Origin of the sequence: Lysobacter sp. S4-A87 (assembly GCF_022637455.1) — a bacterium.
Taxonomy (GTDB): Bacteria; Pseudomonadota; Gammaproteobacteria; order Xanthomonadales; family Xanthomonadaceae; genus Lysobacter_J.
Genome location: NZ_CP093341.1, coordinates 3817930 through 3875600 on the forward strand (window position 1 = coordinate 3817930; position 57671 = coordinate 3875600).

Below are 57671 nucleotides of genomic sequence, written 5' to 3' on the forward strand. Positions count from 1 at the left end.
GCCTCTGCACGCGGGTCGAGCGTGTCGATGTTGACCGAGCCGGCGATGAAGCCGTCCTCCAGCATCAGCAGGCAGTACACCGCCTCATGCACGCTGGCCGCACCGAGAGAGTGGCCGCTGAGCCCCTTGGTCGACGACAGCGGCGGGATGGCATCGCCGAATGCAGAGCGCACCGCTTCCAGCTCGACCACGTCGCCCAGCGGCGTCGACGTGCCGTGAGTGTTGAGATAGTCGACAGGGCCGACACCCTGGCCATCCAGGCCGGCCAGCGCCATCTGCATGCAACGGACGGCACCTTCGCCAGATGGCGCGACCATGTCGGCGCCATCGGAGGTGACACCGTAGCCGACCAGTTCGGCAATGATGCGCGCGCCACGGGCACGGGCGTGCTCGTAATCTTCCAGCACCAGCATGCCGCCGCCGCCGGCGATGACGAATCCGTCCCGGTCCGCGTCGTAGGGACGCGAGGCCGCGAGCGGCGAGTCATTGCGATGGGTCGACAACGCGCCCATGGCGTCGAACTGCGAGGTCATGCCCCAATGCACTTCTTCGCCGCCGCCGGCGAAGACCACGTCCTGCACGCCAAGGCGGATCAGGTCGGCAGCCATGCCGATGCAATGCGCCGAGGTCGCGCAGGCCGCGGACACCGAATAACTGTGGCCGCGGATGCCGAACGCGGTGGCGAGCGACGCCGACACGGTCGAGCACATCGTGCGCGGCACCATGTACGGACCGACCCGGCGCACGCCCTTGCTGCGCAACAGGTCCGCGGTTTCGATCTGCCATTGCGGCGAACCGCCACCAGAGCCGGCGATTACGCCGGTGCGGACGTTTCGCACCTGTCCCTCGTCGAGGCCGGCGTCTGCAACGGCGTCCTGCATGGCCACATAGCTGTAGGCCGCGGCGTCGCCCATGAAACGCTTGAGCTTTCGGTCGATCCGCACATCCAGGTCGATTTGCGGCACTCCGGCCACCTGGCTGCGCAGTCCCATCTGTTCGTACTCGGGAACGAAGGAGATGCCGGGCCGACCTTCGCGCAACGATGCCGACACGGCGGCGCGATCATTGCCAATGCAGGAGACGATGCCCAGACCGGTGATTACGACCCTGCGCACTCAGAAACCCTCCGTCGAGGTGAACAGGCCGACGCGCAGGTTGTCGGCGGTGTAGATCCCGCGCCCGTCGACCGACATGCGGCCATCGCCGATCACCAGCGCCAGCTTGCCGCGCATCACCCGGCGGATATCGATCTCGTACTGCACCAGTTTGGCGTTGGGCAGCACCTGGCCGGTGAACTTCACTTCACCCACGCCCAGGGCGCGACCTCGACCGGGCTCGCCCAACCACGGCAGGAAGAACCCGCACAGCTGCCACATCGCATCCAGGCCGAGGCAACCCGGCATCACCGGGTCGCCTTCGAAATGGCAGGCGAAGAACCACAGGTCGGGATTGATATCAAGTTCGGCGCGGATCACGCCCTTGCCGTAGCGACCACCTTCAGTGGCAATCGTGGTGATGCGATCGAACATCAGCATGGGCGGGGCCGGCAATCGGGCATTGCCCGGGCCGAACATGGTGCCGTTGGCACATGCGAGCAACTGCTCGCGATCGAATGAGGAAGGACGGGTCATCGGGCTTCTACTGCGACTTGGTATCGACAAGTGTCGTCGTCTGCAAAGGCCGCTGCAATGATCCGGATCAACCTTGAAAACCGTACCGGCGCGTATGCATGCATCAGCGGTCGTACCTCGTGCAACTGGGGGCCATTCAAGCCCGGGCCCCGTTCCAGCGGCGTGAAGCCGCCATTACCGGGCGATCTTGCCGGCTGCGCACGCAGGAATCTGCCGATCCTGTGTCGTGGACGCGCCCTCAGGGCATTGCCAGCCAGCCGTTTGCGAACAGGCCGCCCGGTAGGGAGATCGCGAATGTGCACCAGCTTGATCTGCGGATGGAACTCGATCATCGGTTCGCCTCGTCAGGCATTCAACCCGGTTGACCATCCGCACGCGGACTGAGGTAGATGGAACCGATATGCGTGACCCACGGCAGGAAGGCAAGCAGCCAGCCCACAGCAGCCAGTACCTGCCAGACCAGCGCATCGGGCATCAGTTCGGCGGCCACGCGCATGGCCGCGACGACCTGGATGGCGATGAAGGAGAACCACGCCACCGGCGGCATCACCAGCGGCCGACCGGAGTGGCCTTGGGTCACTCGCGTAACCATCGCCACCAGCAGGCTGCCGAAGAATCCGATGAACAGCGCATGCATCGGCGCACGTCCCAGCACGAACTGACCGGTGAGCTGGTAGGTCAGGCTCTGCGCAAGGTAGAGCACGAACGTCAACGGCAACCAGGCGGTACCGATGAAGAGCACCGCAAGCAGTCCGGGCATGCGCGCGCGCGGCCACCAGCGCCAGAGCGCGAACACGCTGGCCAGCAGCAGCGGCAAGTCGGCCAGCCACAACCAGGCGTGGGCGTGCGAGAGCTCGAGCACCAGGTGCAGCAGCAACAGCGTCCACATGCCTGCCAGCCAGCCCATCGGCCGCCACGCACGGTAGCCGGGCACCACGTTGCCGGCGAAGAACGGGAACATGCGATGGGCGACGGTGATGTAGACCGGCAGCAACAGCCCGACACTGCCGATCTTGATGCTGAACATCACCCAGAAGGCGGACGCGCCCAGCGCGAAAGCGATGAAGGCGACCAGGCCGAGTGCGCCCAGCGACAGACCGGCCAGGCACGACCATGCGTGCCAGGTGCGCTCCCTTTCCTGTGCAAGCAGGCGGCCGAGGATGGCCAGTCCCGTCAGCCAGCCTGCCAGTGCCATCCACAGCCCGAGCACCAGGCCCCGCTCCCAGCCACAGGCACCGAGCAGCAGTGCCAGTTGCCCGCCCATCAGTCCTGCGCCGACCGGTACGTAGTGCGAGCGTTGCAGCGCAGGCAATCCCATCCAGCGCGGGAATACCGTCAGCAGGAAGCCGAAGATGAAACTGGGCAGCACCAGGTACTGCATGAGGAATGCGTGCAGCCAGCCGGCGTAGATGGGGGCTTGCGGCATTGTCCAGCCGGGCCAGCGTGCCGATGCCAGCCACAGGGCCCACCACAGCATGGCCAGCAGCAGGTTGCCGGCGCCGATGAAGAACATCAGCCGATGCGGCGCCTGGACGAGGTACATGGCCGACAGGCCGGAAGGTGGGAGGGCAGTGGTCTGGCGCATGGCGCGAGTGTGGAAGCGTCGCGACGCAAGCGCCTTGATCTGGATCACCTGGATTGGCGTTTGCCTCTCTCACGAACCGAGTTGCTGTCCACCGAACGACTGCCATTTCTGGCGACCGGTCTCGAGGACGGCGAACGAAGCAATGAGCAGGATCGCCAATCCTGCCAAAAGCATGCACGTGGAGTTCATTGATGATGCACGCCAGTCCGGTAGGAGCGGACCCCGCTGCCGCCGTCAGTGCCGCAGGACGGTCAGTGCAATCGCCTCGAGCCGGAGCAGGTCAAGGATCTCGACGTCGCGCTGCTTGATCGCCACCATGCCGTCTCGTTCGAAACGGCGCAGCACTCGGCTGACCGTTTCCGGTGCCTGGCGCAGGTAGTTGGCGATTTCGGTGCGCGACATGGTCAGCTGGAAGCGGCGCGGCGAGAACCCGCGCAGGGCCAGGCGCCGGGACAGGCCGATCAGGAAGGCGGCCACGCGTTCGTCCGCGGAATGGTCGCCGGCGAACAGCGAAGCCACGCCAATGTCGCGGCTCATCAGCCGGAACAGGTGTCGCTGCAGGTTGGGCAGGCGCGCCGCGAGCAGGGCGATGCGCGGGAACGAGAAGCGGCACAGCATCACCGTATCCAGCGCCACCGCGTTGCAGGGGTAGCGGTCGTCATGTATGGCGTTGAGGCCGATGACTTCGCCGGGCAAGTGGAAGCCCAGCACCTGTTCGCGCCCGTCCGTGTCGGTCAGATAGGTTTTCACCGTTCCCGCCCGTACTGCCGCGATCGCACCGAACGGATCGCCCTCTCGGAACACGTGTTCGCCCGCATGCAGGGGGCCGATATGCTCGACCAGCACGTGCAGGTCCTTCAGCGCGGCCTTGTCCATTCCCTCCGACAGGCAGGCCCGGGAAAAGGCGCAGGTCGAGCAGAATTGGAGCGGGTCGCCGTCGTCGGCCAGGATGCTTGCGTCGGTACGGGGGAACATCACGCCCGAACTCATGTACAGCTCCGGTGCGAGTCAGACGGTCCGCGAGAACTGCCCCTTGGCAGCGTCGGACGGATTGGGAAGATAGCGGTCGAAACACGCCGCCACGATACGCAACAGCAGCCTCCCACGGGAAGTGGTCCGGATCACCGAAGGCGACACCTCGACCAGGCCGTCGTCCCAAAGTGGCTGCAGGCGCTGCAGTGCTTGCGCGAAGTAATGCGGGAAGACGATCACGTGGCGGCGCTCGATGGTGGCCAGGTCGACTTCGCCATGGCACATCAGCTGCTGGATCACGTCGGCCCGCACCAGGTCGTCGGCGTCCATGCGCATGCCGCGCCAGACCGGCAGGCGGCCTTCGTCGATTGCGTGCTCCCAGCTGGGCAGGTCGCGCGGATTCTGGCTGAAGCTGGCGCCGATGTGGCTGATCGCGCTGACGCCAAGGCCGATCAGGTCACTGTCGGCGCACGTCGTGTAGCCCATGAAGTTGCGATGCAGTCCGCCGCGCGCCTGGGCCACAGCGAGGTCGTCATCGGGCAGGGCGAAATGGTCCATGCCGATGTAGACATAGCCGGCCTCGCCGAGGCGTTCAATCGCCCGCTGCAGCAAGCCGACCTTGACCGCCGGGGAGGGCAGGTCTTCGCTGCGGATACGCTGCTGCGGGCGAAACAGGGAGGGCAGGTGCGCGTAGCTGTAGATTGCCAGCCGGTCTGGGCGCGCGCGCAGGGTGATGTCGAGCGTGCGTTCGAAACCCTCCGGCGACTGCAGCGGCAGGCCGTAGATCAGGTCGACATTGACCGAGCGCAGACCGTGCCGCCGGCACGCATCGATGATCGCCAGCGTTTCCTCCACGCTTTGGATCCGGTTGACCGCCTGCTGCACAACCGGGTTGAAATCCTGGACGCCGAGGCTGGCGCGGTTGACACCGGCTTCGGCGAGAATGCGGATGTCGTCGGGGGATACGAAGCGCGGATCGAGTTCGATCGAGCAGTCGCGCTCGCCGCTGCGGGCGAACGAGAAATGGCGGTGGATCACATCCACCACTTCGGCGATCTGGTCCGGTGCGAGGAAGTTGGGCGTGCCGCCGCCCAGGTGGAGCTGCGCAACCTCGCGATCGCGGTCGAACAATGTCGACATCATCCCGATCTCGCGGTACAGCCGGGTCAGGTAGGTGGCGCCGCGGGCCTTGTCGCGGGAGATGATGCGATTGCAGCCGCAATAGAAGCAGGGGCTTTCGCAGAACGGGACATGCACATAGATCGACAGCGGGCGTGGGATCGGATCGCCATTGCTGATGGCGGCCATCTCGCGAAGTTCGCGTGCCTGGAAGTCGGTGCTGAACTGGGGGGCAGTCGGATAGGAGGTATAGCGTGGCCCGGGCCGGTCGTAACGGCGCAGCAGGTCGGGGTCGAAGGCAGGGGACGGCATGGCCATGGCAAAAGGCTAGGCCGTGCCAGTGGTGGCCACCTTGATCCAGGTCAATTTGGCCAATTTCGCCAGTTTCGCCCGGCTCAGGCCGGGCGGCGGTCGATCCGGTAAACCACGGTATCGAGCGCCGTGACGCCTTCCTGGATGAACTTCGGTTGCTGCGCCAGGATGTCGCGGCGTTCCAGCGTGGCCACGTCCCAGTCGCGCCCGTACAGCTCGCGCACCTCGTCCTCGCGCACGTCGAACGGCGGGCCGTCCTTCTCGTGCTGTGGGTATTCCAGCGTGATCACCAGGCCGCGACAGCGGTCCGGCAGGCACGGGTAGAGCTCGTGCACGTAGCGCCGGCGCAGCGCCGCGGGCAGTGCGATCAGGGCGGCGCGATCGAACACGACAGTGCAGTCGGCAAGCGCGGCCGCGTCGAGCGCGAACGCATCGCCGCAGATCAGTTCGACGCCTTCGGCCCGGTAGTGGGTGCCGTATCGCGACTGGCTGAGCTCGGGGTCGAGGCCGTTCTCGGCGAAGAACTCCTCGACGGCGATGCGTGACAGCTCGACGCCGAGCACGCGCAATCCCTGCGACGCGAACCAGGCCATGTCCAGGCTCTTGCCGGCGAGCGGCACGAACACGCGGCTGCCGGCCGGGACCTGCAGCGACGGCCAATGCTTGAGCAGCAGCGGTGTCGGCTTGTCCTGATGGAAGCCGATCTGCTTTTCGCGCCAGCGCTGGTGCCAGAAGTCGGGTTGCATGGTCTATTCGACCGCCAGCCCTTCCACCTTCTGCCAGCCACGCGGCAACAATCCGCCGCGGGTGGCACGCGCACCGACGTACGCGTCCAGGTCCTTGAACGACAGCGACATCGTGCGTGATCCGGACTTCACCACCAGCGTCGCACCCGGCACCACCACCGCCACCGCGACGACGCGCTCGGTGCCGAGCTTCGCCTTCGGAATGTCGATCAGCTTGTTGCCCTTGCCCTTGTCGAGCTCGGGCAGTTCGCCGACCGGGAAGGTCAGCAGGTGGCCGACGTTGGTCACCACCGCGATCCGGCCCTGGTCGACGTCGCCGACCAGTGCGGGCTGGACGACCTTGGCGCCCGGCGTCAGCGACAGCATCGCCTTGCCGGCCTTGTTGCGGCCGGTCAGGTTCTCGAAGCGGGTGACGAAGCCGTAACCGTGGCTGGAGGCGAGCACGAAGCGCTGGTCGTTGTCGCCGCTGGCCAGTGCCTGGAACGAGGCGCCCGGGGCCGGCGAGAATCGGCCGGTGAGCGGTTCGCCATTGCCGCGCGCCGAGGGCAGCGAATGCACCACGGTCGAATAGGCGCGGCCGGTCGAATCCAGGAATGCCACCTGCTGGGTGCTGCGGCTCTTCGTCGCAGCCAGCAGTTCGTCGCCGTCGCGATAGCTCAGGCCCGCCGCGTCGATGTCGTGGCCCTTGGCCGCGCGTACCCAGCCCTTCTCACTGAGCACCACGGTCATCGGTTCGCTGGCCACCAGTTCGGTTTCCGACAACGCCTGCGCGGCGCCGCGTGCGACCAGCGGCGAGCGGCGCTCGTCGCCGAACTTCCTGGCGTCGGCGATCAGTTCGTCCTTGACCAGCTTCTTCAGCTTGGCCTTGCTGTCGAGCGTGGCGATGATGCGCTCGCGCTCGGCTTCCAGTTCGGCTTCCTCACCGCGGATCTTCATCTCTTCCAGGCGCGCCAGCTGGCGCAGCTTGGTCTCGAGGATGTAGTCGGTCTGATCGTCGCTGAGCTTGAAGCGCGCCATCAGCACCGGACGCGGTTCGTCCTCGCTGCGGATGATCCGGATCACTTCGTCGAGGTTGAGGAAGGCGATCAACAGGCCTTCCAACAGGTGCAGGCGGCGCTCGACTTTTTCGAGGCGGTGCTTGAGGCGGCGGGTGACCGTGTCGGCCCGGAACGACAGCCACTCGCTCAGGAACGCCTTGAGGCCCGTCACCTGCGGACGGCCGTCCAGGCCGATCACGTTGAAGTTGACCCGGAAGCTCTTCTCCATGTCGGTGGTCGCGAACAGATGGCCCATCAGCTGTTCGGCGTCGATGCGGTTGCTGCGCGGCACCAGCACGATGCGGGTCGGGTTGGCGTGGTCGGACTCGTCGCGGATGTCCTCCAGCCACGGCAGCTTCTTGGCGCGCATCTGCGTGGCGATCTGCTCGATCACCTTGCCCGGCGAAGCCTGGTAAGGAAGCGCGGTGATGACGAGATTGCTGCCGTCCTTCACGTACACGGCGCGGGCGCGCACGCTGCCCAGGCCGGTTTCATACATGTTCAACAGGTCGGCGCGCGGGGTGATGATCTCCGCGGCGGTCGGGTAGTCCGGGCCGAGCACGTGCTCGCACAGGTCGCGGGTGGTCGCGTCCGGATCGTCGAGCAACCGCAGGCAGGCGCTGACGACCTCGTTGAGGTTGTGCGGGGGCACGTCGGTGGCCATGCCCACGGCAATGCCGGTGGTGCCGTTGAGCAGCAGGTGCGGCAGGCGCGCCGGCATCCAGGTCGGCTCTTCCAGCGTGCCGTCGAAATTCGGAGTCCAGTCGACCGTGCCCTGGCCGAGCTCACCCAGCAGCACTTCGGCGATGGGGGTCAGCTTGGACTCGGTATAGCGCATCGCCGCGAACGACTTGGGATCGTCGGTCGAACCGAAGTTGCCCTGGCCCTCGACCAGCGGATAGCGGTACGAGAACGGCTGCGCCATCAGCACCATCGCCTCGTAGCAGGCGCTGTCGCCGTGCGGATGGTATTTGCCGATGACGTCACCGACGGTGCGCGCGGACTTCTTCGGCTTGGCGCCGGCATTGAGGCCCAGCTCGCTCATCGAATAGATGATGCGGCGCTGCACCGGCTTGAGGCCGTCGCCGAGGAAGGGCAGGGCGCGGTCGAGGACCACATACATCGAGTAGTCGAGGTAGGCGCGCTCGGCGTACTCGCGCAGGGGGATCTGCTCGAAGCCGTGGAAGGCCGGACGGACGGTTTCGTTCATGGGGATGGCGATACGAACCTGGGATGAGTCGTTGGGCCGATTTTAACCGCGCACGGTGGCGCGGCTGTTGGCCGGGTCGCATGTTCTGCCGGCGCCGTCGCACTGCGAGCGACGCGTTGGGGCGATGCGTGCTGCGATCAGCGGGCGTGCGCTTCGCCGTTGGCTTCGGGCTGGTTGCGCACCGAAAGCACCTGCAGGCGCGCCGTGCGGCCGCCTGGCAGCGGCCATTCGATCGAGTCGCCGACGTGCAGGCCGAGCAGGGCGCTGCCGATCGGGGCCAGGATCGAGACCTTGTCGGCGCTGCCGTCGGCGTCGCGCGGGTAGACCAGGGTCAGCTCGTGCTCCTCGCCGTTGGTCTCGTCGCGGAATCGCGCGGTCGTATTCATGGTGATGACGTCGGTGGGCATCTGTGCCGGTTCGACGACTTCGGCCCGTTCCAGCTCGGCTTCCAGCGCGGAGGTGTCGATGCCTTCGGCGATCGGCAGCTCGAGCAGGGCCTCGATGCGCTCCACGTCCAGGCGCGACATCAGCAGGGGCGGGGGAGTGGGGTGGTTCATGGATGGGTCTCCAATAGCAGCGCGGGCGACGCACCAAGGTGCCTCGCCCGCCAGTTAGTGATGTACGGCGACCATAGCCCCGAATCCGGAAGGCGGCAACCGGGGCATCGCGGCCGGGTTCATTGAAGGTCCATGGACCTCACCCGTGCAGGCCGGAGTTCGCCTGGATGACGGGAGGGCAACGCCGATTCAAAAAATTTGTCACAAGGCGTTGACAAGGTGCCCGCCGCAACGCAACATACGCGGCCTCGCACGGCGCAAATCGTTGCAGAGAGCCCAGGTGGCGGAATTGGTAGACGCACTAGTTTCAGGTACTAGCGGGTAAAACCGTGGAGGTTCGAGTCCTCTCCTGGGCACCACTTATTCAGGGTATACCACCCTCACAGAAACCCCGCTCCGGCGGGGTTTTTGCGTTGTGCGGCGTGTCTGCGGGCTAGGGTTGGACCGGGTAGTGCGGCCTGATCCGCAAGGTGGTCCACCAGTTGCGCGTCCGGCCGCCAAAGATGGTCCCCAGCGGGGTCTTTGCGGTGGTCCAGAAGTCAAAGTAGATGCCGTTTTTCGTCGTCGGAATGTCCGCGGCATGGATCCAGTACAGGACGTAGCCGTCTTCGTATGAGCGGTCGCGGATCTGATCCGATGAGATCCGGGTGTTGACGTAGGTGCGGACCCTGCCGCCGGCCGCGAACAGGAAGTCGAATCTGGCCGGCGTGTAGATCGGGAGCTTACCGGCCGGGCACTTGATGAGGATGAGGTCCTGGCCAATGAAGACGTTGGTCTGGCAGATGCTCGGCTCCTCGATCACAGATGCACCCTCGGTGAACTTGCGCAGTTTCCACGGGGTCAGCCCGCGTTCGTCCGTGCCGGTCTGGGTATTGAAGTAGTCGTTGACGGCACCGTCGCTTTCGGCGAAGTCGCGCTCGCATTCGGCCTCGTTGGCGCGCCTGGACCGGGTGGCGCGGAAGCACATTGCAAACGATGCCGAGAATCGCCGCGCGCCCGGCGCATTTCCCAGATAGCGCGGCTCGGTGACGCGGCCGGGCTGGAATATGAAAGGACCGGGATTGGCCCCGGCCAGGGCGCCTGCCCGGTAATGCGGGTTGGCGATCGTCTCGCGGACGCGGAACCTCGCCGGAGAGGAGCCCCGCACATGCTCGAGCACTTCCACGTCGACAATCCGTTGATTCTCGACGCGGTCCAGGGCGACCCATTCACGCTGGTGCGGATACCTCATGAGGGTATTGGTCAACTGCTGCTCGGCCTGGGGATGGGCAGCGGCCGCATGCTCCAGCGAGGCGATGGTTGAGTACTCGAAGTTGTTCGCCTCGATCCGGTACCGGTAGCCGACAAAGGGTCCCCGGTCCGCTCCTCCCGCCGCGTAGTAGGCGAGCATGGCGTTCTGGAAGAAGTTGAGGTTCTGGTCATCCGTGAATGAAATGAAGCGGAACTCGTTGGCCGGGTTGCTTCCGGTGTTGATGTACGCATCCAGGTCGATGTTGGAGGTTCCGCGCGCCTGGAATCCCTCGCTGAATATCTCCGTGGGAGGGCGGCTGTCGGAACGATAGAGGTAGACGGGTCGTTTCGCGGCTGCTGCTACACCGCTCACCGAGGGCGGGCTCTGGGCTGCCACGGCGGCGCTCAGCAGCAACAGTGCGAGGAGCGCCCAGCGCGCGGCCGGATGGATTGAGTCTGGCTTGATTGAATCTGGCTGGCTTGAATCTGGCTGGCTTGAATCTGGCCTGGTCAGTGGGCGGCGTCGGGTTCCTGCGGTGGGTTTGAGCATGATTTCCTTCCTGATGGGCGGGGAGGGGCGTGCGCCCCGGCAGCCGTTAACCGGGCCGTCGTCCCGGCACCGGTTTCCGCTGCGTTGCCCCCTCCCGAGTTGGAACCTGGCCGGCCTCGTGGACCATGGGAAAACGCCGAAGAACCAGTCAGGGATTACCGCGACGCGACACCGTGTTCATCCCGATGTGCGACCATGTCTGAATGAGCAAGAAACCCCCGAGTCGCGGCAAGTCCGGCCCCAAATCCCCCTCGCGCAAGTCATCCGGCGCTCCCGCAAAGGCGGGCAAGCCCGGCGGGGCCAGGAAGCCCGCCAAGCGTCCCGGCTGGCTGCCCGAGCCGCCGCCGAATCTGCCGGCCCGCGCAGGCGGCGGTGGCGTTCACCCGGGTGGATTCCACGACCCCTACGCCGAGCGTGAAGCCGCCCGCTACGCCGAGCCGATTGCCAGCCGCGAAGTGATCCTGCAGATGCTGGCCGACGGCGATGGCCCGATGCCCGCCGAGGAACTGGCCGAGCGCCTGGGCCTGGCCGCACCGGAACGCTTCGACGCGCTCGGCAAGCGCCTGGGCGCGATGGTTCGCGACGGCCAGCTGCTGCGCAATCGCATGGGCGAATTCCTGCCGGCGCAGCAGCTTGCGCTGGTGCCGGGCGTGGTGATTGCCAACCCCGATGGCTTCGGTTTCCTGCGCCTGGAAGGCGGCGGCGACGACCTGTTCCTGCCGCCGATGGAAATGCGCAAGGCCATGCACGGCGATCGCGTGCTCGCCAGTGTTACCGGCGTCGACCGCCGCGGCCGTCGCGAAGGCGCGATCACGCGCGTTCTCGAGCGTCGCCTCAACCGCCTGATCGGTCGTTTCGTGCTCGAGGCCGGCATCAGCTATGTGGTGCCCGACGACCGCCGCATCCAGCGCAACGTGCAGATTCCGCCGGACGAGCGCCTGGGCGCGCAGAACGGCCAGCTGGTGGTCTGCGAGCTGCTGCAGGCGCCCGATCCGCAACGACCGCCGATCGGCCGCATCCTGGCCGTGCTCGGTGATCGCCTCACCGCCTCGCTGGCGGTGCAGGCGGCGATCCATGGTCACGAAATCCCGCACGAGTTCCCGCAGGAAGTGCTGGACGAAGCCGCGGCCGTGCCGTTGACCGTCGACGCCGCCACCGCGGCGCAGCGTGTCGATCTGCGCGCGCTGCAGCTGGTCACCATCGACGGCGAGGACGCCAAGGACTTCGACGACGCGGTCTATTGCGAGCCCAACCGCGACGGCTTCCGCCTGATCGTGGCCATCGCCGACGTTTCCAGCTACGTGCGTCCCGGTACGCCGCTGGACGACGAAGCCCAGAAGCGCGCGACCTCGGTCTACTTCCCCGGCTTCGTCGTGCCGATGCTGCCGGAGACGCTGTCGAACGGCATCTGCTCGCTCAACCCGAAGGTCGACCGCCTGTGCTTCGTCTGCGACATGCAGATCGACCGGAATGGTGAAGTCGGCGAGTCGAAGTTCTACGAAGCGGTGATGAACTCGCACGCGCGCCTGACCTACACCCAGGTCTGGAACGCGGTGGGCGAGGGCATCGCCGACGATGCGCGCGAAGAGGCGCTCGCCCAGATCGGCTCGCTGCTGCCCAACATCCAGCGCCTGCACCAGCTCTACCAGATCCTGTCGAAGGCGCGCGAGCGCCGCGGCGCGATCGAGTTCGAGTCCAGTGAGGTGCGTTTTGTCCTCGGCGCCAAGGGCGAGGTGGTCCAGGCCGGCATGCTGCAGCGTAACGACGCGCACAAGCTGATCGAGGAATGCATGATCGCGGCGAACGTGGAAGCTGCGACGTACCTGCTCGAGCACCACGTGCCCGCGCCGTATCGCATCCATGAGCGCCCGCCGGAGCAGAAGTACGCCGACCTGCAGGAGTTCCTCAAGGAATTCAAGCTGCGCATGCCGCCGTGGGCCAAGGTCGAGCCGCGCGACTTCACCATCCTGCTGAAGAAGGTGCGCGAGCGCGCCGATGCGGCGCTGATCGAGTCGGTGCTGCTGCGCAGCCAGTCGCTGGCGGTGTACTCGCCCGACAATGTCGGCCACTTCGGCCTGGCGCTGGCGGCGTATGCGCACTTCACGTCACCGATCCGGCGCTACCCCGACCTGCTGGTGCACCGCGCGATCAAGTACGCGCTGACCGGCGGTCGTCCGGAGAAGTACCGCTACTCGCCCAGCGAGATGGCGGCCCTGACGCTGCAGTGCTCCGAGCGTGAGCGCCGTGCCGACGAGGCCGAGCGCGAGGTCGACGAGCGCTACCGTGCCGCATGGATGGAGCAGCATGTCGGCGGCGAGTTCGACGGCGTGATCAGTGGCGTCACCAGCTTCGGCCTGTTCGTCGAGCTCGACAACTCCAAGGTCAACGGCCTGATCCACGTGACCCAGCTGCCGCACGACTATTATCATTTCGACCCGATCCGCAAGACCCTCGCGGGTGAGCGCACGGGTCGCGAGTTCCGCCTGGGCGACCGCGTCAGCATCGTGGTGATGAAGGCCAGCGTCGAGGACCGCAAGATCGATTTCCGCCTGGTCGAGGTGCGCGGCGCCAAGCCGTTGCCGCCGCGCGGCCAGCCGGCCAAGCGGGCAAAGAAGCCTTACTGAAGCCGCTTTGCTGAAGCAGCCCCATTGATGGTCACACCCGGTGCGGCATCCGCCCGCCGGGCCACGAGAGAAAGCAATGAGTCAGAAGCAGTGGATTGCCGGCATCAACGCGGTCGCAGCCGCGCTCGAGCACGATGCCGAGCACGTCCGTGAAGTGCTGATCGAAGCCGGCGCCAAGAACCCGCGCATCGTCGAGATCGAAGCCAACGCCCGGCGCATGGACATCGACGTGCGTCGCGTCGCCACCCAGGCGCTCGATGGCGTCGTCGGCAACCTGCGCCACCAGGGCGTGGTCGCGCGTTATGCCGCGGCCAAGACCTGGAACGAGAACGAGCTTGAAGCGCTGGTCGAAGCCGCCGAGGGCCGCGCGCTGCTGCTGATCCTCGACGGCGTGCAGGACCCGCACAACCTCGGCGCCTGCCTGCGCAGCGCCGCGGCAGCGGGTGTCACCGCGGTGATCATCCCCAAGGACAAGTCGGTGCAGGTCAACGCGACCGTGCGCAAGACTTCCGCCGGTGCCGCCGACAGCGTCGCGGTGATCCCGGTGACCAACCTGGCCCGCACCATGCGCGACCTGCAGAAGCTCGGCGTGTGGTTGTACGGCCTGGCGGGCGAGGCGGACACCTCGCTGTACTCGCTGGACCTGAGCGGCAACGTCGGCCTGGTGCTTGGCGGCGAAGCAGACGGCCTGCGCCGCCTCACCCGCGAGAACTGCGACCAGCTGGTGAAGATCCCGATGCCGGGCGCCGGTTCGCTGGGCGTCGAGAGCCTGAACGTCTCCGTGGCCGCGGGCGTGACGCTGTTCGAAGTAGTTCGCCAGCGCGGCGCCTCAAAGTAACGTCGCGTCGTAGCCCGGGTAAGCGAAGCGCACCCGGGACACGGTTACGTGCCGGACAGATCGCCCGTGGTACCGTGCGGCCCACATCAGGAAGCGGGGACGACCCCGCCTCTCCATCATCGCAAGGGGACGGCCCCACCTTGGATTGGAGACGTTGTCATGCCCTGGATCATTCTCGTACTCGCCGGCCTGTTCGAAGTGGGCTGGGCGATCGGCCTCAAGTACACCGACGGTTTCAGCAAGCTGTGGCCCACGGTCGGCACGGTGGCGGCCATGGCGATCAGCCTGGGCCTGCTCGGTATCGCGATGAAGTCGCTGCCGGTCGGCACCGCTTATGCGATCTGGGTCGGTGTCGGCGCGGTCGGTACCGTGATACTCGGCATCGTGTTGTTCAACGAGCCGATGAACGCGCTGCGAATGATCAGCGTCGGCCTGATCATTGCCGGACTGGTCGGGTTGAAGCTGGCCTCGCCCTGAGGGTCGCGACTGAGGCAGCTCTACCTGCTCAGGCGGATGCGGGCGCAGGCGGCGATACCGCCGGCAATGGCGTCGGCCACGCGTTGACGATCTTGCAGAACAGCTGCGCGGTGCGCTCGGTGTCGTACACCGCCGAGTGCGCCTCTTCGCCGTTCCAGTCGAAGCCGGCGGCCTGCACGGCACGTGCCAGCACGGTCTGGCCGTAGGCGACACCGGCCAGCGTCACCGTGTCGAACACGCTGAAAGGATGGAACGGGTTGCGCTTGTGCCCGCTGCGCGCGACCGCGGCATTGAGGAAGTTCAGGTCGAAGTGGGCGTTGTGGCCGACCAGGATTGCGCGCTGGCAGCCGTGCTTCTTCGCCGCCGCGCGCACCGGCGCAAACACTGTCTCGAGCGCGGCGCGCTCGGGCAGTGCATTGCGGAACGGATGGTCGATGTCGATGCCGGTGATCTCCAGCGACTTCGGGTCGATCTCCGTTCCCGTCGCGGGCACGACATGGCTGCTGGTGATCTCGCCGACCACCAGCAGGCCATTGGCATCGAGGTCGATCGGGGCCACCGCGATCTCGAGCAGCGCATGCCGGTTCCAGTCGAAGCCACCGGTTTCGACGTCCACCACGACCGGCAGGAAGCCGCGGAAGCGGTTCGCGAGCGTCGGATGGGCGGGGGCGTCGGGGGTTTTGGGGGGGGAGCCAGCATCGGTCATGGGCAAAAGCCTAGCAGACGCGCATATCAGCGTAGCCAGCGCCGGGCCAGCAGCAGCAACGGACCGGCCGCGGCAATCAGCGCCCCCGGCAACGGCAGCAGCATCGCCACGACCGGGCCGCTCAGCAGCAGGACAACGCCCCAGCCGACGGCGTCATCGTGCGGTTTCGGCGACGGCATCGCCGCCAGTCGCGCCGCCAGCACATCGATGCTCAACCGGCCGCCGCCGTGGAAGATCAGCGGAACCAGCATCACCAGGAAAATCAGCGGCAGCTTGTAGTTGCCAGCGCCGGCATCGCTGATCGCATAGCCCTGGGCCAGTTGCGCCAGGCCCATCCAGTCGGTCGGCCAATGCACTGCGGCAATCGCCACCACCGTCAGCACGAACAGCGAGGCGGCGAAGAATCGCGTGCACATCCCGATCAGCAGTGCGATGCCGCCGATAAGTTCGAACCAGGTCGCCATCGTCCAGCTCAGATCGGCCGGTATCCGGTCGAACGGGAACGGAAACGCCTCCATGATCTGCCCGAACCAGTTCTCGCCGCGCAGTTTCTCGCGACCGGCTTCAAAGAACTCCCAGGCCAGGACCAGGCGCAGGCCGAGGGGGGCGACCCAGGCGCCCATGCCTTCCAGACGGTTGCGCCAGGTGGTCAGGCCGTACTTGCTGTCGAACATCGTGGTGCTCCTTGCTGGACGACGCCGGCATGGCGTCAGTCCTTACAAGAGGCACCCATCAGGCCGATGGATTCGCGCGACGAACGCCAAGCACGACACCGTTGCCGCGCATCTGCTCCAGCAACGCGGCGCCCTGTTCGACGAACGCAACGATATCGCTGCTGCCGGCTTCGGCGGCCAGCGCCTGAAGGTGCTGGCGGCCATCGAGCTGCGGTGACTCGCCCAGGCGCTGGACGAGACGGAAGGCCAGCGGACTGAGTTCGGAGAACCGCACCGTGCCGTCGTCGTCGCGACGAAGCAGCAGCAGGGTAGGTGCTGCGGGAGGTTGGTCGGGCTGGAATTCCGGACCGATGCGGTGCACCGGCCAGGCGTAGGCCAGTGGCCAGGCCAGCGGGGAAAGTGCGGGCGCGCCGTCGAGCAGGCTGCCGTCGGGGTCGGCACCGGTATCGTCGTCGACCTCGGCGATCTGCAGGGCCAGTTCGACCCATTCGTAGTGCGCCAGTTCCTGCAGGAACGGCGGATCGCCGGCCTGGTTGCCTTGAGCGCGGCCGCCTTCAGAGCGCAATTCCAGGTAGCGCAGGAACTCGCGCGCGATCTCGGGAAACAGTGGCGTGTGGCAACGGTGGTCGCGGTAGAAATCGCGCACCAGGGCCTTCCAGGCATCCTCACCGAGAAGCTTGCAGATGACCGGGAAGTTGCCGGACAACAGGCCTTCGATGTTGTTGAACAGCAGCTCGCGGTAGATCGCCAGGCGGCGATCCTCGAAGCCTTCCGGCGCCGGGCTCGCCTGCGGGTCGCGCAGGTGCCGGGTCAGCGCGAACTGCTGCGCGCGCAGGCGATCGGGAGCCTCAGCCATGCGCGCGCCTGGCGTGCGGTGGCGACACGTCGTCCATCACCTTGCGGATGGTGGCCAGTTCGCCGACCAGTTCGGCGTAGGGCGGAAAGTTGAAGTCGCGCTCGAGCAGCGTCGGGCGCAATCCGTGCACCCGGTAGGCCTCGCCGAGCAGCGACCAGACCGCGTCCTTGACCGCGGCGCCATGGGTGTCGACCTTGAGGTCGTCGGCTTCGTCGTAGTGGCCGGCGACGTGGATGTAGGCGATGCGTTCGCGCGGCAGCGCGGCGAGGAATTCACTGGCGTCGTAGCGGTGGTTGATCGCGTTGACGTAGATGTTGTTGACGTCGAGGAGGAGGTCGCAATCGGCCTCGGCCAGGACGGCATTGATGAAGTCGATCTCGCTCAGCGCCGGCTGGTCGCGATCGGCCGGGGCGGGGGCGTAGTAGGAGACGTTCTCGACCGCGATGCGGCGGCCGACGATGTCCTGGGTCTGGCGGATGCGCGAGGCGACGTGGTGCACCGCTTCCTCGGTGAACGGAATCGGCAGCAGGTCATAAAGGTGGCCATCGTCGCTGCAATAGCTCAAGTGCTCGCTGTAGAGCGGCACGCGGTGCAGGTCGAGGAAACGGCGTACGCGATGCAGGAAGGTCTCGTCGAGCGGTGCCACGCCGCCGAGCGACAGCGACAGGCCGTGGCAGACCAGCGCATGGCGGGAGGTGAGGTCCTGGAGCGCTTCACCGAATCTTCCGCCGACACCGATCCAGTTTTCCGGCGCGCATTCGAGGAAGTCGAAGTCGCCGGGCGCGGCCGCCTGCAGCGGGCCCAGAAGGGCCCGCCGCAAGCCGAGGCCGGCGGCACCAGGATCAAGCTGGACGATGCCGTCCGCGGTCATGGCTCAGGCCGAGCCACCGCACTTGCCTTCGCCGCACTTGCCTTCACCGGCCTTCTTCTTGTCCTTGTCGGCGCCGCACTTGCCTTCGCCGGTGGCCTTGGCTTCGTCGGCACTGATGAAGCCGTCCTTGTTGGTGTCGTGTGCGGCGAACTTGCTGGTGTCGCCCTTGTGGGCGGCGCCGAACTCGGCCTTGGAGACCTTGCCGTCCTTGTCGGTGTCCATCTTGTCGACGCCGCAGCTGCCTTCGGCGGCCTTGGTGTCGGACGCGGCCGCGCCGGCGCCGAGCATGTAGCCGGAGGCAAGGTCGCTCATCGCGAATGCGGAGCCGGACAGGGCCAGGCCGCCGACGATGGCGCCGAGGGCGAGGGCGATGGGTTTGTTGGTTTGCTTCGACATTGGTTCTCTCCTGCGGGTGGTGGCGGGGGATCCGCCTTGGATAACGGTCCGGACGATCAGGTTCGAAAATCGGTTCCGTTGCCGGAAAGAGGCACCGGTGGGGCAAAAGGATTCACTGGCTGAGGTAATCGCGTGCCAGTGCGCGTGCGCGATGCAGTCGCGATTTGACGGCTTCGCTTGTTAGTGCGAGGTGGTCGGCAATCTCGGCGATGGTAAGTCCCTCCAGGTCGCGCAGTAGTACCACTTCCCGGTAGTGGGCGGGCAAGGATTCCAGCGCTGCGGCAACATCGTGACGCCACTCGGCTGGCTCAGGCGTGACTACCGGCATGATCTCCTCGGTGATGGCGTCGCCGGTGATCCAGCGCCGACCGCGTTTGAGCCGGTTGCACTCGCGCTTGACGATGCGGAACGCCCATGAAGTGAAGCATTCGAGCGTGCGCAGGTCGCAGAGCTTGCGTGAAACCGTTATCAGGCTTTCTTGCACGGCGTCTTCGACATCGTTGATGACGCAATGGAATTCGGCATAGCGGCGCAGGTCCTGGCGTGAACGGCGCAGCACGCGCTCGAGCGCGAACGAGTCGCCCATGCGCGCCGCTTCCAGCTCGCCATTGGCCATAAGGTGCTTCATGCCGCGAGGTTCTCCTGACTGAGCTTGGGGCCAGGCGGGGGCCGGCGCATAAGCCATGAGTTGGGGAGGGGGCGGAATGATTCAGCGCGGAGCGATAATCCGCGGCCGTATTTAGAATTCGTTCAGTTCCGCCGCCCGGTGAGGGCGACTGGGTCGCTGGCCCCTGGAGAGGGCGACGGACCATGGTAGCCAGCCCGCTGGGCGGCAGCCTATCCGGTGCTGGATGGATCACAGGCGGATGCACGGCTGGAGCATTCACAGCCGCGGCGCCAACTGTTTGCAGGTGCTGGCGCGGAACCCCGGCCAGCCGGCAGTCGGGCACGCAAGCGCCCGCTGACAAGGATGTTCCCGATGACGAGTGCCGGGAGCGGTATCAGAGCGCGCCGGTGGTGCTGCTGTCGTCGCGCTTCTCGCGCGGCGGCAACAGCTCCTCGCCCCTGACCAGGAACCAGACGTTCTCGGCGATGTTGGTGGCGTGGTCGCCGATCCGCTCGATGTTCTTGGCCATGAACAGCAGGTGCGTGCAGCCGGTGATGCTGCGCGCATCTTCCATCATGTACGTCAGCAGCTCGCGGAACAGCGCGGTGTAGGCGATATCGATCTCGGCATCGCGGGCGCGAACGCGCTGGGCCAGTTCGATGTTGTTGTCGCGGTAGGCGGCGAGTACATCGCGCAGCTGCTGTACCGCCAGTGTGCCGATCGCGTGCAGTCCGCTGATGTGCGGCAACGGCGGCGACAGGTTCAGGGCCGTGGAACGCTTGGCGACATTGGCCGCGTAGTCGCCGATGCGCTCGATGTCGGCCGCGATGCGGATCGCGGACAGGATCTCGCGCAGGTCGCGCGCCATCGGGCCGCGCAGCGCCAGCTTCATCACGTCGTGGCTGATTTCCAGCTCCAGCGCGTCGATGGCTTCGTCATTGGCGATGATGCGCTCGGCGGCCTTGTCGTCGCGGCGCTGCACGACATCGAGGGCGGCCTCGAGTTGCGAGGCGGCCATCTCGCCCATCCGCAGGGTTTCGTTGAGCAGCCGGCGCTGCTCTTCGTCGTAGCTCTTGACGATGTGGTCGTGCATTTGGGTGCTCATGAAGGGTGTCCTGTGTGATCCCTTCTCCCGCGCACGGTGGAAGGGCTCGAAATGCATCAACCGAAGCGGCCGGTGATGTAGTCCTCGGTCTGCTGCTTGCTCGGGTTGGAGAAGATCGTTTCGGTGTTGCCGTGTTCGATCAGGTCGCCCAGGTACATGAAGGCCGTGAAGTCCGACACGCGCGCAGCCTGCTGCATGTTGTGGGTCACGATTGCGATCGTGTAGTCCTTCTTCAGCTCTTCGACCAGCTGCTCGATGCGGCTGGTGGAGATCGGATCCAGTGCCGAGGTCGGCTCGTCGAGCAGCAGCACGTCCGGGCGCAGGGCCACGGCGCGGGCGATGCACAGACGCTGTTGCTGGCCGCCCGACAGGCCCAGCGCGCTCTGGCCGAGCTTGTCCTTGACCTCGTCCCACAGCGCGCCCTGGCGCAGGGCATGCTCGACGCGGTCGTTCATGTCGGCCCTGGACAGCTTCTCGTGGTGGCGGATGCCGTAGGCGACGTTCTCGAAGATCGTCATCGGGAACGGCACGGGTTTCTGGAACACCATGCCGACCTTGCTGCGCAGCCGGTTCATCGGATAGCGCGGGTCGAGGATGTTGTCACCGTCGAGCAGCACCTCGCCCCTGGCCTCCAGCTTGGGGTACAGCGCATAGATGCGGTTGAAGATGCGCAGCAGTGTCGACTTGCCGCAGCCCGAAGGTCCGATCAGCGCGGTGACGCGCTTTTCCGGGATCTCCAGGTTGATTTCCTTCAGCGCATGGAACTTGTCGTAGTAGAAGTTCAGTCCGCGTGCGGCGAGCTTCACCGGCGCCGTTGCGGCGCTGGCGCGCTCGGGCGTGGCGACCGTAAGGCGGGAGTCGTTCATGGCCGGAGTCCGGGCGATGCGGGAGGGCGTGAGGTCAGTCATGGCTGATTCTGTTTCGAAGCACGATGGCGCGGGCCACCAGGCTGATGAGGAGGACGAACACCGTGAGGACCAGCGCGCCGGCCCACGCCAGCACCTGCCACGATTCGTAGGGACTGCCGGCGAACTGGTTCATCACCACCGGCACGCTGGCCATCGGCTGGAGGACGTTGGTGCTCCAGTACTGGTTGCCGAAGGCGGTGAACAGCAGCGGCGCGGTCTCACCGGAGATGCGTGCCAGTGCCAGCAGCACGCCGGTGACGATGCCGGCCGAGGCGCTGCGATAGAGCACCTGCACGATCACCTTCCACTGCGGCACGCCCAGCGACAGCGCCGCTTCGCGCATCTGCGCCGGCACCAGTCGCAGCATCTCGTCGGTGGTGCGCACCACCACCGGCAACACGATGAACGCCAGCGAGATCGCACCGGCGAGCGCCGAGAAGTTGCCGCCGGACTGCATCACCACCAGGGTGTAGACGAACAGGCCCAGCACGATGGAGGGCGCCGACAGCAGGATGTCGTTGACGAAGCGGACCACGGTGCCGATCTTGCGTGCGTTGCCGTACTCGGCCAGCCAGGTGCCGGCGGCGATGCCGAGCGGCGTGCCGATCAGGATCGCGATCGCGCACATGACCGCGCTGCCGAAGAAGGCGTTCATCAGGCCGCCTTCCTGCATCGGCGGCGGCGTGCTCTGGGTGAACAGCGCCAGGTTGACGCCGCCGATGCCCTTGGACACCAGCGTCCACAGTATCCAGCCCAGGAAGAACAGGCCGAACATCGCGGCCGCGCAGGCCAGCACGATGGACACGACGTTGACGATGCGGCGCCTGCGGTACAGGCCATCGGAGATGCGATGGTCAGTGGCCTTCAGGGCCTTGGCGGTGGTGGCCATCAGTTGCCCTCCCTGCGCGACAGTTGCATCAGCATCAGGCGGGCAATGGCCAGCACGACGAACGTGACGATGAACAACACGAAGCCGAGCAGCAGCAACGCGGAGCGGTAGGTTTCGGTGGCTTCACCGAAGTCGTTGGCGATCAGTGCGGCGATCGTGGTGCCCGGCTCGAGCAGTGAGGTAGAGAAGTTGACGCTGTTGCCGATGACGAAGGCGACGGCCATGGTCTCGCCGAGCGCGCGGCCGAGTCCGAGGAAGACGCCACCGATCACCGCCGAGCGGGTGTAGGGCAGGACGATGTCCCAGCTCACTTCCCACTTGGTCGAGCCCAGTGCGTAAGCGGATTCTTTAAGGCGCGTCGGCACGGTCAGGAAGACCTCGCGCATCACCGAGGAGATGAAGGGGATCACCATGATCGCCAGCACGATGCCGGCGGTAAGCATGCCGATGCCCAGCGGCGGTCCCTGGAAGAACTGGCCGATCACCGGCCAGGTGCCGAGGTTGTCGTTGAGCCAGGGCGTGACGTATTCGGTCATCACCGGCACCAGCACGAACAGGCCCCACATGCCGTAGATGATCGAGGGGATGCCGGCGAGCAGTTCGATGGCGGTTCCGATCGGACCGCGCGCCCAGCGCGGCGCGACTTCGGTCAGGAAGAAGGCGATGCCGAAGCTGACCGGAACCGCGATCAGCATGGCGATGATCGCGGTGACGATCGTGCCGTAGATCGGCACCAGCGCGCCGTACTTGTCCTCGACCGGATTCCATTCGGAGGTGATGAAGAAATCCAGTCCAGACGCGGCCAGCACGTGGCGACCGCCCCACAGCATCGACAGCGCGGCGCCGGCCAGGGCGATAAGCACGAACACCACCGTGCCGGTCAGGATGTAGCGGAACAGCTTGTCGTTGCGCGCGTCGTGGTGATCGCGCGAACCGGGCACTGCCGCGGGAATGGTGGTGGCGTTCATCGGGGAGAGGCGTGGCCTTGGTGGTGCGGGCGGGGCAGGGTTCGGATCGTCATTTCAATTCGTCATTCCCGCGAAGGCGGGAATCCAGGGACGTTGCTTCTGTCTGCCCTGGGGAGGGATGGGCAGAGCAAAGCGAGAGCAACTTCCACGTCCATGGATCCCCGCCTTCGCGCGGATGACGAGCTGGCAAAGCCGTGTCCGCGATGCGGACACGGGCCAGTTAGTCACTTGAATTCCGCGGCCCAGTACGCTTCCACCTGCTGCACCAGCGCCGGCGGCAGCGGTACGTAATCCAGCGACTGCGCCTGCGCCTGGCCGTTCTCGAAGGCCCACTTGAAGAAGGCGAGCGTGTCGGCGCTGCGCTTGGCGTCCTTGGGCTGCTTGTACATCAGGATGAAATTGGTGGCGGTGATCGGCCAGGCCTGTGCGCCGCTGGCGTTGGTGATCACCAGGTTGAAGTCCTTGGCGTTGGCCCAGTCAGCGCCTTCGGCGGCGGCCTGGAAGCTTTCCGCACTGGGCTGCACCCAGTTGCCGGCCGCATTCTGCAGCGAGGTGTAGGTCATCTTGTTCTGCGCGGCGTAGGCCAGTTCGACGTAGCCGACCGAACCCTTGATCTGCTGCACGTAGGAGGCAACGCCTTCGTTGCCCTTGCCGCCGACGCCACCGGGCCACTTCACGGTGGTGCCTTCGCCGATCCCGCTCTTCCAGGTCGGGCTGACCTTGGACAGGTAGTTGGTGAAGTTGAAGGTGGTGCCCGAACCGTCGGAGCGGTGGACGATGTTGATCTTGGTCGAGGGCAGGGTGAGGCCCGGGTTGACCGCGGCGACGGCCGGGTCGTTCCAGGTGGTGACCTTGCCCTGGAAGATATCGGCCAGCAGCGTGCCGGTCAGGCGCAGCTTGCCCGGCTCCATGCCTTCGATGTTGACCACCGGGACCACGCCGCCGATGGCGGAGGGGAACTGGCCGAGTCCGGCCGCGGCCAGGTCTTCGGTCGCCAGCGGTTTGTCGGAGGAGCCGAAGTCGACGGTGCCGGCCTTGATCTGGGCGATGCCGCCTCCGGAGCCGATCGACTGGTAGTTGACCTTGGCACCGGTGGCCTTGTTGTAGTCGTCGGACCACTTCGAGATCAGCGGGTAGATGAACGTCGCGCCTGCGCCCGTGATCTGCACGGCGACCTTGTCGCCGGCGGGAGCTGCGGCCGACGTGGCGTCGCCAGCAGGCGCCTGCGCTTCGCTGGACGGCTTGCAGGCGGTCGCGGTCAGGGCAATGGCGAAGGCGAGGGCGGCAACGCGGGCCGTCGTCGTGTTCATGCGCAACTCCGTGTGGGGAGGGAGATATGAATCGGGATCCAAGGCTCTCGCCCCGGGCTGCGCCATTTGATGATCTTTTTGTTACACCCCGATGACATGGAACCGTCACATTTCTGTAGCCAAGCGGGGGGAGGCCTGGGGCGGGGCTTCTGGGGCCCCCTTCGTGGCAAAGGGGGTGCGTCTGCGGCGGGCGTCGAGGGGCTCAAAGCCTGCCCCCACCCAGGAAGGGCAGGCCAAAAAAAAAGCGGGCCCGAAGGCCCGCTCGTGGGTATTGCCCGAGCCGGAAGGCTCAGTAGTTCATGTTCGCCGACCAGTACTTCTCGATCTGCTGTACCAGCGCATCCGGCAGCGGCACATAGTCGAGCGCCTTGGCCTGTGTGTCGCCGTTGGTATAGACCCAGCGGAAGAATTCCTTGGCGTTCTTGGCGCCGGCGGCATTCTTGGGCTGCTTGTACATCAGGATGAAGTTGGTGGCGGTGATCGGCCAGGAATTCGCGCCCGGCGCATTGGTCATGACCAGATAGAAGTCCTTGGCGTTGGCCCAGTCGGCACTGGCAGCGGCCGCCTGGAAGCTCTCGTCCGACGGCAGCACGAAGTTGCCGGAGGCATTCTTCATGCGGGTGTAGGCCATCTTGTTCTGCAGCGCGTAGGACAGCTCGACGTAGCCGATGCCACCGACGATCTGCTTGACGTAGGCAGCCACGCCCTCGTTGCCCTTGCCACCGATACCGACCGGCCACTTCACCGCCGTGCCTTCACCGACGCCGTTCTTCCATTCCGGGCTGACCTTGGACAGGAAGTTGACGAAGTTGAAGGTGGTGCCCGAACCGTCCGAACGGTGGACAACCGTGATCTTCTTCGCCGGCAGCTGCACGCCACCGTTGAGGGCGACGATCGCCGGATCGTTCCACATCTTGATCTTGCCCAGGAAGATGTTGGCCAGCGTGTCACCGTCCAGCTTGAGCGCGCCCGAAGCGACGCCCGGCACGTTGACCACCGGCACCACGCCGCCGATCACCGACGGGAACTGCGCCAGGCCGTGCTGGGCCAGCTCTTCGGGCTTGAGCGGGGCGTCGGACGAGCCGAAGTCGACCGTCGCGGCCTTGATCTGGGCGATACCGCCGCCGGAACCGATCGACTGGTAGTTGACCTTCTTGCCCGCCGCCTTGTTGTAGTCGGCCGACCACTTCGACATCACGGGATACACGAACGACGCGCCGGCGCCGGTGACGTCGGCGGCCTGTGCGTTGGCTACGAACGCCGTCGCCAGCGCAAGGGCGGCGAGGCGGAACTGGATGGATTTGAACACAGAGCTCTCCTGGAGTGACGACCAACGGGCTGACCCGTACGGGGCGCATTTGATAACGGTTCGATGACAGTGCCGGGACGGCTATGTGACACATGCGTTACAGCCGCACCGCCGTAGCCCGGGTAAGCGAAGCGCACCCGGGACAACCGGAACGCCGGGCACGGGACGAAGCCAAAAAAATGGGCGCGGCTAGCCGCGCCCGAGGGGGAGGAAAGAGATGCGCAGAGTCGGAGCCCGGCAAGGCCGGGCCCCGGTGAAGCCTTACCAGTACAACTGGACGCGGGCTTCGAGGATGTTCGGGTTGTCGTCGACCTTGCGGTTGACCAGCACGTTGTTGTTGGCCGGGATGTCGGCGTACGGAGCAGCCGGCGTACGGACGAAGTAGCGCGAGCTGTCGACCATCACGTAGTTCAGCATGAACTTGAAGTTCGAGCGCCAGTACCAGTTCACGCCGACCGTCCAGGTGTCCATCTGGCCGCCGAGCACGCCATCGACCACCGAAGCTGCGGTCGGGGTGGCGCCCGGGATGGCGGTGCCGTCATCCAGGTCGATCGTGTCGAAGCGCAGGCCGGCCTGCCACATGCCCGACGCCGGGCTGTCGGGCAGCGGAGTGGTCGGCACGCCGTCCTTGTAGCCCCAGGTCTCGCCGGTGATGTTCCACAGGCCGCTGATGTACCAGCTGCTGCCGTCGAAGTCCTTCGACTGGCGCGGATTGCCGTTGTTGTAGCGCTCGACCGTCGACTGCATGTACTCGCCCTGCAGCTTGAACGGACCGGTCACCCACATCGCTTCGCCACCGATGGTCTGCTGGCGGTCGGCGTTGGTCAGGTTGCCGGTGTCGACGATGCGCTGGCCGGCCAGGTCGGCGTCCGGACGGGCGCGGATGCGCACCGTGTCGGCGAAGGTGTCGTAGTCGATGAACGACAGGCCGAAGTGCAGGATGTTGCCCTTCTCGTTGATCGGCGCCCAGTTGCCGCGGAAGCCGAAGCCCGGGCCGTGCGGCGTCGGAGCCGGATGCTCGGTCAGCTCGCGGGTGAAGTAGCTGGCGGTCAGGCCCCAGTCGTTGGTGCCGTAGTGGTACGCAGCACCGAGGCGACGGGCGATGCCGAAGGTGTTGGTGACCAGCGACTTGGAGATGAAGTCGTTGTTCTTCGTCGACGACAGTTCTTCCAGGCTGTTGGGCTGCTTGAACTGGCCCATCTGCAACCAGTGGTTGGCATCGCCGCCGAGCTTGTACTTGGCGTTGACGTCCAGCCACTTGTCGGCCTTGGCGTCGTAACCGATGACCCAGTCGATGTTGCCCGGGCCCTTGCCCTTCAACACAAGTTCGGCGCGACGCAGTTCGTTGTCGCTGTCCTTGCCATCCGGGGCGTCGCCGTTGAGGTTGGCGAAGTCGTTGTCGAAATAGTTGTAGTCGGCCTGGACCAGGCCTTCGAACGAGATCTCGGAACCACCGATGACGTCGAAAGCGATTTCGGCGTGGGCGGCAGGAGCGGCAAGAACGGCGAGCAGCGCGACGGAAAGGGTGCTGCGAGACAGTTTCATGGACGTAGCCCTTGGGGCGTAGGAAGACGCTGCGCAGGCTAGGGTGTGAAAGTTGCGTAAATATGACAGCGCTGACTTATTTCGTCGGGATGACGCTGGCATTACTGCCGCCGACCGGCAGCCACGGCCATGAGCCGGCCTTGCGAGGCCTGGCGGTCATTCCGACAGACGGTCGGGTTCCCCGGCTGTCTTTTCCTTGAAACGACACAGATCGCGCAGCACGCAATGCGGGCAGTCGGGCTTGCGCGCCTTGCAGACATAGCGGCCGTGCAGGATCAGCCAGTGGTGGGCATCATGCAGGTACTGCGGCGGCACCACCTTGAGCAGGCCGTCCTCGACTGCCCGCACGGTCTTGCCCGGTGCCAGGCCGGTGCGGTTGGCGACCCGGAAGATATGGGTGTCCACGGCCATCGTCGGTTCGCCGAAGGCGGTGTTCATGACCACGTTGGCGGTCTTGCGGCCGACCCCCGGCAGGGCTTCGAGGGCGGCGCGGTCGTGCGGGACTTCGCCGCCATGGCGCTCCAGCAGCTGGTGCGCCATCGCCACCACGTTGGCCGCCTTGGTGTTGAACAGCCCGATGGTGGCGATGTAGGGCTTGAGTGCCTCGACGCCGAGGTCGGCGATGGCCTTGGGAGTATTGGCCACCGGGAATAATTTGCGCGTGGCCTTGTTGACGCCGACGTCGGTCGCCTGCGCCGACAGCGTCACTGCCACCAGCAGCTCATAGGGTGTGCTGAACTCGAGCTCGGTGGTGGGCTTGGGGTTGAGCGCCTTCAGTCTGGCGAACATCGTTTCGACTTCGCCTGCGCTCAGGCGAGGACTGCGGCGGGCTGGCTTCGATGCGGATTTCTTCGCGCTGGCTGCGGGCATGCGGTGGTTCACGGCTTGTGGCGGGCGGCAGCTTTCGCGCGCGCACGGGCCAGCGCGGCGGCGGCAGCCGAGGGAAGGGCGGGTGCGGTGGTGGTCGCGGCGGTCGCGGCGGTCGTGGCCTGCGCACCGGGATCCGGTGCGGTCGTCATGGGTGTGGCGCGGTGCTCGGCACGCTCGCGGGCGCGTCGCTCCAGACGCGCGTTGCGTGCGCGATAACGCTCGCGTGCAGCCAGCGCCTGCAATCGCTCGTCGCGCGCCACCTGCAGGCGTGACCTGCAGGCATCGCTGCAATGCAGGCAGACAACTGCATCGGCCGCATCGGCCGCGATGAGGCCCAGGGCGATCGCACCGTCGATATCGTCATCGGCAAGCGCGGCAGCAATTGCATGCGCCGCCGCGCCGCCACCATCGCGACAGCCGCAAACGCATGCAGCGCTGACAACCGGGGCCATCACTGGCCGCTGAAGCTCGGCTTGCGCCGCTCCAGGAAAGCGGCGGTGCCTTCGCGCATGTCGGCGGTGGAGAACATCAGGCCGAACTGCGCCGTCTCGTACTCCAGGCCTTCCTCGATCCCGCACTCGCCGCCGACATTGACGCAGTCGAGCACGCCGCGCAGCGCCAGCGGCGCCGACGCGGCGAGCTGCCCGGCAAGCTTCATGGTCTCGGTTTCCAGTTCGGCGGCGGCGACCACGCGATTGACGATGCCCAGCTCGCGCGCACGCGCGGCATCGATCGGTGCCCCGGCCAGGCACAGCTCCAGGGTTGCGGCGCGGCCGGCCAGGCGCAGCAGGCGCTGGGTGCCGCCAAAGCCCGGGATGAGGCCCAGGTTGACCTCCGGCTGGCCGACCTTGGCCGTGTCGGCAGCAATGCGCAGGTGGCAGGACATGGCCAGCTCGAGTCCGCCGCCCAGGGCGAATCCGTTGATCATGCCGATCACGGGTTTGGGCATTTTTTCGATCCGGCGCATCAGTTTTTGCCCGCGCAGGGAGAAGTCACGCCCCTGGACCGGGGTGAGGGTGTTCATCTGGGAGATGTCCGCGCCGGCCACGAAGGCCTTCGTTCCGGCCCCAGTCAGGACCACGCAGCGCACCTCCGGCGCGGCCTCGGCGGCCTCAAAGGCCACCAGCAGGGCGTCCAGGGTCTGCGCATTGAGCGCATTCAGCTTGTCGGGGCGGTTGACGGTGATCAGGCGCACAGCGCCGTGATCGGCAATCAGGACGGGCGTTTCAGACATGATGGTGGGGTCGCTCGGCGGGTTTTTGGGTGGATCCGGGGACGCCTGCCGCAGCCACGGAACTCCCGGCCGGGAGCGCTGTCAGAGCAGGGCGGCCTCAGTGGCGATTAAGCCTTGGCGCCGTTATCCTAGCGCGTCCATCCGGGCCGATTCGACTGGTGCGGGCCTGACTAGACTGGTATTACCCAACGGCGCGGCCAACCCGCACCTCGATCCATCACGGAGATTCCACCGAATGAAGTTGCGTTTGATTGCTGCCGCCGTTGCGGCCCTGGCACTGACCGCCGGCAACGCCGTCGCGCAGGACACTTCGACCGAGAAAGGCAAGCTCAGCTACGCCCTCGGCTATGACCTCGGTCGCAACGCTGTTGAAAGCGGCGAGCAGGTCGATGTGAACACCATCATCAAGGGCCTGCAGGACGGCTATGGCAAGAAGCAGCCGGCTGTGCCCGTCGACCAGCTGCGCTCCGCCGTGCAGAACATGCAGCAGCGCCAGCAGGCCAAGGCCAAGGCCGAGTGGGACAAGGCTGCGTCGACCAACAAGACCAAGAGCGACTCCTTCATTGCCGCCAACAAGGCGAAGGCTGGCGTGAAGGTGCTTCCGAGCGGCGTGCAGTACCGCGTGATTGAGACGGGTACCGGCGCCAAGCCGACCCAGGCCAACACCGTGCAGCTGGAAGTCGCAGGTCCCTACGCATGGGGCGAGCGTCCGCAGCAGCCGCGTCCGGCGCAGGCGATCCCGGCGATCAAGGTCAGCGAAATCGAGATGGCGGCAATGCGCGAAGCGCTGCTGCAGATGCCGGCCGGTTCGAAGTGGGAAGTCACCCTGCCGCCGGAGAAGGCGTACGGTGCCGACCCGCGCACCCCGTTCCCGCCGAACGTCGCCGTCCAGTTCGAAGTAAAGCTGGTCAGCGTCAAGTGACGAATTGGCCCGTGGCCGCATAGCGGCCACGGGTCTGTCACATCGTCATCCCCGCGAAGGCGGGGGCAGTTTTTGCTGATGCTTCGCGCCAAGCGCGAATGACGTCGAAGCAATTGCATGACCCATTGAGCCGGCCTCGCGCCGGCTCAATGTCTTTACGGGCGCCACAACCGCCAAACCGGTTGAAACCCGTGCACTCCCGTCTTACGGTTGGCAGTTGATGAATACTCTTTTCCGCGCCGTGCTCAGTCCCTGCATCGGCGTCTGCGCACTCGACGACGACGGCCTGTGCAATGGCTGCCATCGCACCAGTGCCGAGATCGCGCGCTGGCCGCAGATGAATGACGACGAGCGCCTGCGCATGATGGAAACCACCTTGCCCGAACGGGAACAGCGACGAGGGTGAAGCCATTGCCAGCCGGTCCGGTCCTGCCTGATTGCCCCGGTCTGATGGCCGCGCTGCATCCTTTGGCGTCGCCGCCGCAAGGTCCTGGCTGGAACCTCGCCGAACTGCACGACCTGCTGCCCGACGGAACGGTGTCGGTCGCCGCCGCTGTCCTGGTTGGCCTGGTGCCGCGCGGCAGCGGCACGCAGGTGCTGCTCACCCGTCGCACCGATGCGCTGCGCCAGCATGCCGGGCAGGTCAGCTTCCCTGGCGGTCGCGTCGAACTCGACGACGCCAACGCTGTTGCCACCGCACTGCGCGAAACCTGCGAGGAAATCGGCCTGGCCTCCGCGCAGATCGCGCCGCTGGGTTTCCTCGATCCGCTTGCCACGATCACCGGTTTCCGCGTGCAGCCCGTCGTGGCACTGCTCGCCGACGACTACATCGCACGGCCGGACCCGAACGAAGTCGCCGACGTGTTCGAAGTGCCGCTGTCGTTCCTGCTGGATCCAGCCAACCTGGCCACGCATACGCTCGACTTCCGCGGGCGACCGCGTGAAGTCCTGGAATATCGCTATCCCGCGCAACGCATTTGGGGCGCAACCGCGTCGATGCTGTTCAACCTGCGGCAACGACTGGAGGCCATTGCATGAATGCCACGCAAGCCTGGGGCACATTGATATCTGCAGACGAGCTCGCATCGGCGCTTGGCCGCAGTGAGCTGGTCGTGATCGACGCGCGTTCAAAGCTCGGTGATGCCGCCACGGCCGAAGCGGCGTATCGGCAAGCGCACATTCCCGGTGCCCGCTACGCGCACCTGGAACGCGATCTGTCTGCGCCCGAAGGCACTGCGCCGGCGCTGCGGATCGATGCCGGTCGCCATCCGTGGCCGCAGCTCGACGACTTCCTCGCCGCGCTCGGTCGCTGGGGCATCACACCGCAGACCCAGGTCGTCGCCTACGACGCCGGCGACGGCGCGTTGGCCGCGGCCAGGCTGTGGTTCCTGCTGCGCATGCTCGGCCACGAGCGCGTGGCCGTCCTCGACGGCGGTTGGGAGCAATGGCAAGCGCAGGGTCTGCCGGTCGATACCGACGTGCCCGAACCGATGCCGACCCGGTATGCCGGATCGTTCGATGAAACCCGCCTGTTGGATGCGGCGCAGGTGCAGGCGCATCTGGACAACGGCGGCCTGCTGTTCGATGCGCGGGCGGCCGAGCGCTTCCGCGGCGACATCGAGCCGATCGATCGCGTCGCCGGCCACGTGCCGGGGGCGCGCAACCGCCCCTATGCATCGAGCATGCGCGACGGTCGCTTCCGCCCGGCGACAGAACTCGCCGCAGAGCTCGCGACCCAGCTCGACGGCCATCCGGCCAGCGATGCGGCGGTGATGTGTGGCTCGGGCGTGACCGCCTGCCACTTGCTACTGGCGATGGAACACGCCGGCCTGAAAGGCGCGCGCCTGTTCAAGGGATCGTGGAGCGGATGGATCGCTGACCCGGAACGCCCGATTGCGACAGGCGAGTAGCCAGCTGTAACAAGAATTCGCACGCGGTAACAAGAACGTCATCGAAGCTCCCGATGCTTGCGTGTTTTCGCATGGGGGACGTGCGCGATGTCACGTATTGCACGGTGTGTGTGGGGATTGCTGCTTCTGGTGACGTGCGCGACGGCCAACGCGCAGGTGGATGCCGAAAGGGTGCGCATCCACGGTTCGCAGACGCTGGGTGCGCGCCTGGTGCCGACCGTGGCCGAGGCCTGGTTGCGCGATATCGGATACCAGGACATCCGTCGCGTGCAGGCGGCACCGGCGATGACCGAGATCCATGCCGTTCGCGATGGGCTGCCGCTGATCGTCGAGATTGCCGGCAGCAGCACGGCACGCGGTTTCGCCGATCTGGTCGCCGGCGACGCGCAGATCGCGATGATGACGCGGCGTCCGACGGCCGCGGAACTCGACGAGGGCTGGCAGCTGGGCGACCTGGCCTCGCACGACCAGGAGTTCGTGCTGGCGCTCGATGGCGTCGCGGTTGTGGTCCATCGCGACAATCCGGTCACCCGGCTGGACACGACGCAGTTGCGGCGGTTGTTCTCCGGACAGGTACGCGACTGGCGCGAAGTCGGTGGACAACCGGGTCCCGTGCGCCTGCAGATGGTGGCAGGTGCGAACTCGGCGCGCGACCTCGTCGACGAGCGGGTCATGGCGGGCAGCGACTACGGCATGAGCCGGCAGCATGCAGACGGCCCGGCGCTGCTGCGCGTAGTGGCGGCCGATCCGCAGGCGATCGGATTCATCACGCTGCGCCAGCGTTGGGGCGCAGGCGTGCGGCCGCTGGCCATCGCTGAAGGCGGTCGTGCAGTCGCGCCGACGCGCTTGAACGTGCAGAGCGAGGACTATCCGCTGACCCGTCGCCTCTACATGTATGGCAGCCAGATGATGGGCGCGCTCAGCCGCAGCTTCGCGTTGTATGCGATGGGCCAGCACGGCCAGGATGCCGTGGCTGCGGCCGGGCATCTGGGCGTGACGATGCGCCCGGGCTACAAGCCGCCGACCTTGTCCGGTCCTGCCGAGTACAAGGCGCTGATCGGCAACGCGACGCGGCTGCCGGTGAGCCTGCGCTTCAACTTCACCGGCAACAACGAAAGCGGCGTCGCCAGCAGCGTCTACGACAGCCGCTCGGTGCGCGACATCGAACGCCTGGCGGCCTTCATGAAACTGCCGGTGAACCAGGGGCGGCAGCTGCTGGTGGTGGGCTTCGCCGATGTCGGGACCAGCACGTCGGTGGCGGCGACGATGATGATGAGCAACGACCGTGCCGACCTGGTGGCGCACGAACTGATGGCGCTGGGTCTGCCGGTGCTGCACGCACGCGGGATGGGCGCGCTGGTGCCGTTGAAGGCGCCGGCCGATGCGCGCGCGCGATTCCGCAACGAGCGCGTTGAGATCTGGCTGCTGTAGGACGCAAGCAACGGCGAGGGTGGCGACGGTTGCCGCCACCCTCGGCAGTTACTTGCCCAGCCGCGCGACCAGCGCCTGCAGGGCCGCCTGCGTCGCCGGGTCGCCCCAGGCATCGATGAAGCGCGGCAACTGGATCTGGTCCGGATGCAGTGCGGCGACCAGGTCGGCGCGGGCGATGGCGCGGGTCTGGCGCATCACCGGCTGCGGCAATGCCAGCAGCGATCCGAGCCATTGACGTGCACGAGCGACTTCCTGCCCGGCATCGACCAGTTCGTCGACCAGACCCAGGCGCTCGGCGCGATCGGCCGCGACCATCTCGCCGGCCACGACCAGGCGTTCTGCCTGGTAGATGCCGACCACGCGCTGCATCAGGCGCAGGATGCCGACCGGCACCACCAGCCCGACCTGGGTTTCGTTGAGGCCGATGCGGAAGGGCTTGGCCGGATCCTCGCTGCGCGCCATCACGCGATAGTCGCAGCACAGCGCCAGCACGCAGCCACCGGCAGGCGCGTGCCCGCCGATCGCGGCCACCACCGGTACCGGGCATTCGGCCAGGGTGCGTGCGGCGAAGAAGAACGATTCCCAGGCTGCCATCAGTGCATCGCGATCGTTGCCGAGCGATAGCAGGTAGGGCACGTCGAGGCCGGCCGAGAACACCTTGGGGCTGCCGCTGAGGATCAGGCCCTGCGCGCCCTGGTCGACGGCAGTGCCGATCGCGGCGATGAGCTCGTTGCACAGCTCCGGATTGAGCGCGTTGACCGGCGCGCGCGCCAGCCGCAGTTCGACGATGCCATCGGCGGCATGGGTTTGGATCATGTTCATCAGGTCGGGCTCATAAGGTCGGGCTCATAAGGGTGGGGCTCATGGGGTGACGTCCTTGCTCCAGCGGTAGCGCACGGTGTAGGTGAGCGTGGTTTCGTTCCCGGCCGCCACCGGCACTTCGAATTGCGCGTGCTGGGCATCCTTCTTCTTGCCCGGCACGCTGCTGGCGACCAGCTCCCAGTCGCTCCAGCGCGGCAGCGGCTCGATCACGCGAATGGTAGCCGCCGTCTTCTTGCCGTTGGTCAAGGTCAGTTCGAACGTCTCGGTGATCGTGCGGCCGGCGCGATCGAGGCGGAAGTCCTTCGGCTCGCGCTTGGCACGCAGGTCGAAGGCCTTGCCGACCTGCAGGCGGATTTCTTCGCCGGTAGCGGTATGCGGCAGCATGGATTCGCCGAGGAAATCGCCGTCGACGAAGGTGCGGACGCGGCCTGCAGGCAGTGGCTGGCCGAGCCCCGCTTCCTTTGAATTGCTGACGGTGACCGTCGTCGTGACGGGCAGCATTCCAGTCGCACCACGGAAGGAGGGGGCAATCACGGGTTGCGGTGGTTCCCAGCCGCCACCGTCGGCCTCGACCACGTAGGCGCGCTCGCACGAGATCGACGGCCGTGGCGCGAACAGCGGCACGCGTTCGTTGCTGCCATGGGCGACACGCACGCGGCCGGGCAGATCGTAGGCGTGGTATTCGCCGGACTCGCGCACGGTCGGCATCGGCGGCGGTGGCGCTGCCGGGGAGGCCATTTCCATGCGATCCATCGCCACCCGGCCGCGGGGCGCCTGCATCCGCTCGACGTTCGGCTCGCCCGCGACCAGGCTTACCGTGGCGTCATCGAATGTCACGCCGGAACGATTGGCGATCAGTGCCGCGCCATCGAGCGCGAGCCGGCAGCCGTCGCCCTTGGCCAGGGTCGCCAGGTACTCGGCGCGCCAGGCCATGCCGCCCATGGGGTAGCTCAGCTGGAACTGGGCATCGCCGGCGCGCGGCGCGGTCACCGTCCATTGCAGCGCGGCATGGCGGGGCAGGCGCGATTGCGCGTCGACGAGGCTGAAACTGTCGTAGTTGCGGATCACCTTGATGCGGCCGTCGTCCAGCGCAAGCGTGAGGCCGTCGCCTGCCGACAGCAGCGTGCCGGTGTCGGTCTGCTTGGCGCCGCCGGCCGTATGCTCGACGGTGACCTTGTTGCCGATCGCCTGCGCCAGCACGTCGTCGGTACCCGACAGCGCAGCGATGTAGCGCTGGCCGACGATGCCGATGCCGGCCGTCAGCGGTCGCAATGCCGCCGCTTCGACGTCCATCGAAGGCGGAACGTCATCGGCGGCAATGGCGTTCTCGCCCTGTTTGAGTGCGCGATCGAGTCTGCGGTCGACCAGCGCGTAGCCAGGCATGCCGGCCTGCGGGACATCGCTGTTGGCCAGCTGGTCGTAGCCGCCGCTGTACACCGTCAGGCGCGTTTGCGCGGCATCGTCGCCTTCGGCCTGCTGAGAAGCGGGCGATGGGGCCGATGGGGCCGATGGATGCGCCGTGGAACCGGCCGCGCCTTCGTCGCCGGTGGCCTGCGGCGGCTTGGGCCCCGAGCAGGCGGCAAGCGAGCAGGCCAGGGCAAGCAGCGAGAGCGGATGTTTCATCGGCGACTCCTTCAGCATGTGGGAAGTATCATAGGCCCATGAACGCATCACGCACCCGCCTGGGGTTACTGATCCTGCTCGCTGCTGTCACGTCCTCCGCATGGGCTGGCGATTGCACGCCCGTGGTTCGCGACGGCTGGGTGCGCATGCCGCCGATGGCCATGCCGATGATGGCCGGCTTTGGTCGCATCGAGAATCCGTGTTCGATGCCGGTGACGGTCGTCTCCGCCAGCAGTGTTGCGTTCGGCGATGTGTCGCTGCACGAGACGCGCGTGGTCGACGGTGTCAGCCGGATGCGCGCGCTGCCGGAGCTGCGCATCGGCGCCGGTGAGTCGGCTGTCCTCAAGCCCGGTGGCATGCACTTGATGCTGATGCAGCCGGGGATGGCGCTGAAGCCGGGCAGCAAGGTCGTGGTCGAGTTCGCACTGAAGGGCGGCGGCAAGCTGCTCGGCGAGTTCGTGGTCCGCTCTGCGAGCGACTGATCAGGCTCATCTCTGGTGGTTCCAACAGCGCCATTGGCCCGGCGCGTAGCCCAGGTAAGCGCAGCGCACCCGGGGAATGAAGCCAGAGCAACGTCCATGGATTTCCGCCTTCGCGGGAATGACGGGCATGGAAGCCCCGCTCCCGCTCGCGGGAGGGGGGGCTGGGGTGAGCAGCGACACTGGCATCACGGCCCGGAGCAACACAATCCGGCAATTTCCCGCGGCCCGACTCCGCCCGACCACGGAGATCTGATGGACACCCGCCCCGAGCAGCGACTCCTCAAGCTTTCCATCGCAATCACCATCGTGGTCGGCGTCGTCGGCATCGCCAGTGGCTTGCTGGTCAATTCCGACGCGATCATCTTCGACGGCATGTACAGCCTCGTCGACGTCGTGTTGACCGTGGCTTCGCTGAGCGTGTCGCGGCTGGTGGCCTACGAAGGCAGTCGCCGCTTCCAGTTCGGCTACTGGCACCTGGAGCCGATGGTCGAGGCGTTTGGCGGTGCGACCCTGGCCTTGTCGTGCCTCTATGCGGCGTTCACCGCGATCATCGGGCTGACCTCCGGCGGCAATGAAGTGTCGTACGGCCTGGGCGCGATCTGGGCAGGCGTGCTGTGCATCGTCGGCATGGGCATGTCCGCGTACATGCGCGGCCACTCGCGTCGGCTCGGATCGAACCTGCTGGCACTCGATGCCCGTGCCTGGCTGGTCAGCGGATCCCTGAGCCTGGCGCTGCTGCTGGGTTTCGCGATCGCGGTGTCGATGAAGGGAACGGGCCATGAAGACTGGGTGCCGTTCATCGACCCGGCCATCCTGTTGTGCATCGCCCTGGCGATGCTGGTGGTGCCGATGCGCTCGACCTGGCGCGCGATCCGCGAAGTCCTGCAGGTGGCGCCCGGCGATCTCGATCGCGAGGTCAAGCAGGTCATGGACGAAGTGGTCGCCGAGCACGGCTTCCTCGAGTACTCCAGCCACGTGGCGAAGGTGGGGCGGGGCCGGTTCGTGGAGATCCTGATCCTGGTGCCGGCCGATCACGAGATTGGGCCGATTGCACGCGTCGACGCGATCCGCAGGGACATCGCCGCGCGACTCGGCGCCGACGCGCCGCAGTTCTGGTTGACGATCGAGTTCACCGGCGACCGCTCCTGGATGTGACAGGCACTTCAGCCGCCGTGGCCTCCCTTGGGTCGTGTCGTCAAATGTAAATTCGGTGTGCACAACCGCCCATCGGAACATCACGGTCGCTTCACGATAGGCCGCATTAAGTTGGGCGCTCGCGCGTTAATGCCGCGCGAACCTTGTGGGAGGAGAAGGATCATGCGACATGATTTCGCAGCTTCCTCGCTGGCCGTAGCTGTTGCAGCCGCTGCTGCAATGACCGCACTGCCCGTACACGCCCAGTCCGCGGCCTCGTCGGAGCAGCTGAAGGCCGAGATCTCGCAAATGCGCCAGCAGCTGCAACAGCAGCAGCAGATGATGCAGAGGATGCAGCAGCGCCTGGACGAACTCGAGTCGAAGGAAGCAGCGCAGGCCAAGGCCGCACCGCCGTCTGCTCCGGCCGCTGCGCCGGCACCGCTGATTTCCGCGGCGACGCTGCCACCGACCGAAGTGTCGCGCGTGCATCGCCCGCCATCGGCCTTGCCGGCAACGGCCGAGCCGCTTCCCGAAGGCTATGTCCAGCTGGGTGACACCGGCAACCTGATCAAGATCGACGTGGTTGCGCAGTTCGACATGATGTTCGACAACAAGTTCATGGGCGCCAAGGACCTGTTCGTGCCTTCGTCCATCCCGGTACAGGGGCAGCCGTTCCACGATTCGGATTCGCGCAGCAACCTCAGCGCCAAGCAGAGCGTGTTCCGCCTCGACTTCCGCCGCCAGACCGACTACGGCCTGTTGAAGGTGGTCTACAAGAACAACTTCTTCGGCAGCGGCAGCGGCGACATGCCGTACAACATGCAGTACCTGTATGGCGAACTGGAAGCGAAGGACTACTCGCTGATCGCCGGCTACTACCTGTCCGCGTTCACCGACATCGACGCCTTCCCCAACACCCTCGATTACGAGGGGCCGAACTCCTTCACCTTCAAGTACACGCCGCAGGTGCGCTACTCGCCGATCGTGTACCGCTCGGGCGAGGGCAAGCTGACGATCCCGATGTCGGTGGAGAAGCCCAATGCCGACATCGCCCTCATCGGCGACTTCGAGACCTACTCGCGCATTCCCGACCTGACCCTCGGCTTGCGTTGGGAGACCCCGGACTGGCATCTGCAGTGGGCCAACCTGTTCCGTGACCTGGGCGTGCAAACCGCGATCGGGGACCATCAGCGCAACACCAATGCCTACGCCACCCAGCTCAGTTTCGCCGCCGGCCTCTTCGAGAACGACAGCGTCCAGGCCTGGGCCAGCTACGGCGAAGGCTACGCAAACTTCCTGCAGGACATCTCCGGATTCGGGCTGGATGCGGCATTCAATGCCCAGGCCGACCTGGAGGCCATCGATGCCGGTGGCTGGGGCGTGGGCTACACCCACGGCTGGTCCGACAATGTCAGTTCGAGTGCGTCCTACGGTTATCTGCGGATCGACCCGGACGAGGACATGCTGATCGATCCGACCCTGCCCAAGAGCACCCGCTTCGCATCGCTCAACCTTGCCTGGCAGTTCTCCGAACGCGCGATGTTCGGCGTCGAGTACCTGTGGGGCAAGAACACCGATCTCCAGGACAACGACGGCGAGGCACAACGCCTGCAGGCAACGCTGCGCTACGACCTCAATCCCTGAGAAGGGCAGCGCAGGCCTGCGAACCTGACGTCGCGGAAGGACACGGAAATTCGCCGGACGCGGGCAGGCCGTGTCCTATCCATGAGTCAGGAGTGCATGGTCATGCTTCAGCGTCGCGCCCAACGTCAGAAGTTCCGCGTCCTCATCGTCCACCCGAAGATCGGCACGGATACCGCCGGCGGGCGTGCCTGCAAGATGCTGGTTGATGAGTTCACCGACCGCAATGTCGAGACGGTGACCGCGACCCACGTCGAGGATGCCCGCGCCACGATCATCTCCGACGCCTCGATACAGGCGATGATGATCGACTGGTCGTTGCCGGACGAGGATGGCAAGGAGCGCAACAACGCCGCCGCGACCGACCTGATCACCACCATTCGTGCCCGCAACGAGTTCGTGCCGATCTTCCTGTTGACCGAGCGCGAGAAGGCGCGGTCGCTGACGATCGAACTGGTGCAGGCGATCGACGAGCTGGTCTGGTTGCTGGAGGATGCGTCCACCTTCGTCTGCGGCCGCGTGATGGCGGCGGTGGGAAAGTACGTCGGCGGCCTGTTCGGGCCGCTGGTCAGCGCCCTCTACAATTTCAACCAGGTCCACGAATACTCCTGGCACACGCCTGGCCACACCGGAGGCACCGCGTTTCTGAAGCATCCTGCCGGGCGCGCGTTCCATGACTTCTACGGTGCGCACGTGTTCCAGACCGACCTGTCGATCAGTGTCGGCGAGCTGGGTTCGCTGCTCGACCACACCGGACCGATCGGCGCCAGCGAGAAGTACATCTCCACCGTGTTCGGTTCGGACCGGAGCTACACGGTCACCAACGGCTCCTCGACGTCGAACCGCATCATCTTCATGGCCTGCGTGCCCCGCGACAAGGTCGTGCTGTGCGATCGCAACTGCCACAAGTCGATCGAGCACGGACTGACCATGACCGGCGGCGTGCCGCAGTACCTGGTGCCGTCGCGCAACCGCTACGGGTTGATCGGACCCATCTATCCGGAGCGCCTGGCGAAGGCCTACCTGACCAAGGCGATCGCGTCGACGCCGATCAGCAAGGGGCTCAAGGACAAGCAGCCGGTGTTCGCCGTCGTCACCAATTCGACCTACGACGGCCTGTGCTACAACGCCACGCGCGTGCTCGAGCAGCTTGGCGGCTGGGTTGATCGCGTCCACTTCGACGAGGCCTGGTTCGGCTACGCGCGCTTCAACCCGCTCTATGCCGGGCGCTTGGGCATGCACGGCAAGGCCGCCGACCACGACCGCAAGGGACCAACGGTCTTCAGCACCCACTCCACGCACAAGCTGCTGGCGGCGTTCTCGCAGGCGTCCTACATCCACGTCCGCGACGGTCGCGATCCAATCCCGCACGCGCGCTTCAACGAGTCGTTCATGATGCACGGCTCGACCTCGCCGTTCTATCCGATCATCGCCTCCAACGAGATCGCCGCGTCGATGATGGATGGCGCCGGTGGCCTGGCCCTCACCCGCGAGAGCATCGACGAGGCGATCAGCTTCCGCCAGACCATCGGTCGCATCCACGCCGGGTTCGCCAAGAAGAAGGAATGGTTCTTCCGCACCTGGAATCCCGACAAGGTCAAGGTCGGCGGCAAGCGCGTCGCCTTCGAGGACGCGCCGCCGGAAGTGCTGGCAACCGACTCGTCGTGCTGGGTGCTGCATCCGGGCGACACATGGCACGGCTTCGACAAGCTCGAAGACGACTACTGCATGCTCGATCCGATCAAGGTGTCGGTGCTGACGCCGGGCATGGGCGACGATGGCGTGCTGGAGAAGCAGGGCTTCCCGGCATCGCTGCTGACCGCCTACCTCGACTCGCGCGGCATCGAGGTCGAGAAGACCAGCGACTTCGCCGTGCTGTTCCTGTTCTCGATCGGCATCACCAAGGCCAAGTGGAGCACGCTGCTGGCGGCGATGCTCGACTTCAAGCGTGATTACGACATGGACCAGTCGCTGGCGCGGGTGATGCCGAACCTGGTGAAGGACCATCCGGAACGCTACGAGGGCCTGGGCCTGCGCGGCCTCGGCGACCAGATGTTTGCAGAGCTGCGCAAGGGCGGGCAGACCGCGCACTTGCAGAAGGCTTATTCGAACCTGCCCGACATCAAGCTGTCGCCGGCCGACGCGTACCAGGAGCTGATCCTGGGCCGTGTCGAGCGGGTGCCGCTGCCCAAGCTGGCCGGTCGCACGGTGGCGACCAGCATCGTGCCGTATCCCCCGGGCATTCCGATGGTCATGCCGGGCGAATCCGCCGGCGCGGCCAACGGCCCGCACATCGGCTACCTGAAGTCGCTGCAGGGCTGGGACGCGGCATTCCCCGGGTTCGGGCACGACACGCATGGCGTCGAAGTAGAGGATGGCGAGTACTACGTGCAGTGCCTGACAACGGGCTGAGGTAACGACAATGCACGGTGGCAGCAACGGCAAGATGGGGCTGCTCGGTGCCTCCTCGCTCGTGGTGGCGAACATGGTCGGCACCGGGATATTCCTGTTGCCGGCCAGCCTGGCCTCGATTGGCAGCATCTCGATCTATGGCTGGATCGCGGCCGCGATCGGTGCCTCCGCGCTGGGCCTGGTGTTCGCGCACCTGGGCATGGTCGACCCCAAGGCCGGTGGCCCGTATGCCTATGCCCGCGATCATCTGGGGCCGTTCGCTGCGTTCCAGACCAACCTGCTGTACTGGGTGGCCAATGTCATCGGCAACATCGCCATAGCAGTCTCGGTCACGGGCTACCTGGCGGTGTTCTTCCCGGCGCTGGCCAACCCCTGGCTTGCCTGTGTCTGCACGGCCGTGGTGATCTGGGTGTTCATCTGGCTCAACCTGCGTGGCGCCAACACCGTCGGACACTTCACTGCGATCACCACCGTGGCGGGCATCCTGCCGATCGCGGTGATCGGGTTGCTGGGATGGTTCTGGTTCCGTCCCGAGGTCTTCATGGCGGGCTGGAATCCCGGCGCTGTCCCTGCGCCGACTGCGATCACGCAAAGTGCGTCGATCGCGCTGTGGGCCTTCCTCGGTGTCGAGAGTGCGGCGGTGTCGGCGGGTGTCATCGAGAACCCGAGGCGCAACGTGCCGCTGGCCACGATCATCGGTCTGATCGTGTCGACGCTGATCTACGTGGTGTGCTGCACGGTGATCATGGGGCTTCTCAGCAATGCTGAGCTGAAGGCGTCGGGTGCGCCGTTTGCCGACGCGGCGCGGGTGATGCTCGGTCCCGTGGGGGCAATCGTCATTTCGCTGGCGGCGATCGCGAAGGCGGCCGGTGCGCTGACCGGGTGGATCCTGATCGTGGCGCAATCGGCGCAGGCGGCGGCGGAGGACGGGATGTTCGCGCGGGTCTTTGCCGAGAAGAACGCGCGCGGCATGCCAGCACGCAATCTGGTCATCACCGGCGTGTTGATGACCGGGTTGCTGGTGCTGACGGTGTCGCCGACGGTCGCCGATCAGTTCACCCGGATCACCAGTGCGACGGTCGTGCTGATGGTGATCCCTTACGTCTATTCGGTGGTGGCCATGTGGCGCCTCAATGCGACGCTGGACCTGCCTGCGGCCCGTCGCGGCCTGCTGGCGGTGGTGGGTCTGCTGGCCTGCGTGTACTGCGGTGGTGTGATCCTGGGCCAGTCGGCGGAGCTGGATCGCAATGCGTTTGTCGTGCTGGTGCTGACGATTCCGTTCTATGCGCTGGTCGGGCGCAGCGCGGTGAAGGTGGGCGCGAAGGTGCACTGAGCTGTTCCGCGGAGTAAAAAAAAATCCCCGGCCCTTGAAATGGCCGGGGATTGTTCTGGATCCGCGACTCTGTGCCGAGACCGGCACGAGACCCTGGATCAGCTCTGGAACGACTTGCCGGGGTCCGGTACGTGCGCTTCGGATTCCATCCGGTAGAAGCGGTTGGCGGCGAAGAAGCCGAACAGCGTCCAGCCCAGGAAGATGCAGATGCCGCCCAGAACGATCGCTTCGGTGCCGGAACTGTAGAGGGCATAGAAGCTGTACACGGTGGCGATCAGCGCGATGACGTTGGTCATCCGTGCCTTGGTCTTGGGGATATTGGCCACGTTCTGGATGGTGACGATGGCTGCCATCGACATCACGTAGGGCACCAGGTTGGTCACCACCGCCAGGTTGACGACCTTGCCGAAGGTTTCGCTCAGGTCCGGGCTGGCCGTCATCAGCGCAAGGGCGGTCTGGATCCCGAGCAGTACCAGCATGCCGGCAATGGGCGTGCCGATCTTGGTGGCGCGGCTGAAGATCGAGATGAAGTAGCCGACATCGGCCGAGCTCTTGAACACCTGGGCGACGGTGAACTGCCAGCCCAGCAGCGAGCCTATGCAGGCGATGACCATCAATGCGGTGACGGTCTGGCCGACGCCGGGGCTGAACATGTATTCGTAGGCCAGCCCGAACGGCGCGCTGGACTTGGCCAGTTCCGCGTTGGGGATCATGCCGGCGATGACATTGGTCGAGATGATGTAGATGACCGCCGCGCCGATCGTCGCCACCAGCACCGCGATCGGGACATTCTTCTCGGGGTTCTCCACGGCGTCGGCGTTGGCGCAGGCAGACTCCAGTCCAAGGAATGCCCACAGGGTGACCGAGATCGAGCTGCCGACAGCGGACCAGAAGCTCATCTCGTGCGGGTTCCATGCGGCCGCCCAGGTGCTCGGGCTGAACCAGAACCAGCCGATCAGCGAGATCAGCACCACCGGCAGGATCACGCCCCAGACCGTCACCGAACCGATCTTGCCGGTAATCCTGGCGCCGCCGAAGTTGGCAAACGTGGTCACCCACAGCAGCACGATGGTCCAGAAGCAGGTCTGCATCGGGCTGAGGGTCGCGCCGAACAGCACCGTGGCATAGCCCACCGCGGTCACGCCGATGGCGACATTGCCGATCACCAGCGACAAACCGTACGTGTAGTTCGCCATGTAGTTGCCGCCCTTGCCGAAGGCGTACTCGGCGTAGCCGCCCATGCCGCCGGGTTTCCGGCTGAGCATGCCGCAGCGGGCGAAGACGTAGGCAAGGGCGAGCGAGCCGCCGGCGGTGAACAGCCAGGAGAAGATCGTGATCGTACCGATCTCGGCCAGCTTGCTCGGCAGCAGGATGATGCCCGAGCCCATCATGTTGACCAGCGTGATCACGGTCAGCTGAAACACATTCATTTTCTGATGGGACTCGCTCATGACAGGCTCCGTTGGGTGGATCGGAACTTCAGGCGCTGCAAGTCGTGCTGTATCGATCCGCAAAGTGAGCGGGGTAGTGCCTACGAGGCCGTGCCTCGGAAATCATGCCTGCGGACTGCCCGCAAGGACGCAATGGCGATGAATGCGCGGCACAATCGGATGCGCGCGAAACGGAGGCGAAGATTCGAACCCGGCAGTGCCTGGACGTGGCGTACAAGGCCCGTTGGCGGCAGTGCGTCCCCCGGTTCATCTGGAGATCGCCGCGAGATTTTCACAGCGCTCGTAATCTCCGCGTGAAGTCACGCCCGCCGCCAGACGGTGCTGACGAACGGTCGCCTTCACGACGGCGAAACGCTCGCAAATGACTTGCTTCGGTGCGAGCATCTGCGGGCCTGATCACTGCCGATGAGTGCCCCGCGGACGCCGCGCCGCCGCCAGGGGCCGTAGTTCGAAGTTGCAGCGTCAGCGGTCACTCGCAACGCGATGGTCTGCCTGCCGCCAGATCTGCTCGCCAGACGACAAGGAAGAGGACTCCCCCCATGAGCATTCCCCTTGAACGCTTCTTCCGCATCCTCGTGGTCGGCGAACACAGTGGCGTGGTCGCCACGGTCATCGAGGAAGAACTGCACTTCCCGGTCACCTCGATCGATGCCGATCAGATACCGCAGGCAATCCGTGGCGGTGCCGATCTCGGCGCGATCATCGTCGCCCGCGCGGAAGCCCAGGCGGTGGTGGACGCCCGCGACGAGCGCGGCCTGCGCATGCCGATCTTCATGATCAGCGGCCGCGACGACGAAGCACTGGCCGAGCCCTTCCTGAAATCGCTCGACGGCGTGCTGATCGCCGATCTGGAGACACGCGACTTCTACGAGAAGCGCCTGCTCGCTTCGATCGAGCGGTATGCGCTGAGCCTGCGCACGCCGTTCTTCGGCGAACTGATGAAGTACGACTACGACGCCAACCGGACCTGGGCGTGCCCGGGGCACCAGGGCGGGCAGATGTTCATGCGCCACCCGGTCGGCCGGTTGTTCTACGAGCACATGGGCGAGAACGTATTCCGCGACGACATCTGCAACGCGATGGTTTCGCTGGGTGACCTGCTGATCCACGAGGGGCCGGCCCTGGCCGCGCAGCGTGGCGCGGCGAAGGTCTTCCAGTCCGACCGCACCTATTTCGTCCTCAACGGCACGTCCTCCTCCAACAAGGTCGTCAACACCTCGTTGCTGCGCAGCAAGGACATCGTGCTGTTCGACCGCAACAACCACAAATCCAACCACCATGGCGCGCTGCTGATGGCCGGCGCGATTCCGATCTATCTGGAAACCGACCGCAATGGCTTCGGCATGGTCGGTCCGATCGACTGGTCGGCGTTCGACGAAGCATCGATCCGAGACAAGCTCAAGCACCATCCGCGCCTGGCCGGGACCGATACCTGGAAGCGCGAGCGCCCGATCCGCGCGGCGATCATCGAGCAGTGCACGTATGACGGCACCGTCTACAACGCGCGCAAGGTGCTGGAGAAGATCGGCCACCTGTGCCAGTACATCCACTTCGACGAGGCCTGGGCCGGTTTCGGTGCGTTCCATCCGCTGATGAAAGACCACTTCAGCATGGGCCTGACGCTGGACGGCGATTCGCCGGGCATCATCGCCACCCAGTCGACGCACAAGCAGCTGGCCGGCTTCTCCCAGGCCTCGCAGATCCACGTCCGCGACGCGCACATCCGCGACAAGCCGTTCCGCGTCAACCACAAGCGCTTCAACGAGATGTTCATGCTGCAGGCATCGACATCGCCTTTCTACCCGCTGTTCTCCAGCCTCGACGTCAACGCGCAGATGCATGCCGACAAGGCCGGCCAGGTGCTGTGGGACGACATGGTCAAGCTCGGCATCGAGGGGCGCAAGGCGGTTCGCAGGCGCTTCCCTGGCTTCATCAATCCGTTCGTGCCGGACAAGGTCGAGTACGAAGGCCGTACCGTGCCCTGGGAGGACGTACCGACTGCGGTGCTCGCGCGCGAACAGGCCTATTGGCAACTGGCGCCCGGCGCTTCCTGGCACGGCTTCCGCAACCTGGGCGAAGACGCGGCGATGGTCGATCCGACCAAGCTGATGCTGACCACGGCCGGGATCGACGCGGCCACCGGCAACTACGCCAAGACCGGCATTCCGGCCACGATCCTCGCCAACTTCCTGCGCGAGAACAATGTCATCCCCGAGAAGAACGACCTCTACAGCATTCTCTTCCTCATGACCCCGGCAGTGGGCGAGGGAAAGATGGCGATGCTGCTGGCGGCATTTGAGCGCTTCCGCGACCACTACGAGGCTGACAGCCCGCTGGCCGACGTCGTGCCCGGGCTGTACCAGCGCAACGAGGCGCGCTATCGCGACTACTCGCTGCGCCAGGTCGCGCAGGAGATGCACGACTATTTCGTGGCCAAGGACATCAAGGAGCTGCAACGGCTCAGCTTCCGCTACGAGTCGTTCCCCGAGCAGGCGATGTCCGCGCGCGAGGCGAACGAGGCCCTGGTCGGCGGCGAAGTGGACTTCGTGCCGATGAGCGAAGTCTCCGGGCGGATCGCGGCGACGCTGGCGCTGATCTACCCGCCGGGCATCGGCATCATCATTCCCGGCGAGCGCTACGACGCCAAGGCCAAACCGATGATCGACTACTTCCTGGCATTCGAGGAGAACTGCAACCGCTTCCCTGGGTTCTCCTACGAAGTCCAGGGCGTGTACCAGGTGCAGGAGGAAGGCCGGATCCGCTTCTACACCTACGTCGTGCAGGAATGAGTGCCAGCGGCCTGGCCGCAGGTTTCATCTGGAATTTACGCCGCGTGGGATGAAGTCGCGGCGGTCCGTCCCGTTACTTGCCGCCGGGCCTCCGGCAGCGCCAGGCCTACAGAGGAATCGCCATGTCCATGACCAACCCCTGGGTGTTGTATGTGACCACCGACCTTCCAGACCAGGGCTCGGCCTACGCGCTGGCGCTTACCCGGCTGGGCCAGGCGGTGCAGGACCAGGGCATCGAGGTGCTGCGTGCGCACAGCTGCGAAGACGGCCTGATCATCGCCCAGGGCTCGGCGTCCTACTCCTGCGTGGCGATCGACTGGGACCTGGGCGAAACCGCCGGGATGAGCGAGAAGCCGGTGCTGGAGATCATCCGCGCCGTGCGCGAGAAATCGCTGCGCATCCCGATCTTCCTGCTCAGCCGCGGCGTCACCACGCGCAACCTGCCGATGAGCATCATCCGCGAGGTTCGCGAGTACGTGAACCTGATCGGCGAGACTCCGGAGTTCTTCGCCAAGCGCGTGCGCTTCGCCATCGACGATTACCACAGCGGCATGCTGCCGCCGTACTTCAAGGCGTTGAAGAAGCTCACCGAGGAAGGCACCTACCAGTGGGATGCGCCCGGTCACATGGGCGGCGCGGCCTACCTCAAGCACCCGGCCGGTGCCGAGTTCCATCGCTTCTTCGGCGAGAACCTCATGCGCGCCGACATCGGCATCTCCAACGTCGAGCTGGGCTCGTGGCTGGACATCGAAGGGCCGCCGGCGGAATCGCAGCGAATGGCGGCGCGCGTGTTCGGCGCCGACTGGACGTTCTACGTGCTGGCCGGTTCGTCGGCTTCCAATCGCATCGTCGTGCAGGCGGCGGTCGGCAATGACGAAATGGTCGTGGTCGACCGCAACTGCCACAAGTCGCTCAACCATGCGATGACCCTGGCCGGTTCGCGTCCGGTGTACTTCCAGCCAAGCCGCAACGGCTACGGCATGATCGGGCTGATCCCGCCCAAGCGCTTCACCAAGGCGCACATTGCCAAGCTGGTCGCCGATTCGCCGCTGACAGCTGGCGCGAAGTCGAGTGCACCGGTGCATGCGGTGGTCACCAACCCGACCTACGACGGCATGCTCTACAACGTCGACAAGGTCGCCGAGATGCTGGGTGAGAGCGTGCCGCGCGTGCATTTCGACGAGGCCTGGTACGCGTACGGAAAGTTCCATCCGCTGTTCAAGCACCGCTTCGCGATGGGCGTGCCGCGCGACATGAAGAACCGGCCGACGGTCTTCGCGGTGCAGTCCACGCACAAGATGCTGCCGGCGTTCTCGATGGCGTCCTACATCCACGTCAGCAACAGCGAGCGCGGCAAGATGGAATGGGCCCCGATCAAGGAGGCCTTCATGATGCACGGAACGACGTCGCCGTTCTATCCGCTGATCGCCTCGCTGGACATCGCCAGCGCGATGATGGACGAGCCTTCGGGCAGCGCGCTGCTGCGCGAGACGGTCAGTTACGCGGTCGAGTTCCGCAAGGCGGTGGCCACGGTCAACAAGCGCTTCAAGGAGGAGGGCGAATGGTTCTTCTCGCTGTTCCAGCCAGACCAGGTTCCGGTCGGAAAGAAGAAGGTCGACCTGGCAGACGCGGCAACCGATGTGCTGTGCAACGATCCCGCATGCTGGACGCTGCGCGCAGGTGAGAGCTGGCACGGCATCCCCGACGAGGTCGTCGCCGGCGACTTCTGCATGCTCGATCCGACCAAGGTCACGATCCTGTGCCCGGGCACGGATGCCAAGGGCAAGATTGCCAAACGCGGCATTCCCGGCACGATCCTGTCGAAGTTCCTCGACGCGCGCCGGCAGGAGATTGCCCGTACCGGCGACTACACCGTTCTGGTGCTGTTCTCGGTTGGCACCACCCAGGGCAAGTGGGGCACGCTGCTGGAAACGCTGATGGCGTTCAAGCGCCTGTACGACCGCAAGGCGCCGCTGGAGGAGGCATTGCCCGAGCTGGTCCATGCCTACCCGCAACGCTACGGCGGCATGACGCTGCCGCAGCTGTGCGACGAGATGCACCAGGTCATGACCGAACTGGACCTGCAGGCGATGGCCAATGCCGCGGGCGAGGTGATCTCGGAACAGGTGCTGACGCCTTCGGAGGCCTACCAGCAGCTCATCCACGGCAAGACCGAGGAAGTGCGCGTGGCCGATCTGCCGGGGCGCGTTGCGGCATTGATGATCGTGCCGTATCCGCCGGGCATTCCGGTGCTGATGCCGGGCGAGCGGGTCGACCCCAAGGGGGGCACGATCGTGAAGTTCCTGATCGCGGTCGAGGCGTTCGGCAAGCGTTTCCCCGGATTCGGGCGCGAAGTGCAGAACGTCCACCCCGACGGGAATGGCGACATGTGGGCCAAGGTCACGCTGGAGAAGGCGGGCGGCGGGAGTGTGGCCGGCAAGGCGGCCAAGGCGGCCAAGGCGAGCAAGAAGAAGGCCAAGCACTAGCCCGTGCACTCGCCGCTCTCCCCGGGAGAGCGGCGCACGGGTCGGTCACTGTTGCGAGCAGGACTCGCGCACAGCCTCCGGCAGTGGCGCGGCGCGGCCGTTGCCGCGATCGATCCACACCATCACCACGTTGCCGTCGCAATACAGCACGCTGTCATCGGCCGCATCGACGATGCGGTGGCCGATGCTGACGCTGCTGTTGCCGAGGCGGTCGACGAACAATTCGATCGCGACCTGGGCCGGCCATTCGATCGGGCGGCGGTAGTTGAGGTTGGCCGCAGCGACGACCGGGGCGACGTGTTCGTCCAGTCCCTGTCCCGGCACCGACAGCATCCAGTGCAGGCGGGCTTCCTCGAGGTAGCTCAGGTACTTGGAATTGTTGACGTGGTTGAACGCGTCCAGGTCACGCCAGCGCACCGACATGGGCACGCGGATCAGGGCGACCGGCGCCGGTGCTGCCGCGGGTGTCACCGCTTCCGGCAGGGCTGCAGGCGCGGTTGCCGGCTGGGCCTGGTCGGCACTGGTCTTGGCGGACTTCTTTGCGGCCGGCTTGCGCTTGCGTGCAGTGCTTCGACCCGTCTTCGACGGGGCAGGGGTGTCGCTCATGCGGCGGTTTTCTTCTTGTTCGTCTTGCGGCCGGTGGCTTCCGGTTTCGACCCGAGCAGCGGGGCGAGGAAGCGGCCGGTGTGGGAGTGGGTCAGGCTGGCGATGTGTTCCGGCGTGCCGGTGGCGAGGATGGTGCCGCCACGGTGGCCGCCTTCCGGACCCAGGTCGATGACCCAGTCGGCGGTCTTGATCACGTCGAGGTTGTGCTCGATCACGACCACGGTATTGCCGTCGTCGCGCAGGCGGTGCAGTACGGCCAGCAGGTGTTCGATGTCGTGGAAATGCAGGCCGGTGGTCGGCTCGTCCAGGATGTAGAGCGTACGGCCGGTGTCGCGCCGCGACAGTTCCTTCGACAGCTTGACGCGCTGCGCCTCGCCGCCGGACAGCGTGGTCGCGCTCTGGCCGAGCTTGATGTAGCTCAGGCCGACGTCCATCAGCGTTTCGAGCTTGCGCGCGATCGCCGGGATCGCCTCGAACAGGCCCAGCGCATCCTCGACGGTCATCTCCAGCACGTCGTTGATGTTGTAGCCCTTGTAGAGGACTTCCAGGGTCTCGCGGTTGTAGCGCTTGCCGCCGCAGACGTCGCACGGAACGTAGACGTCGGGCAGGAAGTGCATCTCGACCTTGATCAGGCCGTCGCCCTGGCAGGCCTCGCAGCGACCGCCGCGCACGTTGAAGCTGAAGCGGCCCGGCGAGTAGCCGCGCGAACGCGCCTCGGGCACCTGCGCGAACAGCTCGCGCAACGGCGTGAACAGTCCGGTGTAGGTCGCCGGGTTGCTGCGCGGCGTACGCCCGATCGGCGACTGGTCGATGTCGACGACCTTGTCCCACAGCTCGATGTTCTCGTACTCGCGGTGTGGTGCCGGCGTGTGCGAGGCGCCGTTGAGCTCGTTGGCGGCAATGGCGAACAGGGTGTCGTTGATCAGCGTCGACTTGCCCGAACCCGACACGCCGGTGACGGCGGTGAACAGTCCGCTCGGCACCGCCAGGTCAACGTCCTTGAGGTTGTTGCCGGTGGCGCCACGCAGGTGGAAGGTGGTCTTGGGATCGGGCTTGTGGCGCTTGGTCGGGATCTCGATGCGCTTCTTGCCGCTGAGGTACTGGCCGGTCAGCGAGCGCGGTGCCTTGAGCAGGTCGGCCAGTTGCCCCTGGGCGATCACTTCGCCGCCGTGGACGCCGGCGCCGGGGCCGATGTCGACGACATAGTCGGCCAGGCGGATGGCGTCTTCGTCGTGCTCGACCACGATGACGGTGTTGCCCAGGTCGCGCAGGCGCGTCAGCGTGCCGAGCAGGCGCTCGTTGTCGCGCTGGTGCAGACCGATCGACGGCTCGTCGAGCACGTACATCACGCCGACCAGGCCGGCACCGATCTGCGAGGCCAGGCGGATGCGCTGGGCTTCGCCACCGGACAGCGAGTCGGCCTTGCGCTCCAGCGTCAGGTAGTCCAGGCCGACGTCGACCAGGAAGCGCAGGCGATCGGTGATCTCCTTGACGATCTTGGTGGCGATCTCGCCGCGCCAGCCAGGCAGGTTGAGTCCCTTGAAGAACGACAGCGCCTCGTCGACCGGCAGCACGACGATGTGCGGCATGGGGTGGTCGGCGACAAAGACGTTGCGCGCGGCGCGGTTGAGGCGGGCGCCTCCGCAGTCGGTGCAGGCGCGCTCGCTGATGTACTTGGCCAGCTCTTCGCGCACGGCGGCCGATTCGGTTTCGCGGTAACGACGCTCGAGATTCGGGACGATGCCTTCGAAGCGATGCTTGCGCTGGCTGCGGCCGCCGCTCTCGGTGAGGTAGGTGAAGGTCACCAGGTCCTCGCCGCTGCCGAACAGCACGGCCTGGCGCACCTTCTCCGGCAGGGTCTGCCAGACGGCGTCGACGTCGAACTTGTAGTGCTTTGCCAGCGACTGGATCAGCTGGAAGTAGTAGGCGTTGCGCCGGTCCCAGCCGCGCACGGCACCGGCCGAGAGCGACAGCTCCGGGTGCACGACCACGCGCGAGGGATCGAAGAACTGCGCCACGCCCAGGCCGTCGCAGGTCGGGCAGGCGCCGACCGGTGAGTTGAACGAGAACAGGCGCGGCTCAAGTTCGGGCAGCGAGTAGTCGCAGACCGGGCAGCTGTACTTGGACGAGAACAGCAGCGGGGCGGCGTCGGCGTTGTCGAGCGACATCACCTGGGCCATGCCGTCGCCGAGCTTGAGGGCGGTTTCGAACGATTCGGCCAGGCGCTGCTTGAGGTCTTCGCGCGGCTTGAAGCGGTCGATCACGGCTTCGATCGTGTGCTTGACGCGCAGGGCCAGCGGCGGCACGGCGTCGATTTCGTAGAGTTCGCCGTCGACGCGCACGCGGACGTAGCCTTGTGCGCGCAGTTGTTCGAAGACCTGGGCGTGCTCGCCCTTGCGCTCGCGGATGACCGGGGCCAGCAGCATGTAGCGCTGTTCGCGGCCTTCTTCGGTGTCGCCCAGGGCAACCACCTGGTCGACCATCTGGCTGACGGTCTGGGCTTCCAGGGGGTAGCCGTGGTCGGGGCAGCGGGGTGTGCCGACGCGGGCGTAGAGCAGGCGCAGGTAGTCGTAGATTTCGGTGATCGTGCCGACGGTCGATCGGGGGTTGTGTGAGGTCGACTTTTGTTCGATCGAGATGGCCGGCGAGAGGCCTTCGATGTGGTCGACGTCGGGCTTTTCCATGACCGACAGGAACTGGCGGGCGTAGGCCGAGAGGGACTCGACGTAGCGGCGCTGGCCTTCGGCGTAGATGGTGTCGAATGCCAGGGACGATTTGCCCGATCCTGACAGGCCGGTGATCACGATCAGTTTGTCGCGCGGCAGGTCGAGATCGATGTTCTTGAGATTGTGCGTCCGCGCGCCGCGGATGCGGATGTAGTCCAGCGCCATCGGTTGCCTGTCTGGGAGGAGGTCGCCGGTGCGCAATGCGTCGGCGAACAGGGGAGCGTATCGACTGGCGAAGATGGGGGCAATTAGTAGTTTTGGAAGGCCCGCAGGGCGGGGCTGGTGGGGGTGGTTCAGTCCTGGCTGGCTTGCTGGGCGCGTGGCGTGCGTGGGGCGCTTGGGGTGCTTGCGGCGCTTGGGGTGCTTGGGGCGCTTGCGGCGCGTGGGGCGCTACGGGTGCTTCGGGCGCTTCGGACGTCGGCGGGGCGTCGTCCGCCGGGCCGGGGATTGCTCCGCCCCTTCGTCGGACATCCTGTCCGAAGGCGGGGCGTGGGCCATCCATGGCCCACTGCTGCGCAATCCCCAACCCGGCGGACGACGCTTCGGCAATTTATTGCCCGGTCTTCGGCAGCTGATCGTCATCCCGCCTCCCCCTTACCGTCATCCCCGCGAAGGCGGGGATCCATGGACGTTGCTCTCTCCCGGCACTTCACAACAGCCGGAAGCTCGCCCCGCTGTCCGCGCTCCCGGCAACATGCCCCTTGGTCTCGATCGCGGCGGGGTTGACGCCGTTGACGATCAACTGGACCTTGATGGCCTCGGCGCGCTGCTGCGACAGCGCCAGGTCTTCGCCTGCCGCGGCAGGCCCGATGATCTCGATCCGGCGTTCGCCGGCGCTGCCCTGGATCGCCTTGGCGGCCTGGCTGAGCACGGCCAGGCTGTCCGGGCTGACCTGGGCGCTGCCGTCGATGAACTGGATCGGGGTCTGGTTCAGGGCCTGGACGACTTCGCCGGCGGATGCGCCGGCCTTCAGTCCTGCCAGCGCCTGTGCGGCGGCGTCGGGGCTGCCCGCCACGCCGCGGAACAGGCCGGTCAGGGCGTAGCCGGGGTACAGCTGTTCGGCGCGGGCGAGCAGGGCGGTGCGGTCGGGCTCCGAGGCGTAGCCGCCCAGTTCGATGCGTTGCCCGTCGAAGCCGACTGCGGCGCCGGCCATCGTGAATGCGGACAGGAACTGCGGCAGGTTGGCCTGCCACGGCGCCGGCCTGGCGGCCGGGTCCACGGTGAGCGAGCCGGTGGTGCCGGGACCGTAGGCCTGGCTCAGCATGGCTTCGATTGCTTTGCGGCTGCTTTCGCTGTCGACCGTGCCGTCATAGCGCACGGTGCCGTTGTTGTTGACCAGGTTCAGGCGCGCCTCGAACTGCGCGGCCGGCGGTGCGGCGACGGTCGGGTCGACGGCAGCCTGCGCCGACGGCGCCGGCGTGGCGTCGCGGCTGCAGCCGGTGAAGGCGATCAGGGTTGCGAACGTCACTGCGACGACGAGCATCGCTCGCGGGCGCGCGCAAAGGGTGCGTGACAGGGTGGGTGATGCAGTCATGCGGATTGGCTTCATGGGTGCTCCGGGAGCATGTCTTCACGAAAGGGAGGGCCCGGCGAACCGGGCCCTCGTTGGTTTCCGCTGCGCTTACTTGTGCGAGACGTATTCGATCTCGACCGGGTCGGCGCACTCCTGCGTACCGTTGTTGCACAGCTTGTAGCTCATGGTGCCGCTGCCGATGATGCGGAACGTATCGGTGGCCGCGCCCTTGTTCTTCACGGTCTTGAGGATGGCGCCATTGCGGTAGATGTCGATGTTCTTCTTGCCGAAGGTCCAGGTCAGGTCAACGCGCGTGCGATGGTTGCTGAGCGCGGTGGCCTCGGCCTCGACCGCACGCGGCCAGTTGGCGTCGGTGAAGCTGGGATACAGCGACACGCCGGCGGCGGCACTGAAGCCGCGGATCGTCACGTACCACTTACCGCCCTGCGGTGCCGGGAAGAAGCAGTTCTCGTTGTTGCCCGAGCTGAACGGACGGCAGTCGTACGCGGTCAGCGTCGGCTCGGCGCCGCGGCGAACGTAGATGTCGGCATCGCCGGTGCCGCCGTACATGGCGAACAGCAGGTTGGATGCACCGTTGGGCACCAGCAGCTCGTAGCGGATCGTGCCGTTGGCGGCGACGCTGATGCCGGTGACGGTCACGCCGTTGGTCAGCGGGGTGGCCGGCGGCGGCGGCGGCGGCGGCGGGACGTCCGGCGGCAACGGTTCGGTGCCGGCGGCTACCGCGACGGCGTAGCGGGCATCGATGATGCCTGCGCCGCAGTAGTTGTCGTAGCTGCAACCACCGGCGAATCCGCCGGAGGCATAGGCGGTGTTCTCGAGGATCTTCTTGATCTGCGCCGGGGTCTTCGGTGCTGGCGCGGCGGCCTGCATCAGGGCGATCGTGCCGGACACGTGCGGTGCCGACATCGAGGTGCCCGCATACCAGGCGTAGCCTTCGGCGCCCTGGCCCTGCAGGCCCAGGTTGAGCGTGGACAGGATGTTGTCCGCTGCCGGCTGCACGCCCGAACCGCCCGGTGCGGCGACGTCGACGACGTTGCCGTAGTTGGAGAAGCCGGAGATCGTGCCGGTCGGGCCGACCGAGGCCACCGTGATCACGTCGTTGCAGCTTGCCGGCGAATAGTTGGCTGCATCGTCGGACGAGTTGCCCGCCGATACCACCACCGTCGTGCCGCGGCCGACTGCCGCGGTGTAGGCGGCCTGTTCGGCGACGGAGCAGGCGCCACCGCCACCAAGGCTGAGGTTGATCACTTCAGCCGGCGTGGCGTTGGCAGGAACGCCGGCAACGGTGCCACCCGAAGCCCAGGTCACTGCGTCGATGATGTCGGACTCGTAACCGCCGCACTTGCCCAGTACGCGTACCGGCTGGACCTTCGCGCCGAATGCGACGCCGGCTACGCCTACGCCGTTGTTGGTCGCGGCTGCGACGGTGCCGGCGACATGCGTGCCGTGCCAGCTGCTGTCCTCGGGGATGCCGAAGATGTTGCACTCGCCGTCGTGCCAGTCGCCCGGATCGTTCGGGTCGGCATCACGGCCATCGCCATCGACGCTGACCTCCGGGTCGAAGATGAAGTCGTACCCGGCGACGTACTGGCCATTGAGTTCCGAATGCGGCGTGCTGCCGGTGTCGAGCACGGCAACCACCACGCCCGAGCCGGTGCTGATGTCCCATGCCGGCTCGACGTTGATGCCGCCGGGGCCGTTCTTGTAGTGCCATTGCTGCGCATACAGCGGATCGTTGGGCACCATCATCGGCTTGCGCAGGCGATCGGGCTCGACTGCGAGTACCGCCGGATCCTTCATCAGTTCGACCATCAGCTGCTTGGTCGCGACAAGGTCGAGCTTGCGATCGGTGCGGATCAGCGAGCTGCCGGTCGCCAGCGTGCGCATCGGTGCGATGCCAAGCCCCAGCGTCCTGGCTGCCGTGGCCAGTTGCGTGCTGCTTGCGGCAGCGCTCAGCTTCTTGGCGTCCGACCGGTAGGTGATGATGAAGCGGTCGTATTGCACGGGCTGCTTCTTGGCCGCCTTCGCCGCTTGCTTGGAAACTGTTGAAATCTTGGACGTGTTGACGTTCGGCAACTTTCCGCCGGAGTTGGCGGCAGGAGCGACGATGAACGCCGTGGCGATGGCCAGCGCGGTCCACTTCAGGGAGCGAGTCTTGCGAGTCATGACAACATCCTTTGTTGGCTGCTCAGGATTTCCCGTCGCCTCCCCCTGGCTCCGGGTTCGTGTCGGCTACATCGGAGCAGATCCGTGTCGCCCGACAGGGGATGTGCCCAGGGCGCAGGCGCTGCAGTGCAGCCATGCGTGGGCACGCGGGATTGGATGGATGGAAGTGCGGCGTGGCGCCGCGGACGTATTGCTTGAGGGCACAACGCGGACGTTGCCGGATCCTTCCAGTGACATGCCGGGGCCCCCGTTCTGGATCGCGTTCAATCCCCCGTGCCGCGTTGAAACACGCAGCCGCTTGGGATGCTCGATGGTGATCGGCCCCCTGTAGCCGCTCACAACGTGAACGTATTCCAATCCATCAGACAAGTGCAAGCGTTCGAAACGGAATAACACGCATGCACGTGCAAGAAACGCTTGCGCGATCAGCGACATCAATGATGAATACGCGTCGTAGCAGATGACGCATGTACACGTCGCGTGAAAGTGTTGCTTACTTCACAACGCTGAACTGAATCCGCCGGTTGCGCGCACGGCCTTCTTCGCTGGCGTTGTCCGCGACCGGTTGATCCTGTCCGTGACCGATGCTGGTGAGCATCGCGGCATCGGCGCCGTGCTCGATCAACCGCTGTTTCACCGCGTCGGCACGAGCTTGCGATAGCTTCAAGTTCGCGGCGGGATCTCCACTGTTGTCGGTGTGGCCGCCGATCTCGATGCGCGTGCCCGCCGGTGCTGCCTTGATCGCGGTCGCCGCCTTGACGAGGATTGCGTCGCTTTGCGCGGAGATGTTCTCGCTGTCGCTGTCGAAGTGCACCACCATCAGGTTCAACGCATGCACCAGGTCGTCGGCGGTGAACGTGCGAGATATCAGCAGGTCGAGCGCCCGCGTGGCCGCATCGGCTTTGCTCGTCAACGGTTGCGTGCCGGTGACTGCGGTGCGCTCGCCATGGCAACCGCGTGGCAACAGCACGGCGATGATGATGACCGCACCGATCAGCAGCCACGGTAGCCAGCGATGCGTGCTGGACCGTTGATGGGACGGCGCCTGTGCGGGCGCTGTTGCGTGT

The 57671-nt window shown here is 66.1% G+C and carries 45 protein-coding genes, 1 tRNA gene and 2 pseudogenes (2 of these 48 only partly in view); 15 read left to right on the plus strand and 33 right to left on the minus strand.

The window, feature by feature from the left end; genetic code table 11:
* The 8 genes from fabB to rnk all read right to left on the minus strand — a co-directional run.
* Window positions 1-1115, minus strand: the 5' portion of a protein-coding gene (gene fabB, locus MNR01_RS17155; RefSeq protein ID WP_241918916.1) for a beta-ketoacyl-ACP synthase I. Its footprint begins 109 nt before the window's first position; only the first 1115 of its 1224 coding nucleotides appear in the window; its start codon is at window positions 1113-1115; the stop codon falls past the left edge of the window.
* On the minus strand, window positions 1116-1631 hold the full coding sequence (gene fabA / locus MNR01_RS17160; RefSeq protein WP_241918917.1) for a 3-hydroxyacyl-[acyl-carrier-protein] dehydratase FabA: 516 nt from the start codon (window positions 1629-1631) through the stop codon (window positions 1116-1118).
* Window positions 1632-1983: 352 nt separating this feature from the next.
* Entirely contained in the window at window positions 1984-3216 is a 1233-nt protein-coding gene (locus tag MNR01_RS17165) for an NnrS family protein (protein ID WP_241918918.1), read from the minus strand.
* 234 nt (window positions 3217-3450) lie between these two features.
* Window positions 3451-4206: a helix-turn-helix domain-containing protein gene (locus tag MNR01_RS17170; RefSeq protein WP_241918919.1), complete on the minus strand. Its 756-nt coding sequence runs from the start codon at window positions 4204-4206 to the stop codon at window positions 3451-3453.
* An 18-nt stretch (window positions 4207-4224) separates the two neighbouring features.
* Complete coding sequence (hemN, locus tag MNR01_RS17175) at window positions 4225-5625, minus strand: oxygen-independent coproporphyrinogen III oxidase (RefSeq protein ID WP_241918920.1); 1401 nt, start codon at window positions 5623-5625, stop codon at window positions 4225-4227.
* A 77-nt stretch (window positions 5626-5702) separates the two neighbouring features.
* The gene (locus tag MNR01_RS17180) at window positions 5703-6365 is read right to left on the minus strand and encodes a thiopurine S-methyltransferase (protein ID WP_241918921.1); all 663 of its coding nucleotides are present in this window, start codon (window positions 6363-6365) and stop codon (window positions 5703-5705) included.
* Between the two features lie 3 nt (window positions 6366-6368).
* Window positions 6369-8612, minus strand: coding sequence for a DNA topoisomerase IV subunit A (parC, locus tag MNR01_RS17185; protein ID WP_241918922.1), 2244 nt, complete (start codon window positions 8610-8612; stop codon window positions 6369-6371).
* Between the two features lie 137 nt (window positions 8613-8749).
* Window positions 8750-9169 carry a nucleoside diphosphate kinase regulator gene (gene rnk / locus MNR01_RS17190; RefSeq protein ID WP_241918923.1) on the minus strand — a complete coding sequence of 140 codons (420 nt, stop codon included), beginning with the start codon at window positions 9167-9169 and terminating at the stop codon, window positions 8750-8752.
* A gap of 274 nt (window positions 9170-9443) precedes the next feature.
* Between rnk and MNR01_RS17195 the strand changes: the two genes are divergently transcribed.
* Window positions 9444-9528: transfer RNA gene (locus tag MNR01_RS17195), tRNA-Leu, on the plus strand.
* Between the two features lie 74 nt (window positions 9529-9602).
* Here MNR01_RS17195 and MNR01_RS17200 read toward each other — a convergent pair.
* Entirely contained in the window at window positions 9603-10949 is a 1347-nt protein-coding gene (locus MNR01_RS17200; protein WP_241918924.1) for a hypothetical protein, read from the minus strand.
* A 203-nt stretch (window positions 10950-11152) separates the two neighbouring features.
* Between MNR01_RS17200 and rnr the strand changes: the two genes are divergently transcribed.
* The 3 genes from rnr to sugE all read left to right on the plus strand — a co-directional run bounded on the left by rnr (window position 11153) and on the right by sugE (window position 14888).
* On the plus strand, window positions 11153-13573 hold the full coding sequence (rnr, locus tag MNR01_RS17205) for a ribonuclease R (protein WP_241918925.1): 2421 nt from the start codon (window positions 11153-11155) through the stop codon (window positions 13571-13573).
* A gap of 76 nt (window positions 13574-13649) precedes the next feature.
* Complete coding sequence (gene rlmB, locus MNR01_RS17210) at window positions 13650-14411, plus strand: 23S rRNA (guanosine(2251)-2'-O)-methyltransferase RlmB (RefSeq protein ID WP_241918926.1); 762 nt, start codon at window positions 13650-13652, stop codon at window positions 14409-14411.
* A gap of 159 nt (window positions 14412-14570) precedes the next feature.
* Window positions 14571-14888 carry a quaternary ammonium compound efflux SMR transporter SugE gene (gene sugE / locus MNR01_RS17215; RefSeq protein WP_241918927.1) on the plus strand — a complete coding sequence of 106 codons (318 nt, stop codon included), beginning with the start codon at window positions 14571-14573 and terminating at the stop codon, window positions 14886-14888.
* Window positions 14889-14916: 28 nt separating this feature from the next.
* Here the strand turns inward: sugE and rnt are convergent, their stop codons facing one another.
* From rnt to MNR01_RS17295, 16 genes are all read right to left on the minus strand, one after another.
* Complete coding sequence (rnt, locus tag MNR01_RS17220) at window positions 14917-15594, minus strand: ribonuclease T (RefSeq protein ID WP_241918928.1); 678 nt, start codon at window positions 15592-15594, stop codon at window positions 14917-14919.
* A gap of 26 nt (window positions 15595-15620) precedes the next feature.
* Complete coding sequence (locus MNR01_RS17225; RefSeq protein ID WP_241918929.1) at window positions 15621-16268, minus strand: DoxX family protein; 648 nt, start codon at window positions 16266-16268, stop codon at window positions 15621-15623.
* Between the two features lie 58 nt (window positions 16269-16326).
* Window positions 16327-17124, minus strand: a complete 798-nt coding sequence (locus MNR01_RS17230) for a putative DNA-binding domain-containing protein (protein ID WP_241918930.1) — start codon at window positions 17122-17124, stop codon at window positions 16327-16329.
* Window positions 17117-17995, minus strand: coding sequence for a DUF692 domain-containing protein (locus MNR01_RS17235; protein WP_241918931.1), 879 nt, complete (start codon window positions 17993-17995; stop codon window positions 17117-17119). Before MNR01_RS17235 ends, MNR01_RS17230 begins: the two co-directional genes overlap by 8 nt.
* A gap of 3 nt (window positions 17996-17998) precedes the next feature.
* Entirely contained in the window at window positions 17999-18391 is a 393-nt protein-coding gene (locus tag MNR01_RS17240; protein ID WP_241918932.1) for a hypothetical protein, read from the minus strand.
* A gap of 112 nt (window positions 18392-18503) precedes the next feature.
* Entirely contained in the window at window positions 18504-19019 is a 516-nt protein-coding gene (locus tag MNR01_RS17245) for a sigma-70 family RNA polymerase sigma factor (protein ID WP_241918933.1), read from the minus strand.
* 373 nt (window positions 19020-19392) lie between these two features.
* Window positions 19393-20103: a phosphate signaling complex protein PhoU gene (gene phoU / locus MNR01_RS17250; RefSeq protein ID WP_241918934.1), complete on the minus strand. Its 711-nt coding sequence runs from the start codon at window positions 20101-20103 to the stop codon at window positions 19393-19395.
* Between the two features lie 56 nt (window positions 20104-20159).
* Window positions 20160-20969 carry a phosphate ABC transporter ATP-binding protein PstB gene (gene pstB, locus MNR01_RS17255; protein WP_241918935.1) on the minus strand — a complete coding sequence of 270 codons (810 nt, stop codon included), beginning with the start codon at window positions 20967-20969 and terminating at the stop codon, window positions 20160-20162.
* Window positions 20970-21003: 34 nt separating this feature from the next.
* Window positions 21004-21900: a phosphate ABC transporter permease PstA gene (gene pstA / locus MNR01_RS17260; RefSeq protein ID WP_241918936.1), complete on the minus strand. Its 897-nt coding sequence runs from the start codon at window positions 21898-21900 to the stop codon at window positions 21004-21006.
* Window positions 21900-22868 carry a phosphate ABC transporter permease subunit PstC gene (gene pstC / locus MNR01_RS17265; RefSeq protein ID WP_241918937.1) on the minus strand — a complete coding sequence of 323 codons (969 nt, stop codon included), beginning with the start codon at window positions 22866-22868 and terminating at the stop codon, window positions 21900-21902. Before pstC ends, pstA begins: the two co-directional genes overlap by 1 nt.
* A gap of 224 nt (window positions 22869-23092) precedes the next feature.
* Window positions 23093-24178 (minus strand): phosphate ABC transporter substrate-binding protein PstS, encoded by a 1086-nt coding sequence (gene pstS, locus MNR01_RS17270; protein ID WP_241918938.1) that lies wholly within the window; start codon window positions 24176-24178, stop codon window positions 23093-23095.
* A 289-nt stretch (window positions 24179-24467) separates the two neighbouring features.
* The gene (gene pstS, locus MNR01_RS17275; protein WP_241920671.1) at window positions 24468-25475 is read right to left on the minus strand and encodes a phosphate ABC transporter substrate-binding protein PstS; all 1008 of its coding nucleotides are present in this window, start codon (window positions 25473-25475) and stop codon (window positions 24468-24470) included.
* 273 nt (window positions 25476-25748) lie between these two features.
* The gene (locus MNR01_RS17280; RefSeq protein WP_241918939.1) at window positions 25749-27032 is read right to left on the minus strand and encodes an OprO/OprP family phosphate-selective porin; all 1284 of its coding nucleotides are present in this window, start codon (window positions 27030-27032) and stop codon (window positions 25749-25751) included.
* A gap of 156 nt (window positions 27033-27188) precedes the next feature.
* Window positions 27189-27902, minus strand: coding sequence for an endonuclease III (gene nth, locus MNR01_RS17285; RefSeq protein WP_241918940.1), 714 nt, complete (start codon window positions 27900-27902; stop codon window positions 27189-27191).
* 8 nt (window positions 27903-27910) lie between these two features.
* Window positions 27911-28354 (minus strand): hypothetical protein, encoded by a 444-nt coding sequence (locus MNR01_RS17540; RefSeq protein ID WP_345779020.1) that lies wholly within the window; start codon window positions 28352-28354, stop codon window positions 27911-27913.
* On the minus strand, window positions 28354-29136 hold the full coding sequence (locus MNR01_RS17295) for an enoyl-CoA hydratase-related protein (RefSeq protein WP_241918941.1): 783 nt from the start codon (window positions 29134-29136) through the stop codon (window positions 28354-28356). Before MNR01_RS17295 ends, MNR01_RS17540 begins: the two co-directional genes overlap by 1 nt.
* A gap of 235 nt (window positions 29137-29371) precedes the next feature.
* Here MNR01_RS17295 and MNR01_RS17300 point away from each other — a divergent pair, with 235 nt between their 5' ends.
* The 4 genes and pseudogenes from MNR01_RS17300 to MNR01_RS17320 all read left to right on the plus strand — a co-directional run bounded on the left by MNR01_RS17300 (window position 29372) and on the right by MNR01_RS17320 (window position 33399).
* Window positions 29372-30058 carry an FKBP-type peptidyl-prolyl cis-trans isomerase N-terminal domain-containing protein gene (locus MNR01_RS17300; protein WP_241918942.1) on the plus strand — a complete coding sequence of 229 codons (687 nt, stop codon included), beginning with the start codon at window positions 29372-29374 and terminating at the stop codon, window positions 30056-30058.
* Window positions 30059-30278: 220 nt separating this feature from the next.
* Window positions 30279-31096, plus strand: a pseudogene (locus MNR01_RS17310) (DUF1289 domain-containing protein).
* Entirely contained in the window at window positions 31093-31968 is an 876-nt protein-coding gene (locus MNR01_RS17315) for a sulfurtransferase (protein WP_241918945.1), read from the plus strand. Before MNR01_RS17310 ends, MNR01_RS17315 begins: the two are co-directional and overlap by 4 nt.
* Window positions 31969-32055: 87 nt before the next feature.
* Entirely contained in the window at window positions 32056-33399 is a 1344-nt protein-coding gene (locus MNR01_RS17320; RefSeq protein ID WP_241918946.1) for a substrate-binding domain-containing protein, read from the plus strand.
* Between the two features lie 48 nt (window positions 33400-33447).
* Here MNR01_RS17320 and MNR01_RS17325 read toward each other — a convergent pair whose 3' ends face one another.
* Entirely contained in the window at window positions 33448-34215 is a 768-nt protein-coding gene (locus MNR01_RS17325; protein ID WP_241920672.1) for an enoyl-CoA hydratase/isomerase family protein, read from the minus strand.
* A 45-nt stretch (window positions 34216-34260) separates the two neighbouring features.
* The gene (locus MNR01_RS17330; RefSeq protein ID WP_241918947.1) at window positions 34261-35844 is read right to left on the minus strand and encodes a DUF4139 domain-containing protein; all 1584 of its coding nucleotides are present in this window, start codon (window positions 35842-35844) and stop codon (window positions 34261-34263) included.
* 38 nt (window positions 35845-35882) lie between these two features.
* Between MNR01_RS17330 and MNR01_RS17335 the strand changes: the two genes are divergently transcribed.
* From MNR01_RS17335 to MNR01_RS17355, 5 genes are all read left to right on the plus strand, one after another.
* Window positions 35883-36326, plus strand: coding sequence for a copper chaperone PCu(A)C (locus MNR01_RS17335; protein ID WP_241918948.1), 444 nt, complete (start codon window positions 35883-35885; stop codon window positions 36324-36326).
* Between the two features lie 252 nt (window positions 36327-36578).
* Window positions 36579-37481: a cation transporter gene (locus tag MNR01_RS17340; RefSeq protein ID WP_241918949.1), complete on the plus strand. Its 903-nt coding sequence runs from the start codon at window positions 36579-36581 to the stop codon at window positions 37479-37481.
* A gap of 219 nt (window positions 37482-37700) precedes the next feature.
* Window positions 37701-39104 carry a DcaP family trimeric outer membrane transporter gene (locus tag MNR01_RS17345; RefSeq protein ID WP_241918950.1) on the plus strand — a complete coding sequence of 468 codons (1404 nt, stop codon included), beginning with the start codon at window positions 37701-37703 and terminating at the stop codon, window positions 39102-39104.
* 102 nt (window positions 39105-39206) lie between these two features.
* On the plus strand, window positions 39207-41513 hold the full coding sequence (locus tag MNR01_RS17350; RefSeq protein ID WP_241918951.1) for an Orn/Lys/Arg decarboxylase N-terminal domain-containing protein: 2307 nt from the start codon (window positions 39207-39209) through the stop codon (window positions 41511-41513).
* A gap of 10 nt (window positions 41514-41523) precedes the next feature.
* Window positions 41524-42846, plus strand: a complete 1323-nt coding sequence (locus tag MNR01_RS17355; protein WP_241918952.1) for an amino acid permease — start codon at window positions 41524-41526, stop codon at window positions 42844-42846.
* A 98-nt stretch (window positions 42847-42944) separates the two neighbouring features.
* On the opposite strand, the gene potE is transcribed toward MNR01_RS17355, so the two are convergent.
* The gene (potE, locus tag MNR01_RS17360; protein WP_241918953.1) at window positions 42945-44297 is read right to left on the minus strand and encodes a putrescine-ornithine antiporter; all 1353 of its coding nucleotides are present in this window, start codon (window positions 44295-44297) and stop codon (window positions 42945-42947) included.
* Between the two features lie 539 nt (window positions 44298-44836).
* On the opposite strand from potE, the gene speC reads away from it, so the two are divergent.
* Complete coding sequence (gene speC, locus MNR01_RS17365; protein ID WP_241918954.1) at window positions 44837-47086, plus strand: ornithine decarboxylase; 2250 nt, start codon at window positions 44837-44839, stop codon at window positions 47084-47086.
* A gap of 122 nt (window positions 47087-47208) precedes the next feature.
* Window positions 47209-49572 carry an Orn/Lys/Arg decarboxylase N-terminal domain-containing protein gene (locus tag MNR01_RS17370; protein WP_241918955.1) on the plus strand — a complete coding sequence of 788 codons (2364 nt, stop codon included), beginning with the start codon at window positions 47209-47211 and terminating at the stop codon, window positions 49570-49572.
* Window positions 49573-49617: 45 nt separating this feature from the next.
* Here the strand turns inward: MNR01_RS17370 and MNR01_RS17375 are convergent, their stop codons facing one another.
* The 5 genes and pseudogenes from MNR01_RS17375 to MNR01_RS17395 all read right to left on the minus strand — a co-directional run.
* Window positions 49618-49995 (minus strand): thioesterase family protein, encoded by a 378-nt coding sequence (locus MNR01_RS17375; protein ID WP_241920673.1) that lies wholly within the window; start codon window positions 49993-49995, stop codon window positions 49618-49620.
* Between the two features lie 221 nt (window positions 49996-50216).
* A pseudogene (gene uvrA / locus MNR01_RS17380) lies at window positions 50217-53069 on the minus strand (excinuclease ABC subunit UvrA); the annotation flags it as partial.
* A 484-nt stretch (window positions 53070-53553) separates the two neighbouring features.
* Complete coding sequence (locus MNR01_RS17385; protein ID WP_241918956.1) at window positions 53554-54438, minus strand: OmpA family protein; 885 nt, start codon at window positions 54436-54438, stop codon at window positions 53554-53556.
* An 87-nt stretch (window positions 54439-54525) separates the two neighbouring features.
* Window positions 54526-56604, minus strand: a complete 2079-nt coding sequence (locus MNR01_RS17390; protein WP_241918957.1) for a S8 family peptidase — start codon at window positions 56602-56604, stop codon at window positions 54526-54528.
* Window positions 56605-57097: 493 nt separating this feature from the next.
* On the minus strand, window positions 57098-57671 hold the 3' portion of the coding sequence (locus tag MNR01_RS17395; RefSeq protein ID WP_241918958.1) for an OmpA family protein. Its footprint extends 494 nt past the window's final position; the window shows 574 of its 1068 coding nt (coding positions 495-1068); its start codon lies beyond the right edge, outside the window — the gene reads right to left on this strand; it ends in the stop codon at window positions 57098-57100.

Excerpts from the sequence above, each read along its gene's own strand:
- fabA (WP_241918917.1), bottom strand. The coding sequence starts at position 1,631 with ATGACCCGTCCTTCCTCATTCGATCGCGAGCAGTTGCTCGCATGTGCC.
- MNR01_RS17165 (WP_241918918.1), bottom strand. The coding sequence starts at position 3,216 with ATGCGCCAGACCACTGCCCTCCCACCTTCCGGCCTGTCGGCCATGTAC.
- MNR01_RS17170 (WP_241918919.1), bottom strand. The coding sequence starts at position 4,206 with ATGAGTTCGGGCGTGATGTTCCCCCGTACCGACGCAAGCATCCTGGCC.
- hemN (WP_241918920.1), bottom strand. The coding sequence starts at position 5,625 with ATGGCCATGCCGTCCCCTGCCTTCGACCCCGACCTGCTGCGCCGTTAC.
- MNR01_RS17180 (WP_241918921.1), bottom strand. The coding sequence starts at position 6,365 with ATGCAACCCGACTTCTGGCACCAGCGCTGGCGCGAAAAGCAGATCGGC.
- parC (WP_241918922.1), bottom strand. The coding sequence starts at position 8,612 with ATGAACGAAACCGTCCGTCCGGCCTTCCACGGCTTCGAGCAGATCCCC.
- rnk (WP_241918923.1), bottom strand. The coding sequence starts at position 9,169 with ATGAACCACCCCACTCCCCCGCCCCTGCTGATGTCGCGCCTGGACGTG.
- MNR01_RS17200 (WP_241918924.1), bottom strand. The coding sequence starts at position 10,949 with ATGCTCAAACCCACCGCAGGAACCCGACGCCGCCCACTGACCAGGCCA.
- rnr (WP_241918925.1), top strand. The coding sequence starts at position 11,153 with ATGAGCAAGAAACCCCCGAGTCGCGGCAAGTCCGGCCCCAAATCCCCC.
- rlmB (WP_241918926.1), top strand. The coding sequence starts at position 13,650 with ATGAGTCAGAAGCAGTGGATTGCCGGCATCAACGCGGTCGCAGCCGCG.
- sugE (WP_241918927.1), top strand. The coding sequence starts at position 14,571 with ATGCCCTGGATCATTCTCGTACTCGCCGGCCTGTTCGAAGTGGGCTGG.
- rnt (WP_241918928.1), bottom strand. The coding sequence starts at position 15,594 with ATGACCGATGCTGGCTCCCCCCCCAAAACCCCCGACGCCCCCGCCCAT.
- MNR01_RS17225 (WP_241918929.1), bottom strand. The coding sequence starts at position 16,268 with ATGTTCGACAGCAAGTACGGCCTGACCACCTGGCGCAACCGTCTGGAA.
- MNR01_RS17230 (WP_241918930.1), bottom strand. The coding sequence starts at position 17,124 with ATGGCTGAGGCTCCCGATCGCCTGCGCGCGCAGCAGTTCGCGCTGACC.
- MNR01_RS17235 (WP_241918931.1), bottom strand. The coding sequence starts at position 17,995 with ATGACCGCGGACGGCATCGTCCAGCTTGATCCTGGTGCCGCCGGCCTC.
- MNR01_RS17240 (WP_241918932.1), bottom strand. The coding sequence starts at position 18,391 with ATGTCGAAGCAAACCAACAAACCCATCGCCCTCGCCCTCGGCGCCATC.
- MNR01_RS17245 (WP_241918933.1), bottom strand. The coding sequence starts at position 19,019 with ATGAAGCACCTTATGGCCAATGGCGAGCTGGAAGCGGCGCGCATGGGC.
- phoU (WP_241918934.1), bottom strand. The coding sequence starts at position 20,103 with ATGAGCACCCAAATGCACGACCACATCGTCAAGAGCTACGACGAAGAG.
- pstB (WP_241918935.1), bottom strand. The coding sequence starts at position 20,969 with ATGAACGACTCCCGCCTTACGGTCGCCACGCCCGAGCGCGCCAGCGCC.
- pstA (WP_241918936.1), bottom strand. The coding sequence starts at position 21,900 with ATGGCCACCACCGCCAAGGCCCTGAAGGCCACTGACCATCGCATCTCC.
- pstC (WP_241918937.1), bottom strand. The coding sequence starts at position 22,868 with ATGAACGCCACCACCATTCCCGCGGCAGTGCCCGGTTCGCGCGATCAC.
- pstS (WP_241918938.1), bottom strand. The coding sequence starts at position 24,178 with ATGAACACGACGACGGCCCGCGTTGCCGCCCTCGCCTTCGCCATTGCC.
- MNR01_RS17280 (WP_241918939.1), bottom strand. The coding sequence starts at position 27,032 with ATGAAACTGTCTCGCAGCACCCTTTCCGTCGCGCTGCTCGCCGTTCTT.
- nth (WP_241918940.1), bottom strand. The coding sequence starts at position 27,902 with ATGCCCGCAGCCAGCGCGAAGAAATCCGCATCGAAGCCAGCCCGCCGC.
- MNR01_RS17540 (WP_345779020.1), bottom strand. The coding sequence starts at position 28,354 with ATGGCCCCGGTTGTCAGCGCTGCATGCGTTTGCGGCTGTCGCGATGGT.
- MNR01_RS17295 (WP_241918941.1), bottom strand. The coding sequence starts at position 29,136 with ATGTCTGAAACGCCCGTCCTGATTGCCGATCACGGCGCTGTGCGCCTG.
- MNR01_RS17300 (WP_241918942.1), top strand. The coding sequence starts at position 29,372 with ATGAAGTTGCGTTTGATTGCTGCCGCCGTTGCGGCCCTGGCACTGACC.
- MNR01_RS17315 (WP_241918945.1), top strand. The coding sequence starts at position 31,093 with ATGAATGCCACGCAAGCCTGGGGCACATTGATATCTGCAGACGAGCTC.
- MNR01_RS17320 (WP_241918946.1), top strand. The coding sequence starts at position 32,056 with ATGTCACGTATTGCACGGTGTGTGTGGGGATTGCTGCTTCTGGTGACG.
- MNR01_RS17325 (WP_241920672.1), bottom strand. The coding sequence starts at position 34,215 with ATGATCCAAACCCATGCCGCCGATGGCATCGTCGAACTGCGGCTGGCG.
- MNR01_RS17330 (WP_241918947.1), bottom strand. The coding sequence starts at position 35,844 with ATGAAACATCCGCTCTCGCTGCTTGCCCTGGCCTGCTCGCTTGCCGCC.
- MNR01_RS17335 (WP_241918948.1), top strand. The coding sequence starts at position 35,883 with ATGAACGCATCACGCACCCGCCTGGGGTTACTGATCCTGCTCGCTGCT.
- MNR01_RS17340 (WP_241918949.1), top strand. The coding sequence starts at position 36,579 with ATGGACACCCGCCCCGAGCAGCGACTCCTCAAGCTTTCCATCGCAATC.
- MNR01_RS17345 (WP_241918950.1), top strand. The coding sequence starts at position 37,701 with ATGACCGCACTGCCCGTACACGCCCAGTCCGCGGCCTCGTCGGAGCAG.
- MNR01_RS17350 (WP_241918951.1), top strand. The coding sequence starts at position 39,207 with ATGCTTCAGCGTCGCGCCCAACGTCAGAAGTTCCGCGTCCTCATCGTC.
- MNR01_RS17355 (WP_241918952.1), top strand. The coding sequence starts at position 41,524 with ATGCACGGTGGCAGCAACGGCAAGATGGGGCTGCTCGGTGCCTCCTCG.
- potE (WP_241918953.1), bottom strand. The coding sequence starts at position 44,297 with ATGAGCGAGTCCCATCAGAAAATGAATGTGTTTCAGCTGACCGTGATC.
- speC (WP_241918954.1), top strand. The coding sequence starts at position 44,837 with ATGAGCATTCCCCTTGAACGCTTCTTCCGCATCCTCGTGGTCGGCGAA.
- MNR01_RS17370 (WP_241918955.1), top strand. The coding sequence starts at position 47,209 with ATGTCCATGACCAACCCCTGGGTGTTGTATGTGACCACCGACCTTCCA.
- MNR01_RS17375 (WP_241920673.1), bottom strand. The coding sequence starts at position 49,995 with ATGTCGGTGCGCTGGCGTGACCTGGACGCGTTCAACCACGTCAACAAT.
- MNR01_RS17385 (WP_241918956.1), bottom strand. The coding sequence starts at position 54,438 with ATGACTGCATCACCCACCCTGTCACGCACCCTTTGCGCGCGCCCGCGA.
- MNR01_RS17390 (WP_241918957.1), bottom strand. The coding sequence starts at position 56,604 with ATGACTCGCAAGACTCGCTCCCTGAAGTGGACCGCGCTGGCCATCGCC.